Raw genomic sequence first — 56,059 nt, 5'->3', positions numbered from 1 at the left:
TATTAGTGCCCCAGAACGCGACCTTGATGTATTTTTCGATATCTGGCCAATGAGTATCATCTGTTGTCTGGCGCAGCACGAACACCATCAGCGCAATGGCCAGCATGCCGAACACGCCCATCATGGCGGCATGGCCATGGTTGGGGGTAAGGATGGTGCCCACTTCGTAATAGCTGACGATAGGCAGGTTAAGCAGAAAACCGAATACCCCGGCGCCAAGGAAATTCCAGAAACCCACGGCCATCAGGAAATAAAACGTCCATTTGTGAGGAACCGCTACGGGTTTGCCGCACTCGTCGCAATCTCCACGGGTGGTCTTTACAAAATCCCAGGCATCCAAGGTCAGCAAAGTTAGCGGAACCACTTCCAGCACCGAGAACAAGGCGGACATGGCCATATTGAATTGGCTGTGCCCGGTAAAATACCAATGATGGCCCGTGCCGATCAGCCCCCCAAGAAAATACAGGATGGCGTCAAGATAAATGACCCGCAGCGCCGTATTGCGACGAGTCAGGCCAAGCTGGAAAAATGTCAGGGCAACCACTGTTGTGGCGAAGAACTCAAAAAAACCCTCCACCCATAAATGGATAATCCAGAAGCGCCAGGTATCGACCACGGTGAAGTTGGTTTTGGCTCCGAAAAACAAGGCGGGAATATAAAACACCGGGATGGCCAGCGCCGCATACAAAAACAGTCGCGCCAAAGGCCGGGCATTGGGGTTGGCCACCGCACGCGGCCGCGCCAGCCACCACAGCATTGCAAACCAGGCCAGCAGGCCCGCCACCAGCAGGTATTGCCAGAAGCGACCAATTTCCAGGTACTCCCAGCCCTGGTTGCCAAACCAGAACCACCAATCGCCAAACCAGCCCGACATGCCAGCCCATTCACCCAGCAGGCTCGCGCCAATCACCAAGGCGAAAGCGGCAAACAGTGCGTGGGTGGCCGGCGCCAGCCAGCCGGGCTCATCGGCGCGCAGCGAGCGGGCTAAAAACAAGGCCGCCGCCACATAGGCCGTGGCGATCCAGAAAATAGCGGTTTGCAGATGCCAGGTACGCAGCAGATTGCTGGGGAATATTTTCTCCAGCTGAAAACCGTAGAAGCTACCCGGGTCGGCCCGGAAATGCGCCACACCGCCACCAATCAGAGTCTGCATCAAGAACAGCAACGCCACCACCACGAAAAACTTTACCAGTGCGCGCTGCCCCGGGCTGGCCTGTCCGGGAATGACTTGCGGGTGCACGCGGTGGCCTCGGGTGATCCAGCCCAGGTAGTCGAACTTGCCAAAGGCCAACAACACCACGCCGATGCCAATAAGCAGGACCACCAGGCTCAGGGCACTCCATAGTAAAGCGCCTGGCACGGCCAGGTTGCCGACACTGGGATCGTACGGAAAATTATTGGTGTAGGAGTAATTGGCGCCGGGACGATTGGCAACCGATGCCCAGGCAGCCCAGGTAATGAAGGCCGTGAGTTGATGTAGTTCGATGGGATCGGTGATCAGATCGGGCTTCAATCCGCCATTACGAGTCGGGTCGCGAAAATAATTTGTCCAGTAGTTTATCTGCTGGCGATAAGCAATGGTTTCGGCGCGTGTCAGATGCAGTGTATTGCTGGCAGCGTCAAAACGATTGGTCTTCAGGGTCACCGCGACTTCGCCGCCAACTGCAGCGGCCTGCTCGGGAGTCAATGAGGCAACGGGCTTGCCGTACCGTTGTTGGGCCAGGGCGGCAGCGGTATCTTGACCGATGCGATGCAAGGCCTCGGCTGAATAGTCCGGACCAAGATAAGCGCCATGGCCCCAGATGGTGCCGTTGTCCATCAGTCCATAACGCAGGAATATGGCCTGGCCGTCGCTGATGTCCCGGCCGGTGAACACTACGGCGCCGGCCTCATCCACCGTTTGGGCAGGAATAGGAGGCGCGTTGCGATAGGCCAGCGTCGTTATAGCCAACAACCCGGCAAAGCCGAGCACCATCACAATCAATACCGAGCGTATCCACCAGCGCGAAAGCCGTATTTCTTCCGGCTCGCTCTTGGGTTGTGCGGCTTGGTCCATGGTTTGTTCTCTTTGGTTAAATGGCAATGGGGCCGGTTGTCGAAGAGGCAATGGCAGCCCTACTGTTTGCTACCCGCGCAGCACTAGGAACTATGCCGATAGTAAGATTGGATTCCCTGCCACCAGTACGAATCGTCCACTCTGCTGGGCCAACTATCTTTATCAAACCCGGACGCGCGCCTAAGACGGTCTTTATCCACCTGCAGCACGACGAACCCACTGCGCGCATCAAACATCAGCGCATCCCAAGGCACCGCGAAGAGCTTCTTTCCCATGCCAAGGAAGCCGCCGCCAAAGCATAGCACCGCATAGCCCACCTGGCCCGTGCATATGTCCAGCATGACCTCCTTGATTTCGCCCAGGTCTTCGCCCTTATGACTCTGGACAGCGCTGCCGACCAGGTACCGAGCCCCCATCAGGCTGGTGTCATGAACAGCGCCGATGCTGACAATATTCGCATCCGCCCCCATAAATCTCGCTGCACCCGCATCCGGATTTTTGTAGCCCATGCCCATCTCCCGCCGGTAGGTAATCTAGCGCTTGTTCTTCAGGTCCTCCTTGAGGTCGCCAAAACCCGAACGGATTTTTCCAATGTCTTTCTGCAACTTGCCCTTTTCTTGAAGGTCGTTTTTGCCGACAACCTTGCCGGTCGTTTCCTTAACCTGGCCTTCCACTTGTCCCACACGGCCTTTGACTTGATCTCTGTTCATTTCACTCTCCTGATTAACTGTTCGTGCAATAAACCGGCACCTTATACAGAACAGGCGCCGGCCGTCCCGACAAGAATGAACACACAGCGGTATGCCGTCTGTGCGTTATCGTACGAAGTCGCTCACCAGGTTGAGCATGTATGAGCGACAGCGTACAGACATGACGAAGAAATACCCATAGTCTTATCGGGAACGGTAACGCGCCGAAATCATGCCTCCCTGGCGGAGGTTGCCAGTCGACCGTCAATCCGCTTTCGCAATGGCGATGGTCTGATCCGCCGCCGCCAATTATTTTCATTGGTTAAGGATCGCATCTGTAGGGATTGCTCACAATAACGTGCGTGGTTCTCGTAATTCAAATAGGATGAATCATCATGAAATATTCAAATCTAGCTCTTGCCGCTCTGGCGGCACTTACCTTGAGCGCCTGCACCGGGCCCGCCGGTCCGCAAGGCATGACAGGCAATACGGGCAACACAGGCTATACAGGCGCCACTGGCGATACCGGAGCCACGGGCGGACAGGGGGCGCCGGGATACACCGGCGATACAGGCGCGACGGGTAGGACAGGCGCGCGGGGAAGTACCGGCGCTCGAGGAGGTGTTACCAGTGGTGGCGGCACCACAGTCATCGTTCCGGCCCGCTAGACACAGCCTACGCCAAAACTCAATGCACGGAATCGATGGAATTGGCTACGCAGACAGGAGCCTCTCTATCGGGAGGCATCGGAAATCAAGAGGGAAGGTAGATACATGTGAATACGGTTATGTGCGCTTAAATACATAGAAAGGAGAAGCGCCTTATAATCGGAACACTTCAGGCCATTGATTGAAGCATGCCAATCGCGCTATGCGATCTTAGTGATTGATTGAGGAATTGCTCATGCCTGCTCCCGACGACCCTCGTCAAAACCACCTTCTCGCGGCATTGCCGGCAGATGACTACCAACGCTTGTTGCCCAGCCTGGAACCCATTTCAATGCTGCTTGGCGATGTGCTTTACGAATCGGGCGTGCAGATGCGCTCCGTCTATTTCCCCACCTCGTCAATAGTTTCTCTGCTGTACGTCATGGAAAACGGCGCATCGGCCGAAATTGCCGTGGTAGGCAAAGAGGGAATCGTTGGCGTCTCTCTCTTCATGGGCGGCGAGACCACTCCTAGCCGAGCTGTCGTGCAAAGCGCCGGCCAGGCTTATCAGCTAAAAGGACAACAGCTGAAGGACGAGTTCTATCGAAACGGCCCAATGCAGCATCTATTGCTGCGTTATACCCAGTCCTTGTTGACGCAGATGGCGCAGACGGCAGTGTGCAATCGTCATCATTCACTGGATCAGCAGCTCTGCCGCTGGTTGCTGCTGAGCCTAGACCGCTTGCAGTCCAACGAACTGGTCATGACACAGGAGCTCATCGCCAATATGCTTGGGGTGCGCCGCGAAGGTGTTACTGAAGCGGCCGGAAACCTGCAAAGAGTGGGCCTGATCGAATATCGCCGTGGCCACATCACGGTGCTCGACCGGCCGGGCCTGGAGGCGCGGGCCTGCGAATGCTATGCCGTGGTTAAAACGGAGTGTGACCGTCTGCTTCCGAAGACAACGGCTTCCTGATGCTCCGCAAGGCACCATGGCGGCGGGCTTAGTGCGTTAGCGTCCAGACAAGCGCGGATTAATGCCGCAGACTACAGTGAACCTGGCAAGGTTAATCAATCTCATTAACCAGCACATTCTCCCCTTTGCATGCGCGATTTGCCGTATTTATCAATACCTGGAGCCTCTCATGCCATTGCTTACACCTACTTCAGGCGCCAATCGTTTGATTGCAGGGTTGCCGCGCAAAGACCGCGACCAATTTCTCGCGCATTGCGAACCTGTAGAACTCGCACTTGCCGAGATTCTTGCCGAGCCAGGAGAGCGCATTCGCCATATTTACTTCCCGAAGAACAGCTTTATTTCACTGGTTGCGCCGATTGATGGCCGTGCGAGCCTGGAGGTGGGCTTGGTCGGTGACGAGGGCATGCTCGGCATCTCCCTGTTATTGGGAGTGAACGTCTCGCCGCTACATGCGCTGGTGCAGGGCTCGGGATCCGCGTTACGCATGAGCGCAGTGTCATTTCGCCGCGAACTGGAACTCAGCGCGGCGCTGCAACAACGCCTGAAACGCTATCTTTATGTGATCCTCGGTCAGCTTGCGCAAACAGCCGCCTGCACCCGCTTTCATGTTGTCGAGCAGCGTCTTGCTCGCTGGCTACTCATGACGCAAGACCGGGCTCACTCGAACACGTTCCACATTACTCACGAATTTCTGGCCTATATGCTGGGGGTGCGCCGGGTCGGCGTGACCAAAGCGGCCACTTCGCTACAAAATCAAAAACTGATCAGTTATAGCCGTGGGAATATTACAATTCTTGATCTCGATGGCCTCAACAAAGCATCGTGCTCCTGCTATGAAGTCGACAAAGCGGGCTACACCCATACGATGGTTTAGCAGACACCTCGGCCTCGCAAAGAATTTTTGCCATACACGTGGGAAGCCGCCCGCAATACCACGGAAGGTTTGCGCGCGATCGACATGGCCGGAAATTAAGCTTCCGGCGCAAAAAACCGGTCGCGCATTTCTTCCAGGCCCAACATATTCAGCAGATTGTCGAGCCGTTCGGTGGCTTTGCGGCGCGGCAGGTTTTTATACGAAGCAATGATCAGTTCGTTTTTCATCGAATGTTCCCAGCCCACCAGTTCGGTCACGGTGACTTGATAGCCGTGAGCTTCCAGTTGCAGGCTACGTAACACGTTCGTGGCCTGACTGCCGAATTCGCGCGTATGCAAGGGATGGCGCCACATTTCCGCCAAAGCCCCAGCTCCCAGCGACAGGGATTTTTTGCTGCGCAACACGGTGGCCACTTCCGCCTGACAACAGGGCACGACAACGATATACCTGGCCTGTTTGTACAGGGCAAATCGTATGGCGTCGTCGGTCGCTGTATTGCAGGCATGCAATGCCGTGACCATGTCTACCCGCGCCGGCAAGCGATCCGATGCGATGGAGTCGGCAACCGACAGATTCAGGAAGGACATGCCCGGAAACCCCAGTCGCTGCGCCAGGTCGGCGGCACTCCTGACCAGTTCTTCCCGTGTTTCGATGCCGTACAAGTGCGACTGGTCTTTCAACTGCTTGAAGAACAGGTCGTACAGAATGAATCCCAGGTAGGATTTGCCGGCGCCATGATCCACCAGCGTGATACCGTCGCGATCCTGCTTCAAGTCTTTGAGCAGCGGCTCGATGAACTGGAAAAGATGATAGACCTGCTTGAGCTTGCGCCGACTGTCCTGATTCATCTTGCCGTCGCGCGTAAGGATGTGCAGAGCCTTCAATAACTCAATGGACTGCTCGGGACGGATTTCGTGTGAAGAAGACATGGAGGGTGCAGCTTGGCCGGGTCATTAAGGAAGGTAGCCGCCAAGTTTAACCAATCTTGGGTATATATCGATAATCTACTAATAATCGGTCGCCGACCGTCACCATGGGTGAGGCATAAGCATCCAACGTGGCCCGCCCAAGGCCGGCGGAAAGGAGCGAGGAGCAGGTAAAATCCCGCCCCTCACTTAACTGGCGCTTAGCCTTTTAAATCGTCGGGAACTTTGCCGCCGTTCTCGCCGAACTTGCGCATCACTTCTTTGTGAAGCCAGATATTCATGGAGGCCGAATCGTCTGTACTCCCTGTATAGCTCAGTTCGGCCGCAAGTTGTTTGCGGGCGGCAAGGCTGCTATCGAGGCCCAGAAGTTTGAGAAGGTCAACTATCGATGTTTTCCAATTCAGCTTTTCGGAGTTTTTCGATTGCATGTCGCTAAGAATCGCATCCACGTCTACCGCTTCGCTGGCCTGTGTTGCCGAACTATCGGAGGTATCGGCAGGTGTTGCATCCGCAGTGCTGTTAGCCGGATGTCCCGCAGGAAAAATTTTGGCGAGAATGCTACTGAAAATAGACATAGACTGAACCCCTCTGTAGTTGGATAAAGCGGTTTGGCACCGCCAGCCAATTCTAGCAAGCGCCACAGATTCACATTGCCTGTTTGGTTACAGAGTCTTTCTGGACGGCAATGAATTCCGCCATTGTTCAATTCTGCGGTTATCCGCAAATACCGGTTCCGCCCCGGATGACGGCCCCGCCAGTCTTTTCATGGCACCAAACAGACACAAAAACGTAACAAGCTTCTGCACCTGGCCGATTTCTATTTCAATGCGCTGCAAAACCGCCTCAAACGCTTGCATGCGCTCAATCGTACTCGTACGCTGAGCCTGTCTCTGCCATTTACTGGAGCTTCACCATGAACACACAACGCTATCTTGCCAGCTTCGCCGTTTCCGGCCTGCTGGTGCTTGCTTTATCGAGTACGGCGCTGGCTTCCGACCGCAGGACCACCAATACCTTGCTGGGCGTCGGACTGGGCGCGGTGGCCGGCGCCATGCTGTCCGACGGGGACCCCGTGCTGACACTGGGCGGAGCCGCTGCGGGCGGACTGCTGGGCAATGTGCTTACCGAAGGCCGCGGGCATCGCGATCGTGGCCGTTATCGCAGCTACGACCGGCGCGTCGACGAACGCTTTGTCCAGCAGCGGTATGATCGCGGCTATTACAGAAATGACCGGCATTACCGCTATCGTTGACGCTCCTTGTATCCAATTGTATTTCGCTATAAAGTAGCCGAAATACAAAATAGGAGACGCACTCATGGGTGCCATTACAAACATAGTAAGCGGCACCCCAGCCTGGGTGTGGGTTTTGCTGGTTTATTTGATCATCCGGGGAATCAAGGCAACAAAAACGACTGTCATGCAGTTTTGGCGCCTGCTGATCATTCCGCTGGTTTTCACGATATGGGGCCTGGCTGGCCTGCTGACGACACTGCGATTCACCGCGTTTAGCACAGGCACCTGGATAGTGGCGATTATCGTCGGCTGCTACCTGGGTGGTTTGGCGGCGCGCGGCGTGGCCATACGCGCCAACAAATCCCGCGGGCTGATCGAACTGCCCGGCAGCCCATTTACGCTGGTCCTCATCCTGGCGATTTTTGCCGCAAAATATGTGCTTGGGTATCAGTCGGCCATCGACCCGGCCGCTGCGCAATCAAGCCTGTATGTTTTTTTCGACGCAGGCATTTCCGGCCTGGTAGCCGGCCTGTTTATCGGCCGCGTGTGGAATTATTATCAAAAATACCGTGATTCCCAAGACACCGATTTGGCCGCCCTCGCATCCGCCAAGGGTTGAAGTCCAACACTGAATTTCCAGTGCAAAATAACCGGGATATGTTTTGTAACCCTGACCGTCCGACAGCCATTGGTTTGAAACATCTTTGATGCTTAAATGGGTTCCAGGCAGGCAAGTGGAAAGAGCCAATGCGCTGACACCGAAGCAGGATTGTCGACGCATCATCGCCCCTCTCCGATTGCAATGCCGCAACAGGAGCTTATATATGAATAGCAAAATGCTTGGCTCTGCCTTCGTGGCAGTATGTGTGACGATGGGTGGTTCCGCTTTCGCCCAGAATTACGACCATCGCAACGATAAAGGGCACAATATGCCACCCCCGCATGGCGTCCAGGATCGAGGACACGGCCATGACGAGCGCCATGCTCCTCCCCCCCGCAGGGCTCCGGTACGCGGGCACGAGATCCACCATGGTCGCGGAGCCGGGCCCGGGCACAATTTTTACAGGGGTGGACGCCTTCCTTCGGAATACCGCAGCAGGCAATACGTCATCGATGACTGGCGCGGCCACCACTTGAGCCCCCCGCCCCGCGGCTATTATTGGGTCCAGACCGGCAGCGATTTTGTACTGGCAGCCATCGCCACAGGCATCATCACGCAAATCATACTCAGCAACTGAGTCCGGTCACCAGGGTCACACGCGGGGAGTCCCTGGCCCCGGAAGACCAAACCCCAAGCCCTCTTGGCTCTTGGGGTTTTTCTTTGCCCGAAGCTCCAGCCCTGGGCCACCGGATCAAGAGGCAGCCTGGTGCTACAATCCCTGCCCTCTTGCATGGTTTCTTATTGTCCTGCTCGGAACACATTACGAGTAAAGGCACTCCCCAATGATCACTCTTAAGAACGTGACCCTGCGTCGCGGCAGCAAAGTATTGCTCGACGGTGCCTCCGTCACGCTCAACCCCGGCGAAAAAGTGGGCCTGGTCGGCCGCAATGGCGCGGGAAAATCGTCGCTATTTGCCGTTCTCAACGGCACGCTGCACGAAGACGGCGGCGAGTTTTCCGTTCCCGCGCAATGGCGCATGGCGCAAGTGGCGCAGGACATGCCTGAAACCACGCAAAGCGCCACGGATTTTGTGGTTGACGGCGACACGCTTTTGCTTGCCGCGCAAGCCGAAGTAGCCGCGGCGGAAGCCAGCGACGACGGCATGCAGATGGCACACGCCTATACGGCTTTGTACGATGCCGGCATGTACGATGCGCCGGCCCGGGCACAGGCATTGATCCTGGGGCTGGGTTTCAGTGTGGCCGAACTCGATAAGCCCGTGAACAGCTTCTCCGGAGGCTGGCGCATGCGGCTGCAGCTGGCTCGCGCGCTGATGTGCCCATCTGATTTGCTGCTGCTTGATGAGCCGACCAACCACCTGGATCTGGACGCACTGGTATGGCTGGAAGCCTGGCTGAAGAACTATGCCGGCACCATGGTGGTGATCAGCCACGACCGGGAATTTCTCGATGCCGTAACCGGCGTCACATTGCATATCGATCACGGCAAGCTGGTGCGCTACGGTGGCAACTACAGCAAATTCGAAGACATGCGCGCCGAACAAATGGTATTGCAGCAGGCCGCTCAGGTGAAGCAGCAGGAAAAGGTTGCGCATCTGCAAAAATTCATCGATCGCTTCAAGGCAAAAGCCAGCAAGGCCAAGCAGGCACAGAGCCGCGTCAAGGCACTGGAGCGCATGGAGAAGATTGCGCCGATGCTGGCCGATGCCGAGTTCCAGTTTGAGTTCAAAGAACCATTCAACCTGCCCAACCCCATGTTGTCGATGACCGGTGCGAGCTTCGGCTATCCGCCTTCCGGGGCGGCACCGGCGGGCACGCCCTCCACCGTGATCGTGCGCAACATCAACCGGTCGGTATTGGCCGGGCAGCGGATAGGTATCTTGGGGGCCAACGGCCAGGGCAAGTCGACGCTGGTGAAAACCATAGCCGGCGCGCTACGACCCATCGCAGGCGAAATCATTACCGGCAAGGGCTTGAATATCGGCTATTTTTCGCAGCAGGAGCTCGATGTCTTGCGGCCGGGCGACAATCCGCTCGATCATATGCTCCGCCTGGTGCGGGACACGCCGGCCGGCGTACGCCCCAGTGCCATGGACTGCCGCGAACAGGGATTGCGAAACTTTCTGGGCACTTTCAATTTCAGCGGCGATATGGTGAAACAATCTGTCGGCAGCATGAGCGGCGGCGAAAAAGCTCGCCTGGTGTTGTGCATGATCGTCTGGCAGCGTCCCAATCTACTGCTGCTCGATGAGCCAACCAATCACCTGGATCTGGCAACCCGCGAAGCCTTGAGCGTGGCGTTGAACGAATTCGAAGGCTCGGTAATGCTGGTCAGCCACGACCGTGCCCTGCTGCGCTCGGTATGCGACGAATTCTGGCTGGTATCGCGCGGCGGCATGACAGATTTCAACGGCGACCTGGACGATTACCAGATCTATTTGCTGGACGAAGCCCGCCGCCGCCGGGAAACCGCGGCGGACGCGCGGCAAGCGGCTCGCATACTTGCATAGCGGCGTTACAAATCCGTCTTATTGTTAACGGTATGTTGCGAGCAAGCCCAGCAGTTATTCGGCCGACGTCACTGCAAAACGCATGCATGATCGCAAGGTTTTTGTGACTCCCGTATTGTTACATTCGCTGGCATCTGAGCTTGACCTATATCTTTGCCGGACGTTAGGGTAGTCACGTGCCTTGACGCGGCACAACTCAATCAATGACAGGCGAAAAAAGCGATTCCGCTTTCAGCCTCGTCATCGGAAACAGGAGTTGATACCATGAACAAAGATACCCTCGAAGGTCAATGGAAGCAGCTTTCAGGCAAGGCAAAAACGGCATGGGGCGAGCTCACGGATGACGATCTGGCCAAGATCAATGGCAACGCCGAGCGCCTGGCGGGCCTGATACAAGAAAAGTACGGCAGGACTCGCGACGAGGCGCAACGCGAAGTCAAGGATTTTTTTGACCGCAATCGCTAAGCTGAACGGGAGAAACACTATGCTCTACTACGCTGTTGTATTTTTCGTTATCGCCATTATCGCGGCCGTTCTGGGGTTTGGCGGCATCGCCGCAGGGGCTGCCTCCATCGCCCAGATCCTGTTCTATATTTTCATCATCCTGGCCATACTGACGCTATTGCGTGGTGTACTCAGAAGGTAGCGTCCCGCAGGACGCCGGCACGCTCGTGCGATCGAGCTGCCGCAACCTTTCCACCGTTTCAACGCATGCCCGTGCGGCTTCCGCGCCCTTCACAAGAAAATGCTCGCGGAAAAACCCGATATGCTCACCCTGTCCATTGAAATGCTGCGGCGTCAAAACCGCGGATATGACGGGAACCGACAATTCCAGCTGTACTTGCATCAAACCAGAAACGACTGCCTGGGCGACGAACTCGTGCCTGTAGATTCCTCCGTCGACAACCAGCCCGGCCGCAACCACCGCCCTGTACCGGCCATTTTGCGCAAGGCGCTTGGCTTGCAGCGGGATCTCGAAAGCTCCGGCGACTTCGAAAAAATCAATGTCGTACTCTGCCGCGGCGAGCTTGTTTAATTCGTCGATAAAGCCAAGGCGGCACTGATCGACGATCTCCCTATGCCAGCACGATTGAACAAATGCAATTCGGGCAGCACCTGGAGTGAGGTTGACTCGATGGGAATACATTCTTTGAAGCTCCTATTTATACAAAAATAAATAGGGCGCACGGGACCACGAAGGCACATGTCCGGGGAAATGCCACACAACAGGAATCCCGTTCTCTTTCATCCGGACTTTAACCGTCGGCCCCGGAATCTCACCAGGTCTGCTGTCCTTGCCGCTGGAGGCGGCAAGCGCTCGCGGGCTATGCTATAGGCAATTACCGCCGGTGGGGATTTCCACCCCGCCCTGAGAACGTTGCGACAAACCACATCGCATGAAAAAATATATCATGAAATCGACCACTCACGGAGCTTCCCCATGCCTTTAGCTATTACCTTGCATCTTCTGGCCGCCATCATTTGGGTCGGAGGCATGTTTTTCGCCTACATGGCATTGCGCCCCGTTGCCGGCAGCCTCCTTGAGCCGCCTGTCCGGCTGCAGCTCTGGACGCAGGTATTCAGCCGATTTTTCCCCTGGGTCTGGCTGACAGTACTGGTTTTGCTGATCACCGGGCTCTGGATGATTTTCGGCGCATACGGAGGAATGGCCAAGGCCGGCATGCATGTGCACTTGATGATGACGCTTGGCATTGTCATGATGCTGATATTCATGCATATCTACTATGGGCCATTCCGCCGGCTCAAACAGGCCGTCGCTCAAAGCGACTGGCCGCAGGGAGGCCGCAAACTCAATCAGATCCGTATCCTGATTGCAGTGAATCTGGGTCTGGGCTTGTTGGTTGTCTGTATTGCCGGCGCGGGTTCTTATCTTTAAATCCGGGTAGCCGCCGATTCGGTGGCGTGTCCTGAAACGCCCTGCGTTCCCGCATCGGAATCGGTTCTGCCATCGGCCTCCTCTTCGTGATGCACCGATCCATGCAGCCCTGTGCGCAGAAACAAGCCGCCCAGCAGGGCTGCCATAGCAGCAAACGCCGCCCCGACTGCAAAGGCCCTGTGGTAACCGCTGTTGAGTGCCGCGAGCGCATCCACTCCGGAAGCATGCAGCGCGTTTGTGCGCGCCGAAGCCAGGCTGGCGAGGATTGCCAGGCCCAACGCTCCGCCCATCATGAACGAAGTATTGACAACGCCCGAAGCCAGGCCGGATTCACCAGGCGCCACGCCGCTCATCGCGGCAAGCAATACCGGATTGAAGGCCATGCCCGCGCCGAGGCCCAGCAGAATCATTCCCGGCAATACATCGACAACAAAATTGCCGTCTACCGGCGCCCGTGCAAACAGCATCAATCCCATTGCCGCCAGCAACAGCCCCGCAGCCAGTGGAACCCTGATACCGAAGCGCATGACAATGGTGGCCGAAAGACCCACCGAAAACGCCGCCATGATCAGATTGGCGGGCAGAAAGCCCAGACCGACCTGCAGCGGACTATAAGCAAGCACGCGCTGCAGGTAAAGCGCCGAGATGAAAAGCCAGGCGAACATTGCGGCGGCCCACAGAATGCCGACAATATTGGCTGTCGTGACGTTGCGCGACCGGAATAATCCGAGCGGAACCAATGGAGCGCTCACCCGGACCTCAATACCGATGAATACCGCGAAGAGCAAGGCCGCCAAAGCGAACAGGCCAAGCGTCGATACCGAGGTCCACCCCGCCTCGTTGCCATTTACAACAGCATAAACGGCAAGCATCAGTGAGCCCGTTATCGTTGCAGCCCCTGCCATATCCAGACGCCTGGAGTTCGCCTGCCCGCGGTCATCCGGCAGCAACAGGCGGCAAAGCATGTACACCGCAATACCAATCGGAAGATTGACAAGGAAAATCCAGTGCCAGCTGAAAGCCCCTGTCAAAAGGCCGCCCACAAGAACGCCAATGCTGCCTCCCCCGGCGCATACGAATCCATACACACCCATGGCCTTGGCCCGATCGGCCGGCTCGACAAACAAGTTCATGATGAGCGAAAGCGAAACGGCCGAAACCACGGCGCCGCCAAACCCCTGTACCGCCCTCGCGCCGATCAGCAAGACCTGCGAGCTTGCCAGGCCACACGCCAGCGAGGCCAGCGTAAAGCCAATGATTCCGATCAGGAACAACCTGCGCTGGCCAAAAAGATCACCCAGGCGACCGCCGAGCAGCAAAAAGCCGCCGAAGGTGAGCATGTACGCGTTCACAACCCAGACCAGCGAGGTTTCTGAAAAACCCAGGTCGGCCCCGATTGACGGCAGGGCAACGTTCACAATCGTTGTGTCGAGGACGATCATCAAGACCCCGAGACAAAGAACCACCAGCGCCAGCCAGCGCTTGCGGCCGTCAATCGCATCGACCATAACTCCCCCTTTCAGCCAAAGTATTTCGACTGACATAAAGAAATAACAACAAGCCGGACCTCAGGGCTCAACGATAACCATCCACGATACGCCGAACCGATCCGCAACCATGCCGAAGCTCGAAGCAAAGAAGGTCTTGGCCAGCGGCATCTGCACTTGGCCACCCTCGCCCAGTGCGGCAAACGTCCGCGCGGCCGAGGCATCGTCGGGCGCCTTGAACGATAGGGAAAAACCTTGAAAATTGGATTTGCCACTGCAGCGGCCATCGGAGGCCATCACCGTCGATTCGCCAATGCGCAAACTGGCATGCATGACCTTGTTCTCGCTGCCCGGCGGCATCTGGCAGTCGGGTGTGGGCTCCGGGCCATCTTTGTAACGCATGAGCATGTCCGTCTCGGCACCGAGCGTCTTGCGATAGAACTCGATCGCTTCTTCGCAGCGACCTTCGAAAAACAGATAGGGTTGCACTTGCATGATGTCACCTATTCAGAAATGAAGTGAAAGGCATGGCCTTGAAAGAGCTTGCCTGGACGAAGGGTGTGTTACTGATTGTGTACACCGTACACAATACGATAACAGAGGCAATATACAGTGTCCACATAAAAATAAGATGACCGGCGATTCAAGCTGTCAACTCGAACCCGAGCGGGCTCGGCATGCCCTTCACCTTCGCAGCGCCTAACCCTCTTCAGCCCGCATTTCCTCAAACACTTCCTTGGCGGTGATCAACACCTCGTGCACCAGCGGCGCGACAATCCTGCCTGTCCGCCCAACCTGCCGGTTTGTCTTGCAAACGATCCCGAGACTTCTCTGTGGCGAAGTGTTTCTCATGATGCTTGATTGGATCGTTCTGCAAAGTTGTACACCGTGTCCCAAAAAACGCCATGGACCCAGAGTGCACCTGCTTCATACACTGCAAGCACATACATCTAGGTCGAGTGGGTCTCCCCATGCACAAGTTCACGCTTTCCCAGTTGCGGTTTGTTGAGCATTTGAAACCGAAGGACATCATCGGCTGGCCCCAAGGGCCCGGCGAACCGCTCGCATTGACTGAAGTTCTGGTGGCGCAGCGCGCAGAGCTGGAAGCGCCGGTGTTGCTCTTCGGGCTCACGCAATCCGGGACGCTTCGCCCCGAAATTGCCGACCACTTCGGATTTCATGCACTGAATGGCGCAGGTACCAGCCGGCGTGTGACAGCACTGGCGGATATCTTTCCCGGCCATGTCAGTGCGATTCCGGCGCTGCTCCGTTCTGGCCAATTGCGCCTGGACGTTGCGCTGATCCAGGTCAAACCACTGCCGGCCGGCGGTTTCACGCTCGGCGTTATCAGCGATTTCACGCAGGCCATGATCCAACAGGCGCGGCTGGTTGTCGCGCTGCTCAATCCCGCGCTTCCAGCCATGGGCGGCGACGCCATCGTAAACGGCGCGGACATCGATATCCTGGTGGAAAGCGACGAACGCATCATTGACATGCCGGACCCTGAACCCTCTGCGGTCGAGCGGACCGTCGCGCGGCAGGTGGCGGCGCTCATCCCGGATCGTGCGACGGTGCAGCTCGGTGTGGGCACGCTGCCGGCCGCCGTGGCGGAAGCGCTCCGCGATCATCAGCAACTGGGTGTGCACAGCGGCGTAGTCTCCGATGTGCTCGTCGATCTCGTGGAGCGTGGTGTCGTCACCAACGCGCACAAAGGGTGCGATGCCGGTCGAACCGTGACAGGTGGATTGTTTGGCACGCAACGCCTGCGCGACTTTGCCGTGCGTAGTGGGCTGATTGAGTTGCGGAGCGCCGAGTACACCCACAACCTCGCCGTGACCGCCACCCTTTCGCAGTTTCACACAATCAATTCGGCCATCGAGATCGATTTGTCGGGCCAGGTAAATTCGGAAGTCGCCGGCGGCCGCTACCTTGGTGCGGTCGGCGGGCAGGTTGACTTTGTCCGCGCCGGCGTGGCTTCGACAGGAGGACGTTCCATCATTGCCTTTCCGTCGGCTACGCCCGACGGAAAGCACTCGCGCATCGTCGCATCTCTGGGCGGCCGGCCTGTGACAACGGCACGCAGCGACGTGGATGTGATCGTGACTGAATACGGGGCGGCCCACCTTCGCGGACAGTCCTTGCGCGAGCGAGCCCTTCGCCTGATTGCCATCGCGCACCCGGACCATCGCGAATCACTGGCACGTGGGCTCCATGACCAGAGTCACGCCTCCCCCACCTGATTTGCAGGATATTAAAAGGATTCCTATGAGCCAAGACATTATTCTCGACCCTCTCGGCGACGACATATTCGAGATCCGCCTGGAGCGGCCGGAGCGCATGAACGCCCTGGGTGCGCAGACTGTCGTCGCACTGAAACAGGCGATTGACGACGCTGCCGCAAGGCGGGCACGGGTGGTGCTGATACGAGGCAGTGGCCGCGCTTTCTGTGCGGGTGCCGACCTCAAGGAGCGCAAAAGCATGGATCTTGCAGCGCGCATGGCCCACAACGCGGGTATCAACGATGCCGTCAACGCAATCGGCAACGCACGCTTCGTCACCATTGCCGTACTGAATGGCCTCGCGCTGGGCGGCGGCCTGGAGATGGCCCTGGCTTGTGATCTGCGGATCGCCGCCGCGGGGATCAGTATCGGTCTCACAGAAAGCCGCGTCGGCGCATTCCCTGGCGCCGGAGGCACGCAACGGCTGCCCCGTCTCATCGGAACCAGCCGCGCGCTGCACATGATGCTCAGCGGTGAACCGGTCACCAGCGAGTATGCACTCGAGATCGGTCTGGTAAACGAAGTGGTCCAGCCCGACGGGCTTCAAGCCCGTGCGCTCGAATTCGCCAAGCTGCTCGCCGGGCGTTCAGCACCGGCGATGGCCGAACTCAAGCGACTGGTCTACCGCGGTGTCGAGTTGCCTTTGGCCGATGGCCTGCAGCTCGAACGGGCGGCACTGCCGGAAATTCTGGGCTCCGCAGATTATGCAGAGGGCCTCGCGGCGTTCGAAGAGCGCCGTTCACCAAAATTCACAGGAGTCATTTAATGAACACGCAAAAACTACAACTTACCGAAGAACAACGCGCATTGATCGGGACCGTTCGCGATCTGGCCCGGGACAAGAACTGGCGCACCGATTCGATCAAGTACCTCGACGGCACGTATCCATGGGAAAATTTGAACGATCTGGCCAAGATAGGTGTGCTGGGCATGTCGATCCCCGAGGAGTACGGTGGCATGGATCTGCCTGTTTTCGAAACCGCGCTGGTGATCGAAGAAGTTGCCAAGAACTGCTACGCCACGGCCATGGCGCTGATGGGCATGCTGGGTGTGCAAGTGCGTGTCATCAGCAACTTCGCACCGGAGAGCATAAAGCGCGACATCCTGCCCAAGGTGGCTGCGGGCGAGTCCCACCTGGCGGTCTGCATGACCGAGCCGCACGCCGGCACCGACGTACCCAACTACAAGACCAACACCGTCATCAAGGGCGATAAAGCGGTCGTCAACGGCGTCAAGACGCTGATCAGCCGCGCCAAGGAAGCGGAATGGTTTGTAGTATTCACCCGTATCAATGGCACGCCTGGCCGCGAAGGCATCGGCTGCGTGCTGGTAAACCGCAACATGCCCGGCTTCGAAGTGACCGCGCTTTACCACACCATGGGCGGCGAGAACCTGGCCGAAATCCAGTTCAACAACGTCGAGGTACCACTGGAAAACGTGATCCTGCGAGAGGGAGGGTTCAAGAAGCTGCTCTCCGCGTTCAACACCCAACGCTGCCTGAACCCCAGCGTTTCGCTGGGCATGGCCGAGGCCGCTTTCGAAGAGGCCATCAGCTATGTGCGCGAGCGCACGATCCGAGGCAACCCTGTTGCCGACTTTCAAGGCATCCAGTGGAAGCTCGCCGAGATGTACCGCGATATCGAAGCCGGTCGTGCCCTGCTGTACCAGGCGGCCCTGTCAGCCAATCCCTTCCCCGATCCTCAGCAGGCCGCTGTCGCCAAGATGTTCGTCAACGAGATGGCGATCCGCGTCAGCAGCGAGGCGTTGCAAGTGCACGGAGGCTACGGCTTTACCGATGACTATCCAATCTCGCGCATCTACCGTGGCGTGCGCTACGGCACGCTGGGTGGTGGCGCGACCGAAGCGCTCAAGGATCTGGTCGGCAAGAGGCTGGTCAGCGACTTCGATCCAGTGGATGGCTTCCTATCGATGGGCAACTTCTAAAATGCGCTCGCTACTCTTCGTTCCCGCGCATGACGCGCGCAAACTCACCAAGGGACTGGATTGCGGCGCCGATGCGCTGATCATCGACTTGGAGGACGCGGTGCCCGAGGCACACAAGGCGCAGGCGCGCGGCATGTGCGCCGAGTTCATCAGTGAGCACCGCGCACGCCTGCCGCTGATCGTTCGGGTCAATGCACTCGACACAGGGCTGCTTCTGGACGACCTCGCCGCCGTGGTAAAAGTTCAGCCTTACGGGATCATGCTACCGAAATGCAGAAGCGCCCGCGATGTTGCGCTGGTGGACGCCTACCTGTCGGCGCTCGAGGCAAGGGATGGCGTGCCGCAGGGTACGCTGCGCATCCTGCCTATCGTCACCGAAAGCGCAGCAGCGCTATTCGACATGTCCAGCTACGCCGCGGCGGGACCGCGCCTGTGCGGGATGCTGTGGGGCGGTGAGGATCTGGCCGCTGATGTCGGGACGGTTTCGAACCGGGGTGCGGATGGTCGCTACACCGCTCCTTATGCGCTTGCACGCTCGCTCACCCTTCTGGGCGCAACGGCCGCGCAAGTCCCTGCCATAGACGCCGTCTACACAAACTTCCGGGATCCAGAAGGCCTCAAAGCAGAGTCGGCTGAAGCGCTGCGCGACGGGTTTTCCGCCAAGGCCGCGATCCATCCTGACCAAATCGGCCCGATCAATGCCGCCTTCACGCCGTCGCCAGACGATGTGTCGTGGGCCAGGCGCGTGATTGCGGCCTTCAATGAATCTCCCGAAAGGGGCGCCATCGTGCTGGACGACAAAATGCTCGACCGGCCGCATTATCGTTCCGCGCAGCGCGTGCTGGCGCGCGCCGCCACCACTCATCACTCATGAATAACGGAGCCCCTATGTTTACATCTGCGCCAAAGTACCCGCTTTCGGGCATTACCGTTATTGACCTTTCGCACGTCTACAACGGGCCCTACGCCACGTTCCTCATGGCGATGGCGGGCGCGAACGTCATCAAGGTCGAGCCATTCCAGGGCGAGCACCTGCGCAGCCGGGGCGACATGGGGGGCGCCGCGCTGCCCTTCGCGATGCTCAATTCCAACAAGCAGCCGGTCACGCTCAATCTCAAATCCGAGAAGGGCCGCGAACTGCTCAAGGAAATGGTCGGTCGCGCCGACATTCTCGTCGAGAACTTCGCGCCCGGCGTCATGGACCGTCTCGGCATCGGTGCGGCAGTACTGCACCAGGTCAACCCGCGACTGATCTACGGCTCGAGCTCCGGTTACGGCAAGGATGGCCCTTATCGCGACTACCCCGCCATGGATCTGGTCATGCAGGCGATGTGCGGCGTCATCGACTCAACCGGGTTCGCGGACCAGCCACCGGTCAAGTCCGGTGCGGCTCTTTGCGATTTCATGGCCGGCATTCATCTCTATGCGGCGATCATGACTGCGCTCTACGAGCGCGAGCGTACCGGCAAGGGCCGGACGGTGGACGTTTCCATGCAGGACGCGACCTATGCATCGCTTGCTTCCAACCTCGGCATGCTGCACGCGCGCGGCGCCCAGGCCCCCGCGCGCACCGGCAACCGCCATGGCGGCCTGGGCGTCGCTCCCTACAACGTCTACAAGACCACCGACGGCTATGTCGTGCTCAACGCACCAGGTGATCACCACTTCCGTTCGATCCTGGAGGTGATGGGCCGATCCGATCTGAAGGAGGATACGCGTTTTCTCACCCGTACCTCGCGAGTTCAGAATTTCGCGGCGGTAGACGAATTGATCGAGAGCTGGACCACGACCCTTACCAAGAACGAAGTAGCACAGCGCATGCTGGCGGCAAAGGTGCCTTGCGCGCCGGTGCGCCAGTTGTCGGAAGTCATGGTGGACGAAAACATGCATGCACGAGGCAGCTTGCAGTGGGTTGACCATCCCGAGCTTGGACGCGTCGTCCTGCCGAACTCTCCGCTCGTCTTCGAGGGCATCGAGCGACAGCCTATCCAGCCCAGTCTGCCACTGGGAGCCAGCAACTCCGCGGTGTTTGGCGAATGGCTAGGCCATTCGCCGGAGGATCTGGCTGCTTACAAGGCGCAAGGCGTTATCTCTTAAAGCATCGTATGTCATTGCCGCCTTCCGGGCCACGAGACGCGCTCCACTTCATCTGCGTCGCATCGATCTGCACGGTTCACGGTTATTTTGCGCAAACGACGTGCATGTTTTCCTAATGCAAAAATGCCCCTGCTGACCAAATCGAAGGGCGACACAGAACAAGCCTTACTGAAGGTGAATGTCGGCCTCTTTGATCAGGCTCCGCCAGCGCTCGAGCTCGGATCGAACCAGCTCCCCCAAAGCCTGGGGCGTGCCGGGAGTCGCCGTGGCGCCTTCCAGTGCGAGATGTTTTTTCACATCGTCCATTTCGAGGACGGCATTCAGTTCGGTATTCAGCCGTTTCACGATAGCGGTGGGCATCTTTGCCGGACCAAACAATCCAAACCAGGCCTCAAGCTGAAAGCCAGGCAGTCCCGCCTCCGACACAGTAGGTAAATTCGGCAGCAATGGCGAGCGCTTTGCACCTGTTACCGCCAGCCCTCGCATTCTTCCTTCCTGGATTTGCTGGACCGATGACGCGACGGTTGGCAGGAGCATCTGCAATTCACCGCCAAGCAGATCTGTGAAGGCAAGCGAGATTCCCTTGTAGGGAACGTGCGTGAGCTTTATGCCCGCCGCATGAGCGAACAACTCAGTCCCCAAATGATTGATGCCGCCCACACCCGCCGAGCCGTAATTGATGCTACCCGGCTTCGATTTGGCGAGCGCGATAAACTCCGCAAGCGTCTTGACGGGAAGCGTGTTCGACACAACAACCGCGAAGGGGCTGGTGGCGACAGCGCCTATTGGATCAAGGTCTTTCGCCAAATCGTAGCGGAGTTTCTTGCTTACCGAGTTGGTCGTAATCGACGTCGATGCAAATAGAAGCGTATAGCCGTCCGGCGCCGCCTTGGTCACATACTCCGTGCCAATTGTGCCGCCCGCGCCGCCCCGGTTCTCGACAAGAATGGGGTTGCTCATCCGGGCGCCCATTTTGGCTGCAAGCAAACGCGCAATAATGTCGTTACTGCCGCCAGGCGCGAATGGCACCACAATCTTGATGGGTTGTTCGGGCCACTTCCCTTTCCCGCGGGCGAAAGCAGGCAGAAATAGCGACGCCGCGCCTGCCGTGATCAGGCTGCGACGACGCGCATTCGGTTTCTTCAAAACAGTCATGTCTCCATCTCCTTGGAAGATTTGTTTTTTCGCATTATCCGGCGCGTTATTGCGGCGGAGACGAGCAAAATGTCCCGAATAGCACTCTGGCATCATCAAGCGACTCGAGCTGATTCACCATACGGCGCAAATCGATGTGCGCGCCTTCTTGCAGGGGCCTGGCCGATATATTGAAACAGTCTATGGCTTTGGCTTCGAAGTCGGCATCCGACATCCGGCGTTGCGGATGCCCCAGCGGAACATCAACACGCCGGCTTAGTATGCTGCCGTCTTCCAGTTCAACCTCAATGGCTACCGGGGAAACATTGCGGCCGTATGCTTTCTCGATTTCCTCGTCGACATACGGCTCCACCTTTTGCGCGAGGGAAATGATGTCCTGGCGCGATTGCAAGCCTTCGGCGAAGTGCTTCAGGCCAACGTGACCGTCGACGAACGCAGCAGCCACGGTGTAGGGAATACTGAATTGCGCCTGAACAATCGTCCGTGGCGAACGGCGTATCTCGATTGGCGTACAAACCGCCTGATAGGCTTGCCGGTTCAAGCCGACACGGATCCGTCGGATCTCCGGGAGGCGATCCTGTATGGTTTTTCTGAGATCAAGCGCAGCTTCGATGCCGTTATGATTGAAACGGCAACACGGATAGGGCTTGTAGCTCAACTCTGTGAACTCAAAGCGCTCACCAATACCATCGCGCAGCACGTCAGCATCGTATTGATTTCGAAGATAAACCCGGAAAAAACCATCGACGCCCTCAAACGTGGCTTGCGCACCTCGTATCCCCCGCTGCGCAAGCTGCACCGAGAGGATGGCGGACATGGCTGCGAATCCGGGTTGCATGCGCTTGGTGAGTGCGGCATCGCGTGTCACCTGGTGGTTTCCCGCAACCTGTGAATACGCGATTCCAAGCGCGTTCACGACACCGGGGCGATCCAGCTTGAGGATACGCGCGGCCGCAATCGTGGCGGCGAAATGGCCAAACAGCGGGGTGTACATGAAGCCGCTTTCGATAATGCCCACCCGGGTTGCAATACCCAATCGACTGATGGTCTCCAGCCCAGCCGCCACTCCCGCGATCAGCTCGGCGCCGCTGGCGCCACCGCGCAACTGAACAGCGGCCAGCGCCGCAGGGACGACCGAAACCCCGGCATGAAGTACCGCGGCATCGTGCGTGTCATCGTAATCGCGGGCATGGGCCATAGTGCCGTTCACCCAGGCCGCATGATGAGCGGGAACCTTGTCGCCAAAGACAAATATCGAAGCCTGCGGTGCACCGCCCCATTCGAGCGCGAGCTCGCGCAAGTCTCCGACGGCGGGCGCACTGGAACCTGCCACGGCACATGTCAGCGTATCGAAAATATTTTCTTTTGCGGCAGCGATCACTTGCGCCGGCAGTCTATCCAGCGACGGGCCACATACGAAATCGGCCAGCACAGAGGAAAAATCGTCTTCCGGCGCCCGGGCCTCGATGGGCCTGGAAGCGTTTGACAACAAAGCGGGATTAGTGGATTTCATGTCTCGATTATTGGGCTCACCGGCCGCTAAGTTATTGATCACCATGTGACGAACCATTCTAGGAATGATGTGCCAGACAGGTCCATGCTTTTTTTATAGATACCGCATCCCATTATTACGAACGATCAAAAGTGCGCTTTTTTAATATTCGAAAGCATATCGGCTTCAGATGACACTCCGATCGCAGTTCGACGTAGTGTAGAATTGGCTTGACAGGGGGGTCCATGGGTATTTTCAGGATGCCGCATCCTTGTTTTCCGAACCCGGGCAACGCCCTGCAAATCGCGAAGCCAGGTCCAGCGAAACACAGAATTCCGGCCGAATCCTGAAACCAGCTCCCATCCAATGCCAGGAGAAACTACCCCGTGCTAATCGACTTGGTTCAGCTTCGAACGTTTGTCGGCGTGGCGGAAGAGCAGCACCTTACGCGTGCGGCCGAGCGCCTCCATGTCAGTCAATCTGCCGCCAGCGCCCATGTGCGCGCCATCGAAGAAAGCCTGGACACGCAGCTCTTTGTACGAACCAATCGCAGTCTTAAATTGACGCGCGCCGGCGAAGTGCTGTTGGAAAGGGCCAGGATTCTGCTGAACGAAGCAAGCGTTTTCACTTCATTCGCCCGCGAGCTCCGGGGAAAGATGGAAGGCAACCTGGCGATTGGAACAAGCAGCGATCCCTCCAGCAGGGTCGCGGAAATTGTCGCCTCCCTGCATAGCACGCACCCTCTGATCAATATCGACGTTCATGTCCGCCCTTCGACCGGCGCACGTCACGACCTGAAATCCGGTGAACTCGACGTCGGCGTGCTATTGGGGCCGTCAATCGACACCAGCCTGATTCACTACGAACTCACCCAAGTCCGATTCAGAATTGTCGGTCCCATTGCCTGGAAGGCACAGATCGAGGTGGCCGGCTGGAAAGAATTGGCCGACATGCCGTGGATAACGCCCATGGACAGCAGCAGGGCCTATTCGGCGATGCTGGCCCAGCTATTCGAAACACGGGGCCTGGTGCCCAGGTCGGTCGTGCGCTTTGACAACGCAACCTTGGCCAGTGCCATGCTGCAGGCCGGACTCGGTCTGATGCTGATGCGCGAGGAGCACGCGCTAAAAGGCGAGCGCGATGGGTACCTGGCCATCTCGCCCCTCGTCCAGACTGAGCTTCCCCTTTTCATTGCCCATCTGGCAAGCCGCAAGAACGACCCTCTGATCATGGCTTTTGTTCAGGCAGCCCAAACCGTCTGGCCCACTATGCGTCAATAAATACAATGTATCAACGCTGGTGGCGCAATGCGTCCACCACCAGGGTGAAGGCCGGCGAGGATTGGCGCCGGCTTGGGTAATAAAGATGGTAACCGGGAAAGGCAGGGCAGCGGGCGACGCGAAAAATAGTCCGGCGATCCGACGACAGCCATTCTCATATCCGGCCCTATGCGCACAGCGATCATGTCTTTCGCAACACCGTCCCGCGCTTCTCGGCACAGGCTCGCAAAGCGAACCAGGAACTGATCACTCTGCTCGGCGAGATCGCCAGCAAAAAGCAGGGTACGCCGGCCCAGATCGCCCTTGCATGGCTGTTGGCGCAAAAACCCTGGATCGTCCCCATCCCCGGCACCACCAAGCTGCATCGCCTGAAAAGCAGACCCGGCGGGCGGCTCCCGCGAACTCATGCGGGCGAGGAGAACGATCGAGCCAGATAGCCACCGTGATCTTGCGCGGGGCTATCTACCCCTTCGCGGCAGCCGGGGGCGCCAGCAATTCGCTGAAACGTTCGAGGTCGACATTGCCGCCGCTGATGACGATGCCGATGCGCTGGCCTTTTAGTTGTTCCTTCATGCGGCGAGCCGCGGCGAACCCCAGGCAGCCGGTGGGTTCGGCCAGCATTTTCATGCGCGACGCAAAAAATCGCATGCTCTCGATCAGGTCCGCGTCGCTTGCCGTCACGATATCGTGCACATCGCGGCGGATGATCGGGAAAGTATAGGCTCCCAGATGCTGGGTCTGGGCGCCGTCGGCAATCGTACGCGGTGTATCGATATGCACAATGGACCCGCTCCGGAAGGACTGCTGCCCATCGTTGCCGGCTTCCGGTTCAACGCCATAAAGCCTGCATTGGGGCGACAAGGCTTGCATCGATAGTGCAGAACCGGAAAGCAGGCCGCCCCCGCCCAAAGGCACGAACAGACCATCCAGTTCACCGATTTCCTCGAATAGTTCTTTGGCCGCCGTACCCTGCCCAGCGATCACATCGGGATGATCGTAGGGCGGGATCAGGGTCAGGCCCTTTTCCTCGGCCAGCTTGTTGCCTATGGCCTCGCGGTCTTCCTTGTAGCGGTCATAGACCACAACTTGGCCGCCATAGCCTTTGGTGGCCGCCACCTTTGCGGCAGGAGCATCGTGAGGCATAAGAATTGTGGCCGCTATACCCAGTATGCGCGCGGCCAGCGCAATAGCCTGGGCATGGTTGCCTGAAGAGAAAGCCACGACCCCCGCCTTGCGCTGTTCATCATTGAAGCGCGACAGCGCGTTGAAGGCGCCGCGAAACTTGAAAGCGCCCATGCGCTGGAAATTTTCGCATTTGAAAAAGAGCTGGGCGCCGAACTCGGCATTCACCGTGCTCGATGTCAGGACGGGCGTGCGGTGGGCGTGATTTTCAAGGCGCCGGGCGGCCGCAACAACGTCGTCATAGAGAGGGAGTTTCATTGGAGTTTCCATTCGGGGCAATAAAACCGGGCGAACGCGCATTGAAAATCACGCCCACCGCGGCACCGCTTGGCGCACGCGATGCATGCGGCTCACAGATAGCGGCGAAACCAGTCCAGCGCCTTTTGCCAGGCGTCGTCGGCGTCGGCTTTGCGATAGCTGGGACGATAATCGGAGTAGAAGGCATGGCCCGATTCGGGATACACCACAAAGCGGGAAGCCTTCGACGCCACGCCACCGTGGGCCAGCACCGCTTCAACCTGATGTACGGTGTCGAGCGGAATGCTGGCGTCCAGGCCACCGTACAATCCCAACACCGGCGCATGCACGGCAGCGGCTATATCGACAGGATTGCGAACCTGCAATGGCCCGTGGCCGCTAACCAGACGCCCATACCAAGCCACGGCGGCCTTGCAGACCGGATTATGCGCAGCGTACAGCCATGCCTGCCGGCCGCCCCAGCAGAATCCTGTTACGCCCAGGCGCTTTGCATCGGCCCCTTGCGCGGCTGCCCACTGTGCGCTGGCATCGAGGTCGGCCATTACCTGTTCGTCGGGCACCTTGGCGACAATATCGCGCACCAGGCCAGGTATATCGCTATAGGCGCCGGCGTCGCCCTGGCGCTGATACAGCTCGACCGCAATCGCAAAATAGCCCTCGTGCGCAAAGCGGCGGCATACATCCTGAATATGTTCGTGCAGGCCGAAGATTTCCTGTATGACCAATATCACCGGCCGTTGAGCCTGATTGGCCGGCGCGGCAAAATAGGCTTTGATCGTGCCGTCGAATGTGGGCATATCGATCAGGCCATGCTTCAAGCCCTCGACCGAGGTATGCAAAGTGGTGTCGGCCGCACCGGTAATTGGGGAAAACGACATTTCAGCTCCTGGTGAAAATCAATAAATATCATAGACGGTATCACCCCGTCAGTGCGCCTGTTCCCAGTTCGGGCCAACACCCACTTCGGCCACCAGCGGCACACTCAATTGCGCTACATTGCACATCAGGCCGGGCAAATGCTGCGCCACAATTTCGACTTCGTGGTCGGGCACATCGAAAACCAGTTCATCGTGAACCTGCATGACCATCAATGTTTTGAGCTGCTCGGCATCGAGCCAGTTTTGGACAGCCACCATCGCCTTCTTGATGAGGTCGGCCGCGGTACCCTGCATGGGCGCGTTGATAGCCGCGCGCTGGGCTGCCGCCTGCCGCGGCCCGCTGGCGCCGCGGAGCTCGGGGAACCACAGGCGCCGGCCGAAAACCGTTTCGACATAGCCCTGCTCCTTGGCCTTCAGGCGCGTTTGGGCCATGTAAGCGGCGACGCCCGGGTAACGCGCGAAATACCGGTCGATATACGCTTTGGCGGCATCGCGTGTAATACCCAGATTCGATGCCAGGCCGAATTCACCCATGCCATAGATAAGGCCAAAATTGATGGCCTTGGCGGCACGGCGCTGCTCGGACGACACCTCGCCAAGCGCCACGCCGAACACCTCGGACGCCGTGGCTCGGTGGATGTCTTCACTCTGTGCAAAAGCGCGCTGCAGGTTTTCGTCACCCGAGACATGAGCCATGACTCGCAATTCGATTTGCGAATAATCGGCGGAGATAATCTGGCCCGCGGTGGCAATGAAAGCCGTACGCACCCGCCGGCCCTCAGGCGTGCGAACGGGGATATTCTGCAAATTGGGGTCCGACGACGCAAGCCGCCCCGTCACGACGGCCGCCTGCGCATAGCGTGTATGCACGCGCTGCGTATCGGGATTGATCATTTTGGGCAATTTGTCGGTATAGGTGGATTTAAGCTTGGCCAGGCCCCGATACTCGAGCAATACCTGAGGCAAAGGGTAATCCTGCGCCAGGCGCGTGAGCACATCTTCGTCCGTCGACGGCGCGCCGCCCGCCGTTTTGCGGACCACAGGCAAACGCATACGCTCGAACAGAATTTCGCCCAATTGCTTGGGGGAATTCAAATTGAAAGGCTGCTGCGCCAACTCGTAGGCTTTCTGCTCAAGCTGTATCAGTTGCTGGCCGATTTCATGGCTTTGCATTGCCAGGGCATGAGCGTCGATGCGCACGCCATTGCGTTCTATCGTGGTCAGCACGGCAGAGGCTTGGACTTCGAGCAGGTATGTAGCCTCGAGGCCAGGTTCGCGGGCAACCTGGGGGCGCAGGACATTATGGAGTTGCAGTGTAAAGTCGGCATCCTCGCTGGCGTAATACGAGGCCTTGGCGAGTTCGACCTCGTCGAAGCCGATCTGTTTCGCGCCCTTGCCGCATAGGTCTTCGTAGGCAACACCGGTGCGTCCCAGCCATTGCCCGGCCAGATCCTGCAATCCCACGCGACGGTGCGATTCGAGCACATAGGCCTGCAACATGGTGTCTTCACGTATGCCCGCAAGCTTTACGCCCTCGTTCGTGAACACGTGCGCATCGTACTTGGCATTATGCAAAAGCTTTGCCGCACCCGGATTCTCAAGCCAGGGGCGCAAGCGCTCAAGCACTTCCTGCCGGGGAAGCTGAGTGACTCGATCCGGACCGCGATGACCCACAGGAATGTAGCAGGCCTCGCCTGGCACGACCGACAGGGAAATCCCCACCAGACGGGCCTGCATGGGATCGAGCGAGGTGGTTTCAGTATCGATCGCAACAAGCCTGGCCGACTCGATCTTGCTCAGCCACGCGTCGAATGCCGGCCAATCCAGCACCGTGTCGTACTGGACAGTATCGGGGGCTTGCGGCAAATCGGGCGCCACCCGGCTGTCGTTGGCCGGAACCCGATCGGGCTCGCCGCTCAATTCGCGCAACCAACTGCGGAAACCGTAATGATCGTAGAGTTTGATCAGGGCGTCATGATCGATAGGCTTGGGCGCCAATTCGTGCAGATCGTCGGAAACCTCTGGAATCTTGCAATCGAGTTTCAGGGTCAGCAAGTTGCGCGTCATCTCGAAATTGGGGATGGCCGCCCGCAAGTTGTTGCCCGCCACTCCTTTGATGGCCTCGGCATTGGCAACCAGGCCATCGATGGACTTGTATTCAGCCAGCCACTTGGCGGCGGTCTTGGGTCCGACCTTTTCGACTCCGGGCACGTTATCGACGCTATCGCCGATCAGCATGAGGTAATCCACGATCTGCCCTGGAGCCACTCCGAATTTTTTGATTACGCCGGCCATATCCTGCCGATCGCCGCTCATGGTGTTGACCAGTTCCACATGCTCGTTGACGAGTTGCGCCAGGTCTTTATCGCCGGTGGAAATGATCGTATGCATACCTGCCCGGGTGGCTTGCTCGGCCAGGGTGCCGATGATATCGTCGGCTTCGACGCCAGGCACTGCCAGCACCGGCCAGCCCAGCGCCGCCACGGCCGCATGGATGGGCGGTATTTGCGCGGCCAGATCTTCAGGCATGGACGGCCGCTGCGCTTTGTACTGAGGATAAATATCGTCACGAAACGTACCGCCTTTTGCATCAAAGACACAAGCAGCGTAATCTGCCTTGTAATCCTGTAACAGTCTTCGTAACATGGATATGACACCATAGAGGGCGCCCGTCGGTTCTCCTTTGGCGTTTCGCAGATCGGGCATGGCATGATATGCCCGGTACAGATAGCTGGATCCATCAACAAGCAACAAGGTTTTTTTCATGACAATAAGTAAAACGGTCCGTACGCCCGTAGATCAGCAGATACCCCGAATTATGTCAGAGATGAAGGCCGCTGCCGACCAGTTGAAAGAAATTGGCTGGGGTGTCAGCGTTTTTGGCAGTGCCCGTCTCAAATCCGACTCCCCCTACTATGCCCTGGCCCAGGAGGTTGGAACACGCATTGCCAAAGCCGGCCTGACGGTCATCGCCGGCGGCGGCCCTGGCATTATGGAGGCCGTCAACAAGGGGGCTTACGAGGCTGGCGGCAAAAGCGTAGGCCTGAATATACGGCTGCCGCACGAAACCACCAATAATCCTTACCAGACCCATAGCCTGCATTTCGACTATTTCACGTCGCGCAAAGCCACTTTTTTCATGCACAGCGCCGCCTACATCGTGCTGCCGGGTGGATTCGGCACCCTCGACGAACTATTCGAAGTCATTACGCTGGTCCAGACCGGCAAGCTGCCGCCCGCCCCCATTATATTGATGGGAAGCCCTTATTGGGCCGGCCTGATCCAATGGATCCGGGATCAATTGCTGAGCAATAAACTGATCAGTCCGCACGACCCCGACTTGCTCACGGTTTCCGACAATATCGACGAGGTCATGAGCCTGATCGAAACATTTCGTGCCGATTACGCGGAACAATTCGATTGCGTCCCGGCATTGCCCGAATAGCCTGCGCGAACACACCCCACTGCGCGGGCATACAATAATTACCGATACCTTCTCCTTTCAACGGCCATTTGCCACTCACTACCATGACTACCCTACAACTTCCGATTCACCTGAACGATTCCACCCTTTATCGCACCCAGTCGTACATTGACGGCCAGTGGGTACGATCCAGCGACGGCAGCACTTTTGCCGTCGACAACCCGTCCAACGGCGCCATCATTGCCCAGGTCTGCAATCTGGGCGAAGCCGAAGCCCATAGCGCCATCAATGCCGCCAACAAGGCGCAAAAAGCCTGGCGCGCGCGCACCGGCAAAGATCGCGCCAAGCTGTTGCGCCGCTGGTTCGATCTGATCCTCGCGAATGCCGAAGATCTGGCACAGATCATGACACTCGAACAGGGCAAACCGATTTCGGAGTCTCGCGGTGAAATTGTCTATGGCGCTTCATTCGTTGAATGGTTCGCCGAGCAGGCCAAGCGTGTTACAGGCGACATCCTGGGTTCGCCCAATGCCAATCGCATGCTGGTCATGCGTGAACCCATCGGCGTTTGCGCCGCGATCACGCCATGGAACTTCCCCAACGCCATGATCACCCGCAAGGTGGCGCCGGCCCTGGCCGCCGGTTGCACCGTGGTTCTCAAACCCGCCGAACAAACACCGCTGTCGGCATTGGCACTGGCCGAACTGGCCGAACGGGCGGGCATTCCAGCCGGCGTGCTCAATATCATTGCCGCCGACAGCGACCGGTCAATCGCCATTGGCAAAGTGCTGTGCGCCAGCCCCATCGTCAAGAAAGTGACCTTTACAGGCTCGACGGCCGTGGGTCGCATCCTGATGCAGCAAAGCGCCCCCACCATCAAGAAGCTCTCGCTTGAGCTGGGCGGCCTGGCACCGTTCATTGTGTTCGACGACGCCGACCTGGATGCCGCGGTCGATGGCGCTGTAGCCTCCAAATACCGCAATGCCGGCCAAACCTGCGTATGCACCAATCGCTTCTACGTACATGAAGCGGTATACGATCAATTCGTGAAAAAACTGGCCGCCAAAGTGGCCAGCAGCCTGAAAGTCGGCGACGGCTTTGCCGATACCGTCACACAAGGCCCCCTGATCGACGATGCCGCGGTGGCCAAAGTGCAGGAACATGTAAAAGACGCCATAGGCAAAGGCGCACAGGTCGTGACCGGCGGAAAGACCCATGCACTGGGCGGACGCTTTTTCGAGCCGACCATCCTGTCCAACGTCAACGAAGAAATGCTTTGCATGCGCGAAGAAACCTTCGGCCCGCTCGCCCCGGTAGTCAAATTCACCGATGAAGCACATGTCGTTGAACTGGCCAACAACACCGAATACGGGCTGGCAGCGTATTTCTACAGCCGCGACATCGGCCGCATATTCCGCATTGCCGAAGCGCTGGAATATGGCATGGTGGGCGTCAACACCGGCCTGATTTCCAACGAAGTCGCTCCTTTCGGCGGCGTCAAGCAGTCCGGGCTAGGCCGTGAAGGCTCCATCTACGGCATGGACGACTTCATGGAACTCAAATATGTATGCCTGGGCGGCATTTAGCACGTCCAACCTGCCATGGCGAGCCCCTAAACCACAAAACAGGGCTCGCAAAGCCATAATCCATATCCGTCTGCGGATCGGGTTATGGCAGGCGGCCTGGCCCCACACCGACGCGCCTCAGCGTTTACCCTAGGGGTGCAGTGACCAGGCCCGCGCCAGGCATCCCGTTTCCCTGCTGGAATGCGCTGTCAAAGGATTTGTCAGAATCCTCACCTGAAACTGGCTCTATCTAATAAAATCAACTGGACCTAGGCGCTTGCCTGGACTGTAGGCACTATTTATCCACGCAGCGACATTAATACATGTAGCACTAGCATAAGTGCACGACAAACAGGATGGAGACTAAGCATGGAAACCTTATTTCGCCGTGCCCGCAAATTGGCCCTGCTCGGGCTGACATCCGGAGCACTTGCGCTCAGCGCTACAGTTGCACAGGCAGAAACCACCGTTGTAGTGGGTTATCAGCAAATTGTGGGGCCCTTTGTCAGCGCCATCGCCAACGGCAGCTTCGACAAGGCGGCCAAAGAAGCGGGATACAAAATCGACTGGCGGCAATTCAGCTCGGCGGGCGACATTTCCAGCGCGCTGGCTTCCGGCGATGTACCGGTTGGCGTACTCGGTTCAACCGGTATAACCGCGGCTACTACTCGCGGCGTCGATATCCAGCTTTTCTGGATCCTGGACAATATCGGCAAATCCGAGGCTCTGGTGGCCCGCAATGGGTCGGGCATCACCAAACCCGAAGACCTGATCGGCAAGAAAGTGGCCGTGCCCTTTGTGTCGACCTCGCACTTTCACCTTCTTGTCGGCCTGACCAAGCTCTGGAAAATGGATCCGAGCAAGGTCAATATCCTGAATATGCAGCCGCCGCAAATCGTGGCGGCATGGCAGCGGGGCGACATCGACGCAGCCTATGTATGGCCGCCCGCACTTACCGAAATCGAAAAAACCGGCAAAGTCATTACCGACTCGGCAGAGATCGGTGCGAAGAGCGTTCCCACCTTCGACGGTCTCGTGGTTGGCAAAGACTGGGGAGCAAAGAACCCCAAGTTCATGGCGGCGTTTACCAAGGTGCTGGCACAATCGTACAGTGATTACAACGCCAATAGCGCAAAAATGACCAGCGGCGACGCAGGCATCAAAGGCATTATCAAAATGATCGGCGGCAAGCCGGACGACATCCTCTCGGCGCTCAAATTGCTGATTTTCCCCTCGGCACAGGAGCAAGCTTCCAAAACCTGGCTGGGCGGCGGCAAAGACGGCGGTGCGGTACGTGCCCTGACCGCCAGCGCCGATTTCCTGAAATCCCAACGCCAGATCGACAAGGTGCTTGGCGACTACACACCTTTCGTCAACAGCAGCTACGCCGAAGCGGCCAGCAAGTAGCAGTAATGCTGGCCCGGGCCTGGCTTCCACAGCAGGCCCGGGCTGCCACCCACCCTACATAAACCAAGGAATCAGCATGACAGCTCCCATGGGAAATCTACACGTCAACGGAGTCAGTGTGACCTATCCGGGTTTACAGCATGGTGGCTCTGTCGTTGCGCTGCAAGATGTCAATTTGCAAATCAATTCCGGAGATTTCGTGGTCGCGCTCGGCGCATCGGGCTGCGGCAAGACAACCCTCCTGAATCTATTGGCCGGATTTCTGTCGCCGACCCAAGGGCAATTGCTGCTTGGCGAGCGGCCGATAGTCGGACCGGGCCCCGACCGCGGCGTGGTGTTCCAGAAGCACGCCTTGCTGCCCTGGCTGAACGTCATGGAAAACACCGAATTCGGACTCAAGCTGCAGGGAGTCGAAAAAAGCAAACGCAGGGCGACCGCAGCTAAAAATCTCGAACTGGTTGGCCTGCAGGATTTTCATAAACACATGATTTACCAATTGTCGGGCGGCATGCAGCAACGCGTCGGAATTGCGCGCGCCCTCACCTGCAATCCCGCGATGCTGCTCATGGACGAGCCCATGGCCGCTCTGGACGCGCTCACCCGCGAAACCATCCAGGAGCTATTGCTGGATGTATGGCAATTGACTCACAAAATGTTCTTCTTCATTACCCATAGCGTGGAAGAAGCCCTTTTCCTGGGCTCGCGGCTGGTTGTGATGTCGCCAAGGCCCGGCCGCATCACCAATACCTACGAACTGGATTTCAACAAACGATTTTTGGAAACGAGGGATGCCCGTGCCATCAAATCAAGCAAAGACTTCATCAACATGCGCGAAACCATCCTGGGCATCATTTACGGCGACGAACGCGCTGCCGAAACCGCGGAGCCCATCCATGTCTAAGAAACTCTTTTTGGGCAAGCCTTCCACGCCCGGCAAGGTATATGGCGCGCCGGGAGCCGGTCAAAGCGGTTTCATCAGCTTCATGACTGCAGTCGTACTGATTGCCCTGTGGTTCCTCATCACCAAGCTGGGCCTGGTCAAGCCCATTTTTCTGCCGTCACCTATTGCGGTCTACGATAAATTCATCGAGGCCATGACCCAGGGCGTCGCCAACTCGACGCTTGCACAGCACACCGCAGCCAGCTTGAGCCGCGTCATGGGCGCCTTTTTTCTTGCCCTGGTTACCGCGGTGCCCATAGGCGTTCTGATGGGCGTGAACCGCATCGTTCGCGGCCTGTGGGATCCGGTCATCGAATTCTATCGCCCCCTGCCCCCCCTGGCTTATCTGCCCTTGGTAATTATCTGGTTCGGCATCGGCGAATTTCCCAAGGTCTTCCTGATCTATCTGGCAATTTTTGCGCCGATGGCGATCGCCGCACGGGCCGGAGTCAAATCGGTATCCATCGAACAAATCCATGCTTCCTACGCCATGGGAGCAAGCAGCAGCCAGATTATCTGGCACGTCATACTCAAGGCCGCCATGCCGGAAATCTTCACCGGCATGCGTATCGGCATCGGCGTGGGCTGGACCACGCTGGTGGCTGCGGAAATGGTGGCGGCTTCGCGCGGCCTGGGCTTCATGGTGCTGAACGCCGCGCAGTACCTGGCCAGCGACACCGTCATCATGGGAATTATCGTCATCGGCTTTTTCGCCTTTGTATTCGATTTGCTGGTGAGATACCTCGAAAAGATACTGATTCCCTGGAAAGGAAAGGCCTGACATCCTGGTCCATGCCTTGCAGGGCCTGCCGGAAAACCGGCAGGCCTTTTTTGCCCCATCCGGCCTCGCTCGACACACTCGTGCGAGGCTTTTAAATGCCCGCCTATCCACCAAGGCGCATCGATTGTTCAGAAGGCAAGAGGAGATTCCCCCATATTCTGGTATTGTATGAAGCGCTATCCTGTCGGGCGGATTTATACCGTCCGGACGGAGTCCGATTCACTCATGGAGGACACTACGCATCATGCCGCAGCCAGTTGCGTCCAGGCAACCCGTTTTATGGGCTTCGCTATTCGAGCGTGTGAGCGATCCGAACCTCAGCCTGCAGGGTCGCATCCGTCAAATGCTGGTATCGGCGATCCTGTCGGGGCATTTGCCGCCGGGCATGTCAGTGCCCTCCAGCCGCCTGCTGTCGGACAAGCTTGGCATAGCCCGAAATACCGTGGTTTTTGCCTACCAGCAACTCGTCTCCGAGGGCTATCTGGTTTCACGAGAGCGTAGCGGCCATTTCGTCGCCGACGATGTCATGAGCGGACGCCTGGCACTATCCTCGTCTTCAGAACCGCAGACTCAAGCTGAAACGCCCAGGCGCGCCTCCTGGGGCAAACGTCTCAGTTTTCATCCCTCGCATCAACGCAACATCGTCAAGCCCGCCGACTGGCAGAAACTTCCCTATCCCTTTGTCTACGCACAATTCGACGCCTCTCAATTTCCCACGGCCGAATGGAGGGAGTGCTGCACCAAGGCACTGTCGGTACTCGATATCCGCAGCTGGGCTCCCGATCTGATCAGCAACGACGATTCGGCACTCATTGAAGAAATCCGCACTCAAGTCCTGCCACGACGTGGCGTTTGGGCGGAAAAAGAAGAAATTGTGGTTACAGTGGGCGCTCAGCACGCGCTGTACCTGCTGGCCGATCTGCTGGTACAGAAACATTCAGTCGTAGGCATGGAAGACCCTGGCTATCCCGACGCGCGCAATATCTTCATACACAGAACCGAACGTTTGTTGCCGCTGCCCATCGACGAGCAGGGTTTGTGCATTACCCCTCAGCTGCTCGACTGCGACTACCTGTTCGTCACTCCCAGCCATCAATGCCCGACCACGGTTACGTTACCGCTGGCACGGCGCGAAGCATTGCTTGCCATGGCGGACGAGGCCGACAGCATTATTATCGAAGACGATTACGAAACGGAAAACCGCTATGACAACAAGCCGACCCCGGCACTCAAGAGCCTGGACAAGAACGGCCGCGTCATCTACGTGGGCAGCCTGTCGAAAAGCTTCGCGCCAGGCTTGCGCATCGGCTACATTGTTGCACCCAAGGAGCTGACCTACGAATTGCGTGCCTTGCGCCGTTTGATGCTGCGCCATCCCTCGGCGTACATTCAACGCGCATTCGCCCTGTTTATTTCACTTGGCCACCACCATGCCCTTTTGCGCCGGCTATCCGTGATTTATCAGGAACGCTCTCACGTCCTGACCGAAGCGCTGAGCACCCATTTGCCTGAATTCGAGCACATTCCGCTCAGCGGCGGCTCCTGGTGCTGGGTCAAGGCCCCTTCGCACGTCGACACGCAGGAGCTGGCCAATCATGCCGTGACGCAGGGAGTGTTTATCGAACCCGGCCATGTCTTCTTCCACAATGCCCTGCATGGCAAGCATAACTATATGCGCCTGGGCTTCAGCGCCATCGACAGCAAGCACATTGCGCCCGGAATCGAACGGCTCGGCAAGGTGTACCGTCAGTTATATCCCAGCCCCTGAGCCGAGCCCATTGGGCCAGGGTGGGCACGAGGCCCACCCCTGCAAAACACGAAAATGCCGCCCAATCAAAACATGGAAACACCGCCCGATCCGTCGGGCGGCCCTCGTGGCCGCACGCCGCCATGCCTGTCGATTTACAGATGCTCGTCGCGCAGATAATAATATTTATAGAGCATGGCCTGCCCCAGGCGACGGAACGGCGCAAACAGGTGGCCTGGCAAAGGCGAATTGTAAATCGGCAGGTTCCACTGATCCCCGCCCTTGCCCATGATGCGTTCGGCCAGCCGGCGTCCGGCATGAGACGAAAAGGAAACGCCATTGCCGCCATAGCCAAATGCATAGAATATTTGCTCTTTGGGGTCCGGCTGAGTAATACGCGGCATCATGTCGTGACTGACATCGACCCAGCCCCACCAGGAATAGGCAATGGGGATATTGCGCAGGCTGGGAAACTTCCGGTACAAGCCCTCCTTCAGCAATTCCAGATGACGGGGGTTCTTTGCATCGGCACCCGTTACGGCGCTACGGCTGCCAATTTGCATCGAGCCGTCAGGCAACAGGCGATAATAAAAACGCAAGGTCCGGGTATCGGTAACAAACGTGGTGCTCTTGAGGCCGGCCTGAGCGCGCTCGTCGGCAGTCAGCGGGCGCGTCACCATAGAATTCGACAAGATCGGCATGATCTTGCCGCTCAGGCTTTTGTGCAGCCCTTGCGGTGTATAGCCGCCGGTTGCAACCGCAACGCGCCGGGCGCGGACGATGCCGCCGGGCGTGCGTAAATGATGCACTCCATTGATCGTTTCCCAGCCCAGGACCGGGCTGGAGGGATGAATCTTCACCCCCAAGGCCCGCGCCTTGCGTATGTAGCCGAAAGCCAGCTTGAGGGGATGAATGCCCACACCATCGGGCTCATGCAATGCCCCCATGGCCTCTTGATCGGCAATGTAGTTCTCATGCAGCTCGGCGCGCGACAGCATACGCGTGTTATAGCCGAATACCTCTTTCATGACCCGCGCTTCATTCTCAAGAAAAGGCATCTTCTTGGCACGATGCGCGGTATACAAATGGCCACCCGGCTGGGCGTCGCAATCGATGGTTGCCACCATGCTTTTCCAGTATTCGAACCCGCCGCGGATTTCAGCATCGAGCCGTTTGGCAGTATCCAGGCCCCAGCGCTGTATCCATTGCGAACGATACAGGCGACCCGAAGCGTTCTGCCCCTGGCCGCCGTTACGGCTGGTACAGCCCCAGGCGGTTCGATTGGCTTCGAGCACAATCGCCTTGACGCCATGTTCCTGGGCCAGGTTCAGTGCGGTAGCCAGACCCGTAAACCCCGACCCGACAATCACCACATCGGCATCCACATCGGACTGGATGGGGCCATCGTCTTCAGGAGGGGTGCCCGCCGTGCCGACCCAGTAGGTCGGCGCATAAGCCTGCCCCTGGCCCGTTCGGGAAACCAGAGGATCATACAAAGGATCGTAGGCACTGTACGGCCCTGGATTCGTGCCGTTAACAACTTCGGGACTGGCAGCCATGGTGACTCCGCTGATGGGTTTTGAGTAACGTTATTGCGCGATTTCGCCGCGCCGATTGCGATAAAAGCCAGGCCTCAGACCTTCGCCGGAATCGGCGGCCGATTTTTTCGGAACGCATTCTTGCGCAAGATTTTCCCATCGCGGAACACAATCAGATCGACCATATTGGCCTCTATGCGCGCGCCATCGGCCGCCGTGCCTGTAAACGTGGATTCCATGACCCCCTGATCGCCCTTCACCCATACTTTGGCATTCAGCCATTGGGCATCGGGAATCGTTTGCCACGCGGCTTCGAAAGCCTTGCGCACCGCCGCCGGGCCATCATGCCGCGCGCCGTAGACTTCCGGGCCGGCTACGGTTTCAAATACACAATCGTTATGCATGCACGCCATCAGCGCATCGATATCGTGCCGGTTCCACGCGTCGCCGAATTTTTCCAGAACGCGCATCAGAGCTTCGTCGGACATTGTGTTATCTCCTGGTGGTTTATTTATGTTCAAGCGGAAAATCGCATTTCAATGTTGCTAAGTTAGGAGATCGCGGATTTCGGGTCTAGATCCAGAGGCAACGTTTCGCATGCGCCAGTTCGTCTGTTTTGCATAAGCCGCGACCCAGGGTATTGACATGCCCGCGCCTCAAAGCTCAAGATTGATTGCGCCCGGGCCGCTTTGACAATACGGGCGCCACGGAAAAATCAGAATACGGGCGCCTGGTCCAAAAATCAGATGGAAACATTCAAACGATACAAAACGTTCCGAATTTAATTATTTCTATTGACTTTTAAAAACAAAGCTCATAAAGTCTCTAAAAATATTAAATATTGGAATAAATCATACCAATATCAAATATTTTATTTTACGGATCCTTAGCTAAAAGGCCGGATCACCCCACCACAGGAAGAGATCAAATGAGCGCCACCACCCCTACCTCAACCTCCGGCCCACAGAAAATGACGCCGTCCGAGGCTTTTGTTGAAACCCTGGCCGCCAACGGCGTGACCGACATGTTTGGCATCATGGGCTCCGCCTTCATGGATGCCATGGACATATTCGCCCCAGCCGGCATCCGGCTGATCCCCGTCGTGCACGAACAAGGCGCGGGTCACATGGCCGACGGCTATGCCCGAGTCAGCGGCCGCCACGGCGTAGTCATCGGACAAAACGGCCCGGGGATCAGCAACTGCGTTACAGCCATTGCCGCCGCCTACTGGGCCCACTCGCCCGTTGTGATCGTCACGCCCGAAGCCGGCACCATGGGCATAGGGCTGGGCGGCTTCCAGGAGGCCAAGCAGCTCCCGATGTTCCAGGAATTCACTAAATATCAGGGCCACGTTACCCATCCAGCCCGCATGGCCGAATACACGGCACGCTGCTTCGACCGCGCCCAGTCCGAAATGGGCCCCACGCAGTTGAACATTCCGCGCGATTATTTCTACGGCGAAATCAAGGCTGAAATCCCGCAGCCGCAACGGCTGGACCGGGGCGCGGGCGGCGAAAACAGCCTGAACGAAGCGGCCGAGCTTCTGGCCAATGCCAAATTTCCCGTCATTATTTCGGGCGGCGGTGTCGTGATGGCCGATGGCGTCGAGGAATGCAAGGCCTTGGCCGAGCGCCTGGGCGCACCTGTGGTCAACAGCTATCTGCATAACGACTCCTTCCCCGCCAGCCACCCCCTCTGGTGCGGCCCGCTGGGCTACCAGGGATCCAAGGCAGCCATGAAGCTCATCGCCAAGGCCGATGTCGTCCTGGCGCTGGGCTCGCGCCTCGGACCTTTCGGCACCCTGCCTCAGCACGGCATGGACTATTGGCCGAAAGAAGCCAAGATCATCCAGGTCGATGCCGACAACAAGATGCTCGGCCTGGTCAAGAAAATATCGGTCGGCATCTGCGGCGACGCCAAAGCGGCCGCCGTCGCGCTGACACAGCGTTTAAGCAACAAGACCCTGGCCAGCGATGCGACCAAGGCATCGCGCGCCAAGGAAATCCAGGCCGAAAAAGCCGCATGGGAAAAAGAGCTGGATGAATGGACTCATGAAAAAGATCCCTTCAGCCTCGACATGATCGAGGAGCAAAGCAAGGAGCCCGGCAATTATCTGCATCCACGCCAGGTGTTGCGCGAACTCGAAAAGGCCATGCCGCCCGACGTCATGGTTTCGACCGATATCGGCAATATCAACTCGGTTTCCAACAGCTATCTGCGTTTCGAAAAACCACGCAGCTTTTTTGCCGCCATGAGCTGGGGCAATTGCGGATACGCTTTCCCGACCATTATCGGAGCCAAAGTCGCCGCGCCCCATCGCCCTGCCGTGTCGTATGCCGGCGACGGAGCCTGGGGTATGAGCCTGATGGAAACCATGACTTGCGTGCGCCACAATATTCCTGTGACGGCGGTGGTATTCCATAACCGCCAATGGGGCGCCGAGAAGAAAAACCAGGTCGACTTCTATAACCGCCGTTTCGTGGCGGGCGAGCTCGACAACCAAAGCTTTGCCGGAATTGCCAAGGCCATGGGTGCCGAAGGCATTGTGGTCGACAAGCTGGAAGATGTCGGCCCTGCGCTTAAAAAAGCAATCGATCTGCAGATGAATCACGGCAAGACCACTATCGTCGAGATCATGTGCACACGCGAACTGGGTGATCCGTTCCGGCGTGACGCCCTGTCCAAGCCCGTACGCCTGCTCGATAAGTACAAGGATTACGTTTAAGGCAGCTTTACATGGAATTCTCTACCCAACGTCGATCTCATTTTCGCTGCGTTGATCGACGAGAGGGTTCCATTTTTTCATGAGCCCGCCCTGAGCGCCGGCAAATCCGGCGCTCAGGGCCTGCTCCCGCATTCAGGCCCGTGCCTTCTCTATAAGGGGCGCGGGCATTTTCTCAAGAACCGGCTGTTGATGGAGCTCACGGTCATGAATGTCCTGGATCGCATATTGGATCGGGCCCGCCTGTCGCCCCAGCGCATTGTGCTTTGCGAAGGCGAAGACCTGCGCGTACTTCAGGCGGCCGCGCGAGCCGACGGCGACCGGACCGCCCGGATAAAAATGGTCGGCAACCGGGCCGCCATCACGGCGCTGGCTGCGGCGCATAACGTTGATCTTGGCCAGATCGAGCTGATCGAACCGGGCAGTTCGCCGCTGTTGCCGGAAATCACTCAGGCTTTGCTGGAACTGCGGCACAAGCGCGGCATGACACAGGAACAGGCAGGGAAAGCGGCCCTGGAACCACTGACCTTTGCGGCGCTCATGGTGCGCCTGGGCCATGCCGACGGCTCGGTGGCCGGAGCCGCGCATACCACTGCCGACGTCGTGCGCAACGCAATTCAATTGATAGGCGCAAAAGCCGATGCAAAGCTGGTATCGAGCTTTTTCATCATGCTGCGCGAAGAACCTTTTCATGCAACGACAAACGCCATGATTTTTTCCGATTGCGGCCTGGTCATCAACCCGAACGAACAGGAGTTGGCGGAAATCGCGCTCGCCGCCGCCGACAGCGCCCGGCGATTGCTGGATACAGAGCCCAAGGTGGCCATGCTTTCGTTTTCGACCCACGGCAGCGCACACCATCATGATGTCCAGAAAGTCAGTCATGCAACGGCTCTGGTCCGGGAGCGCGCTCCGTCCTTGGCAATCGATGGCGAGGTGCAACTCGATGCGGCGATCGTGCCGGAAATCGCTGCCCGAAAGATACCCGGCTCAAGGATCAACGGACAGGCCAATGTATTGATTTTCCCCAATCTGGATGCAGCCAATATTGGCTACAAGCTGACCGAAAGGCTGGGCCATGCCACAGCCATAGGCCCACTGCTGCAGGGGCTGAACAAGCCCGCCAATGATCTGTCGCGCGGCTGTAGCGCGAACGACGTCTATAACGTGATCGCCGTAACCAGCGTACAGGCGCAAACGGCTAACGCCGATGGCGACCGCTGAGCAGTTGCACGAATTCGTCGAATACCCGATTGTCCAGGCGTTCGGACAAATCGATCGCCAGTGACCGCGGATAGTAGGGACTGAGATCCAGGCCAACACCCATGCCGTAAATTTCAATGGACTGCTGCTGCGTGTAGCGGGCAATCACCGCTTTCAGATGATTGTCCAGATAGAAGGCATCATTGGCCAGGTTGGTCGCGCTATCCATGGGGCAGCCATCCGACAGCACCACCAATATCCGGCGCTGCCGGTCGTGTTCCAGCAGGCGCTGGCATGCCCACTCGACGGCCTCGCCATCGACTCCTTCACGAAACAGATCGGCCTTCAGCAGTGCCCCCAGTGGACGCCGCGCGCGGCGCCACGGCGTTTCCGCCTTTTTGAAAACCAGGTGGCGCACCTCGTTGAGCCGGCCCGGAGCCGCCGGGCGTCCCTGGGCGAACCAGTCCTGCCGCGCACGGCCGCCATTCCAGGTCGACGTAGTAAAGCCCAGTATCTCGGTTGCGACGCCGGCCTGCTCGAGCGCGCGCATCAGCACATCGGCCATCACGGCAATTGGCTCCACATGCTGCTTCATGGACCCGGAACAATCGATCAGGAAGCTGACCGCGCTGTCGGAAACCGGCAAGTACTGATCGCGGCGAAACAGGCGCCGCTCGCTGGGCGAACTGATCAGCTGCGCCAGGCGGCGGCCGTCGATAACGCCTTCTTCTTCACCAAAACGCCAGCCGTCGCGCTGCGGCTGAGCCAGAATTGCCTGTAAAGAACGCGACAAACGGGCCACATTGACCCCCTGCTCCGCGATGCGGCGATCAAGCCGTTCGCGATACTCCTGCAACAGGGCCGCCCGCACCAGATCTGGCGCATACAACTCCTCATCGTAGCGAGTCGTGAAGGCCCGATAATGCCCTCGGCTCGCGCGGAAGGTAGCGCTGTCGCCAGTCGGTACTGTGGCGAAATCCTCGATTTCGTCCTGCTCGAAATCGAGCCACAGGCTGAACGCATTCTGCCGTGCCGACACCGCCGGCGGACTATCTTCGTATTCGCTCTCGACACGCAAGGCAATGTCGCGAGCGATCTCCAGCGCATGGACGGCAAAGCGGGCCTGGTCGCGACGATGCCGGCGGATCCCGGCAAAAGCACTGCCCAGCGCCGGCGCCAGTGCCGCGCGGGTGGGCTCGAGCAAATCCTGTACGGGCTCGGGCAGCTCATGCGCCGTGAGTCGGCTCCAGACGATCTGCGATACGGCAAAAAGCAATATGCCCAAGCTGGTTTCCGTCGAACCTGAATTCAGGAAAGCTTCGCTCCAGGTACGATACCGGCGCTCCAGGTTATCCCGCATTCCAGGCAATGCTTCCGGCACCAGGGATTCCACGCGCAGCTGTTCAAGCCACTCGAAAATCAGCCGCGCAACCGGCTCGGTGGGAACCAGCGTTTCATGTAAAAGGGCATCGGAAAATTGCAGGCGCAGGGCCAGGCCGTCGGCCACTCCCCGATAAGAGCTCAAGGTATCGATATCGGGATTCAGGCGCAAGTGCGGCGCATAAGCCGGCACGGGCCGCTGAGCGTCGTACAGCCGGCCTCCTTCGAAATGCGCCTGCGCTTTGCCCGTCAGGGCCCGCAATGCCGCGGCACACAGCTCTTCGACCTGTTGCTGATAGCGCGATCGTTGCCGAAGCTCGCCCATGGCCCCTACCTCAGGGCATGCAGACTCGATTCGAGAATCTCGTCGTTGAAACTGCGTTGGTAATACTCGGCCACGATGGGGCGCTCGACCTCTTCGCATTTGTTCAGGAACGACAGGCGAAACGCCAGTTCGACATCGCCGAAAATCTGCAGGTTCTCGGCCCAGGTAATGACCGTTCGCGGCGACATCAGCGTGGACAGGTCGCCCACCTCGAAACCTTTGCGGGTCAGCGCAGCCACACTCACCATGGCGGCGACCAGGCGCCTCCCCCGTTCCGTGTCCAGTTCGGGCACACGGGCAAGAACTATGGCCACTTCTTCGTGAGCGCCGAGGTAATTCAGGGTTGCGACAATATTCCAGCGGTCGATCTGGGCGTGATTAAGCACTTGAGTGCCATGGTACATGCCGTTCAGATTGCCCAGGCCCACCGTGTTGGAGGTCGCAAACAGACGGAAATAAGGATGGGGCTGTATAACGCGGTTTTGATCCAGGAGGGTAAAACTGCCTTCACGCTCGAGGATGCGCTGGATCACGAACATGACGTCGGGCCTGCCCGCATCGTATTCGTCGAAAATCAGGGCGACCGGCCGCTGCAGGGCCCACGGCACGATGCCTTCCTGAAACTCGGTAATCTGCAGGCCGTCACGCACCACAATAGCGTCTTTACCCACCAGATCGAGACGGCTGATGTGGCCGTCCAGGTTCACTCGCACGCAGGGCCAATTCAAACGAGCGGCGATTTGCTCGATATGGGTGGACTTTCCCGTGCCGTGCAAACCCTGCACCATCACCCGCCGATTGCGGGAGAATCCAGCCAGAATCGCCAGCGTTACATCATGATTGAATCGATAGACCGGATCTATCTCGGGGACATGTTCATCGCGCTCGACAAAAGCCGGGACTTCAATACGCGTATCCAGGCCGAACAAGGCTTGAGCCGAAACAGAATGAACCGGCGGCAGCGTTAATGAGTGGGCCTCGGACATAAGAAATTCCTGAATAAGCTAAACGTTCTCGCCATTGGCCGCTTCGATTGCCGCCAAGGACCTTGCGGCCCGCTGCAAAGCCGGCAGGCTTTGCAAGGACTTCTCGGCCGTCATGCGCATAATGGGCGCCTGTATCGCAACAGCCATGTTCGATTTACCGCTGGCGACCGGCACCAGCACCGCCACGCACAGCAGCCCCGGGAAAAACTCTTCGTCGTCCACCGCATAGCCATCGCGGCGCACCCGCTCGATTTCGCTGTCGAGATGATCATAGGTAATCAGCGTCTTGTCGGTATATTTGGTCAAGGGCACATGCGCCAGCAGACGACGGCGCTGCAATTGCGTCATTTGCGCCAGAAACAGCTTGCCGCTGGCCGAGCAGTGCACCGGTACCCGCGAACCCGGGTGCAGGTAAAAACGCAGTGGCGCAATGGTTTCTACGCGATCGAGATACAGCACCTCGCTGCCGGAACATGTCGTGATGTTGCAACTCTCGCCAACTTCCTCGACCAATTGACGCAGCACCGAATGACGCGCACCATGAACGGTGTTGTTGAGCAACAAATTTTCAGCCATTCGACGCAAACGCAAGCCGGTACTGTATTGACGCCCATCGCCATCGCGCTGGATCATTCCCGCGCCTTCAAGCTGCTGCAGCATGCGATGCAAAGTAGGCTTGGGCAAGCCCAGTTCCTCGACCAGGCTTTGCAAAGAAAAAAACTGATCTTTCTGTGCAATAACCTCGAGCAAGGCGAACAAGCGCATGGTCGGGGTATTACCATCGATTTTGTTCTCGTCGATAATAGAGGTATTCGCAGTATCCATAAGCTGAATCTCAAAAATAGGAATAAATTGTACCGTTTTTTAGAATTTAATATTGACTTAAAGGCATAGAACGCCTAAATTTTACAAAAATCCAACATATCGGAACTAATTATGCGGTGTTTTCGGGAATTCGACTGTATCCAAACAGGCGAACCCAAATCGCGGCAGGTGTATTGCAAATGAAAATAGGTGTTGCGGGAGCAGGCTTGCTGGGCCGCCTGCTTGCTTATGTGCTCTCTCGGCAGGGCCACGAGCTTAGTGTTTTCGATCCCGCCAGTGGCCCCGATGCCAGGGGAGCAGCCGGATGGACCGCAGCAGGCATGCTCAGTCCCACCGCCGAGCTCGAATCGGCCGATATCAATGTCTTCAACCACGGCCTGCGCTCGATCGAGCGTTGGGCAGAAATCATTCCCTCCCTGCGACGACACGCCTCGTTCGACCGGGCCGGCAGCCTGCTGCTGGCCCACCGGCACGACGTGGGAGCAGCTCGCCGCATGATTGACCTGCTGATGCAAAAGGCGCCCGAGCAGCACCGGCCGCAAGCCTTGCCCATGCAAGAACTTGCCCGGCTTGAACCAGACATACAAGGGCCGTCGCAAGCCTGGCTGCTGCCCCATGAAGGGCACCTGAATACCGTCGAAGCCATGCAAGCGCTATATGCCTCGGCCGACGCCGTGCATTGGCACTGGAACAGCAGGGTATCCTCTCTTTCGGCCTACACCTTGCACACGTCGAGCCAGGACTACCGCTTCGACTGGGTGTTCGATGTGCGCGGTACGGGCGCGCGCGGCGATGCTCCCGCCGGGCCGGCCAAGCTGCTGTCGTGCAGAAACGTCAGAGGCGTGCGCGGTGAAATTTTCTGGCTGCACGCGCCTAACGTACAATTACACCGTCCCATCCGCCTGCTGCATCCCCGCCATCGCGTCTATATGGTTCCGCGATCGGACAATGTGATTGTTGTCGGCGCCTCGGAACTCGAAAGCGAAGACCGGTCTCCGGTGTCCTTGCGCAGCACAGTCGAACTGCTGGCCGCGGCCCACAGCGTCATGCCGGCCCTGGCCGAAGCACGCGTGGTGCACAGTGAAACCAATCTGCGCCCGGCCCTGATCGATAATCTACCGCGCATCGAACATGAAACCGGGCTGACACGCATCAATGGCCTGTTCCGGCATGGCTGGCTGATTGCCCCGGCCCTGGTCGACGATGCGCTGGCCGAGCTGAATTTTGAAGCGTAACCTTATAGAGTCAACTGTGAGCACTATCCGCATTACCGTCAATGGCGCCGAACACACCATCGCCCGGGAGTCGACACTCGCAGAGCTGCTGAACGCTCTGCGCCCTTCTCCCGATGAGCGCCACACGCCTATCGCCAGCGCCGTCAACGGCAGGCACGTCGCCAGGCAGGCTCGTGCCTGCCTGGTTCTGAACGACCAGGACGTCGTCACCACCTTCGAACCCATTACCGGAGGCTAGACATGTCTTTTGAAATTGCCGATATCACACTGTCCAGCCGATTTTTTCTAGGTACGGCCGGCTATCCGTCACCGCTCATACTCGAACAGGCCATTCAGGCCTCCGGAGCCCAGGTCGTTACCGTAGGGCTCAAGCGCCAATTGGCCGAAGGCAGCGGCAAACCTGTGTCGAACGTCCAGGGTCAGGGGTACTTCGAGCTCATCAGGCAAAGCGGCGCACGCCTGCTGCCCAATACGGCGGGCTGCCATACCGCCGCCGAAGCCATCACACTGGCCCAGATGGCGCGGGAAGTTTTCGATACCAATTGGATCAAGCTGGAAGTCATAGGCGACAGCTACACCCTGCAGCCGGATCCCGTCGAACTGGTGCATGCCGCCGCCGAGCTGGTCAAGCAGGGTTTTGAAGTCTTTCCCTACTGCACCGACGACCTGGTCACCTGCTATCGCCTGCTCGACGCGGGCTGCCGCGTGCTCATGCCCTGGGGGGCCCCGATCGGCTCCGGCCAAGGTCTGATCAACCCCTACGCCTTGCGCACCCTGCGCGAGCGCATCACCGACGTTCCTCTCATTGTCGATGCCGGTATCGGCTCTCCCATGGATGCCGTTCAGGCCATGGAGCTGGGGTTCGACGCGGTGCTGTTGAACTCGGCAGTCTCCAACGCGCACAACCCGGTCCTCATGGCCGAGGCCTTCAAGCTCGCCATCGATGCCGGACACAAGGCCTATCAGGCCGGTATTATGGCCGAACAGGACATGGCCGTTGCCACCACGCCGGTAACAGGCAGGCCTTTTGTGCTGGCCTGATCGATGCCCGGCGCTTGCAAAAGCGTAGCCAGTGCGGCATGAGTATAAAAAAACCGCTATGGGCTAATAGTAGCCCCATAGCGGTTTTCTCCGGCCCTGCCCGGGCCGATTCTTCAAGTCCTACGCGGCTTCGCGCGACATGCGGCGCCGATCCTGGTCTGTCAGATAACGTTTGCGCAGGCGTATCGACTTGGGAGTCACTTCGACCAGCTCATCGTCGCTGATGAACTCGACCGCGTATTCCAGCGTAATGCGGATGGGCGGCACCAGATCGATATGCTCGTCTTTACCCGAAGCGCGCACGTTGGTGAGCTTTTTTTCCTTGATCGGATTGACCACCAGATCATTGTCGCGGCTATGGATGCCGATAATCATGCCTTCGTACAAAGGCTCGCCCGGCGCGACGAACATGCGGCCACGCTCCTGCAATTTCCAGAGCGCGTAGGCAACCGCGGCGCCGTCGTCCTGGCTGATGAGCACTCCATTGCGGCGTTCGCCCACTCCACCTTCGCGCACCGGCGCGTAATCGTCGAAAATGTGGCTGGCCAGCCCCGTGCCGCGAGTGAGCGTCAGGAACTCGCTCTGGAAACCGATCAGGCCGCGGGCCGGTATGCGGTACTCGAGGCGGGTGCGGCCACGGCCATCGGCGGCCATGTCCTGCAGATCGCCCTTGCGCCGGCCCAGTTCTTCCATGACCCCGCCCTGGTGGCCGTCCTCGACGTCGACCGTCAACAGCTCATAGGGCTCGAGGCGCACGCCGTCCACTTCCTTGAAAACGACTCGCGGGCGCGATACGGCCAACTCGTAGCCCTCGCGGCGCATGTTTTCAAGCAAGATGGTCAGATGCAATTCGCCACGGCCGGATACTTCGAACACTTTGTCGTCATCGGTGTCTTTCACGCGCAAGGCAACATTGGATTTGAGTTCCCGGTCGAGACGATCGCGCAACTGGCGGCTGGTCACAAACTTGCCTTCGCGGCCGGCCAGCGGCGAGGTATTGACCATGAAGTTCATGGTCAGCGTCGGCTCGTCGATGCGCAGCATCGGCAATGGTTCCGGATTGGCGGGATCCATGAGCGTGCATCCGATTCCGATATCTTCGATGCCGTTGATCAGCACGATATCGCCGGCCTCGGCCACATCGACCAGTTCGCGTTCCAGCCCCTTGAACTTGAGGACCTGGTTGACACGCCCCTTGATGATGTCGCCCTCGGGACCGAATTTGACCACGACATCCTGCGCGGGACGGATGCGGCCGCGATTGATGCGGCCCACGCCTATCTTGCCCACGTAGCTGCTGTAATCGAGCGAGATGATCTGCAACTGGAACGAACCTTCGGCATCATCTTCGCGCTGCGGCACATATTCGAGTATGGCGTCGAACAAGGGCCGCATATCGCCCTCGCGCACGTCCGGCGTCAAGCCCGCATAACCCGACAGGCCCGACGCATAGATCACAGGAAAATCCAGCTGCTCTTCGGTAGCGCCAAGCTTGTCGAACAAATCGAACGTGGCGTTGACCACATGCTCGGGGCGCGCTCCATTGCGATCCACCTTGTTGACCACTACGATAGGCTTCAAGCCCAGCGCCAGCGCCTTGCGCGTCACAAAGCGGGTTTGGGGCATAGGCCCTTCGACCGCGTCGACCAGCAGCAATACGCCGTCGACCATGGACAGGACCCGTTCCACTTCGCCGCCGAAGTCCGCGTGCCCCGGAGTATCGATGATATTGATGTGCGTGCCTTCGTATTCGACGGCACAGTTTTTAGCCAGGATGGTAATACCGCGTTCTCGCTCAATGTCGCCCGAATCCATGATGCGTTCGGATACTTGTTGATAGTCGCGGAAAGTGCCTGATTGGCGTAACAACTGATCGACCAGCGTGGTTTTGCCATGATCGACGTGAGCGATAATCGCCACATTGCGCAAAGCGCGATTCATAATTCATCCTTTTGTGTAAGGGTTGCAGGCAACAAGCCGGCAGGCAAGGCATTGAGTGCAATTAAAGTGTTTTGGGGGGTGGGCATGGCCTGCAATGCTTCAAGAGCAACCGCATCGTCCAACGAAAACGACCCCACCTGCGTGCGGCGCAATGCAGTCAGGTGAGCACCACAACCGAGCTGGCGACCAATGTCTTGTGCCAAGGTCCGGATGTAGGTGCCTTTACTGCAATGAACCGCAAGATGGGCTTCATGCCCGGTAAAACTCAAAATTTCCAGTTTGTAAATCGTTACTTTCCGAGCCGGCCGATCCAGCTCGATGCCTAGTCGCGCATATTCGTACAGCGGCTTGCCGTCGCGCTTCAGGGCGGAATACATAGGCGGGACCTGTTCGATCTCGCCGCGAAAGGCAGGCAGAATCCGCTCCAGATCGTCTCTTGCAATTCCCGGAAACGGCGCAATGGCCTGAAACACAATATTGCCGGTCAAATCGCCCGAATCGGTTTCTTCGCCGAAGCGGATCGTTGCGTGATACACCTTGTCGGCATTGAGCATGGCGGCCGATATCTTGGTGGCCCGGCCCAGGCAACACACCAGCAGGCCCGTTGCAAAAGGATCGAGCGTACCGGTATGGCCGGCCTTTTTGGCATCCAGCGCCCGCTTGGCTCTTTGCAAGGCGTGATTGCTGGACAAACCTTCCGGTTTATCCAGCAACAAGACACCATCGAGCACCTGCCCGCGTCGGGAAGCCATCGTTTATCAACCTGAACAAAAACGACAGCCCCTCTAGGGCTGTTCGTCGGGATCTTCGAGATCCGAAGGAGCTGGGGAATAAGCAGCCGGACGATTCGCCCGATCAATCAGCTGGGACAACTCAATGCCCCGCGCCAGCTGATCGTCATGCATAAAACGCAGGGTCGGCACCGTATGAATATGCAAAAGCTTGAACAGCAAGGAATGCAGCCAGCCGGCTTTTTCATTGAGCGCGGCACTGGCCGCCTCGGGCTCGGCCCCCATCACAGTGAAGTACACCTTGGCGTGAGCATAATCGGCCGACAGGTCCACGCCGGTGAGCGTAATAAGTCCGGCACGCGAAATGTCGATTTCGCGCTGGATGAGGCTGGCCAGATCTTTCTGGATCTGGTCAGCCAGCCGCGTAATGCGGCCCGGATTAGGTTTGGACTTGTGGCGGCTCATGATTACAGAGTCCGGGCAATTTCTTTGATTTCAAAGATTTCAAGCTGGTCGCCGACCTCGATGTCGTTATTGCCCTTGAGGGTAATACCGCAATCAAAGCCCGACTTCACTTCCTTGACATCGTCTTTGAAACGACGCAAGGATTCAAGCCAGCCCGACCAGTGAACCACATTATTGCGCAGCAGGCGTACCTGCGAATCGCGGCGCACTACGCCATCGGTGACCATGCAGCCCGCAATATTGCCGATACGCGAAATGGTATAGACCTCGCGAATCTCGACCATCCCGATAATCTCTTCTTTTTTCTCGGGGGCCAGCATGCCCGACATGGCCTTGCGCACGTCGTCGACCGCATCGTAAATAATGTTGTAGTAGCGCAGGTCGATGCCATTGTGATCGGCCAGCCTCTTGGCGCTTTGCTCGGCGCGCACGTTAAAGCCAATGATTACCGCATTGGACGCAATAGCCAGGTTGACATCGCTTTCAGAGATGCCGCCGACTGCCGCATGCACCACCTGGACACGAACCTCTTCGGTGGACAGCTTGACCAGCGAAGAGACCAGCGCTTCCTGCGAGCCTTGAACATCGGTCTTGACAATAAGTTCCAGGGTCTGCGCGCCTTCGCCAATGTTTTCGAACATCGACTCGAGCTTGGCGGCCTGCTGGCGCGCCAGCTTGACATCGCGGAACTTGCCCTGACGGAACAAGGCGATTTCCCGCGCCTTGCGCTCGTCGACCATGGCAATCAATTCGTCGCCCGCCGCGGGAACCTCTGTGAGGCCCTGGATCTCAACGGGTATGGATGGACCGGCGCTGGTAATCGGCTTGCCGTTTTCGTTAAGCATGGCACGTACGCGGCCGAAGCTGGCGCCCGCCAGCACGGCGTCGCCGCGAGACAAGGTTCCGCTTTGCACCAGAATCGTCGCCACCGGTCCGCGCCCCTTGTCGAGGCGCGCCTCGATGACAATACCCTTGGCCGGCGCATCGACTGGCGCCCGGAGTTCGAGCATTTCGGCTTGCAACAACACATTTTCAAGCAGATCGTCTATGCCATCGCCGGTTTTGGCCGACACCGCAACGAACGGCACATCACCGCCATATTCTTCCGGCACAACCTGCTCGGCCACCAGTTCCTGCTTGACGCGATCGGCATTGGCATCGGGCTTGTCGATCTTGTTGATCGCAACCACCAGCGGAACGCCGGCGGCTCTGGCGTGATGTATGGCTTCTTTGGTTTGCGGCATGACGCCGTCGTCGGCGGCGACCACCAGGATGACGATGTCGGTTGCCTTGGTGCCGCGTGCGCGCATCGCCGTAAATGCTTCATGGCCCGGGGTATCGAGGAAGGTCACCATGCCGCGGTTGGTCTTGACGTTATAAGCGCCAATATGCTGCGTAATGCCGCCGGCCTCGCCGGAAGCGACTTTGGTGCGGCGTATGTAATCGAGCAAAGACGTCTTGCCGTGGTCGACGTGGCCCATTACCGTCACGACTGGAGCGCGCGGCAAGGCCTCGGCTTCGCTCTGCTCGCCTTCGTTCAGATCCAGGAAGGCCTCGGGGTCGTCCAGCTTGGCAGCGATGGCTACGTGGCCGAGTTCCTCGACCACAATCATGGCCGTTTCCTGATCGAGCACTTGGTTGATGGTGACCATCTGGCCAAGCTTCATGAGATGCTTGATGACTTCGGCGGCCTTGACCGACATTTTGTGGGCCAGGTCGGCCACCGTAATGGTTTCGGGCACATGGACTTCACGGGCGATGAACTCGACGGCCTGCGGTTCTTTGCGCTCGGGTTGGGCATTTCTATTGCGCCCGCCTCGGCCGCCACTACCTTTGCCGCCGGCTTTGCCTCCCGCCGCACGCCAGCCGTCGCGGCTGGGGCTTGCTGGGGGAGTATCGCCTTTTTGAGCAGGCTTTTTACGCCCGCTTTCGTCAGTCCATGAAGACGACACTTCGGAAGCCTTGATGGTTTTCTTGATGCCCGGTGCCGCAGCGCCGGCCTTCGCGTCTTTCTTGCCCGCCACTTTGCCGCCATTGGGCTTGTGCAGGGTACCCGACAAGCCAGCCGCATCGGGCTCTGGAGCCTTCAGGACTTTGCGCGGACGGTTCAGCATCTGGCTCAAGGCGGCGGCTTCGGCAGCCGCAGCGCGTCGTGCACGATCACGCTCGACATCGTCGGGCTCGGCGGCAACGGCGGCCCCCTTGTGCGTGGACCTCACGCCCTGACGAGGCGAAGCAGACGCTGGCGATTTGCCTGCAGCCTTGGCTTCTTCCGCTTTGTCGGCAGGGTTGTCTTGGGCATCGGCAGTGGACTCGACAGAACCAGTGGCCCCCGACGGCTCATCAACAGCAGCCTGGGCTGTACTTTCGGCCTCGGGCCGCGTTACCTCGGGCTCGGCATCCGTCGGTGCCGGAACGGCTTGTGCCGAGAGAGTGTCCGCGTCCGTAGTACTACCTGTGCCGGCAGGCGCGGCAGCAGCTGTGTCCGATGCCACGGCATCGCCGGCCTCGGAGCGGTCAACGCCAGCGGCATCCGCGGGTTCGCGGGTACCGGCATCTGGACGGCTGTCGTCGGAGTGAGAGTCGGTTTCGCCGGTTTCGACCACAGGCGCGCCTGCCGCCGCCGATACTTCAGCCGCAGCAGGGCTTGCAGCAATCGATTCCGTGTCTGCGGAAATTTCAACAACAGTATCGTCCTCGTCGGCCGCTGCGGCCTTGACCGCCTCGGCAGCCAGCTCGGACGGATCGCGCTTGACGAATACGCGCTTTTTGCGAACCTCGACCTGAATGGTGCGGGAACGGCCCGACCCATCGGCCTGCCGGATCTCGGAGGTCTGCCGGCGAGTCAGGGTAATTTTCTTTCCCTCTGAACCGCCATGAGTGCGACGCAAGGATTCGAGCAGTTTCGCCTTATCGGTGTCGGTGACGGCATCGTCAACCGATTTGAGCTCAACACCTGCCGAACGCAACTGCTCAAGCAGTACGTTTGCAGGCATTTTCAGTTCAACTGCGAACTGGGCGACGGTGTTACTCGACATTCGACTCTCTCTTACTCACTACAGCAATTTCAATAAATACAGCCAGCGCTCACAGCGACTGGGGGCTTCAAGCCTCGTCGTCAAACCAGTGAGCCCGGGCGCGCATGATCATCTCGCTTGCATGCTGTTCGTCCAGGCCGGTGATTTCCGACAATTCATCAGTGGCCAATTCGGCCAGATCGTCCCGCGTATAAACTTCTTTATCCGCCAGCTTGGCGGCCAATTCCGGTGTAATGCCTTCGACTTCCAGCAGATCCTGCGCAGTCTGCACGCGCTCTTCCTGGGCAATCGCCTCGGTCAGCAGCGCATTGCGGGCACGCGTACGCAGTTCGTTGATCGTATCTTCGTCGAACGCTTCGATTTCGAGCAGTTCCTGCAAAGGCACGTATGCGATTTCCTCGAGTCCTGTAAAACCTTCATCGATCAGGATGTCGGCAACTTCTTCGTCGACATCGAGCTTGTTGATAAAGGCCTGGCGCAGGCCAGTACGCTCTTCTTCCTGCCGGTTCTGGCTTTCTTCAGGCGTCATGATGTTGATTTGCCAGCCCGTCAGCTCGGATGCCAGACGCACATTCTGGCCACGGGCACCTATGGCCTTGGGCAGGTTTTCGGCGTCGACCACCACGTCCATGGCATGCTTGTCTTCGTCGACGACAATCGACTCGACATGCGCGGGCGCCAGGGCGCCAATGACAAACTCGGCGGGTTCTTCAGCCCATAGTACGATATCGACCTGCTCGCCGCCAAGTTCGTTGCGCACAGCGGTCACGCGCGAACCACGCATACCGACACACGTGCCTATCGGATCGATACGCTTGTCGTAGGCAATAACGGCGATCTTGGCACGCACGCCCGGGTCGCGGGCAGCCGCCTTGATTTCCAGCAGGCCCTGTTCGATTTCAGGCACTTCATTCTCGAACAATTGGCGGATGAAATCCGGAGAGGTGCGCGACAAAATGACCTGCTGGCCACGTGCGGCATGATCCACCTTCAGGACCCAGGCGCGAATCCGGTCGCCGATCCGCATGTTTTCCTTGGGGATCATTTCGTTGCGCGGCAGCCGGGCTTCGATTTTGCCGGTTTCAATAATGGCATCGCCCTTGTCCATGCGCTTGACGGTACCCGAGATAATCGTTTCGCCACGTTCGAGGAAATCGTTCAGAACCTGTTCACGCTCGGCGTCGCGGATTTTCTGCAAAATGGCCTGCTTGGCCGCCTGGGCGCCTATGCGTCCGAACTCGACGGGCTCGAGAGGCTCTTCGATAAAATCGCCAACCTGGATCCCGGGCGAGATTTCCTGGGCGTCGGAATACATTTCCTGCTGATCCGGCTCCTGCAAGCCTGCATCGTCGGGCACCACCAGCCAGCGGCGATAGCCTTCATGCTCGCCGCTGTTGCGGTCAATTGAAACGCGAATATCGGCGTCTTCCTTGAAGCGCTTTTTCATGGCGGATGCCAATGCGTTTTCAAGCGCACCGAAAACCACTTCCCGCGCTACATTTTTTTCACGCGCTAGGGCGTCAACCAATAAAAGAATTTCGCGACTCATCGCTTTTTACCCTTGAAATCAAGTATGGGATCCAGTTTGGCACGATCGACATCGTCGAGAGTGAAGCTAAGAACCTGGGCGTCACCGCTTTTGGTGTCGAGCTCGAGACCAAAAACAGGAGCATCGGTCGTAACGGTGCTATCGGGCGCACGCAGCAAACCCGCATAAACCTTGCGGTTATCAACCGCCTCGCGCAATTTGATTTCAACGCGCTCGTTTGCAAACCGCAGGAAATCGGCGATGTTCCTTAAAGGACGATCGATGCCAGGCGAGCCGACTTCGAGACGCTTGTAATCGATATTCTCTACCTCGAATACACGCGACAATTGTTTTGAAACCTGCTCGCAATCTTCAATCCGCACACCGTCAGGGCGATCGATCGTAACACGCAGCAGCCCAAGCGGCGCGCGCTCAACATCGACCAGCTCGATATCCATATCGGCCAGTGCCTCTAGTGTCAGTGCGAATATATCTGCCATAAAATCAAAAAAAAATGGGCTGTACGACCAGCCCACTATTGTTATCACGCCGTCTGCGTCGTACCTTCAAGCCTCAAAAAGGCTGTTTCAGGCCAAACGCGCCAGGCGCATTCGAAAATGTGCCGCCATGTTTAGCCAAGCCCCACGAGGGCGCACCACCCGTGGCCATAAAAATAAACATAGCTGTAAAGCCCGCTATTCTAGCAGAAATTTAGAAAAATTCCTGCTATCTCACGAGCTTACACTGAAAA

Annotated in this window: 51 protein-coding genes, 3 pseudogenes and 1 riboswitch (1 of these 55 running past the window's edge); of the genes and pseudogenes, 28 read left to right on the top strand and 26 right to left on the bottom strand. The window is 58.2% G+C overall.

Annotated features, from left to right (window positions below):
* From ACYVIS_RS03095 to ACYVIS_RS03085, 3 genes are all read right to left on the bottom strand, one after another.
* Nucleotides 1–2,056 carry the 5' portion of a nitric-oxide reductase large subunit gene (locus ACYVIS_RS03095; protein ID WP_232744255.1) on the bottom strand. 242 nt of this gene lie to the left of the window's left edge, so only the first 2,056 of its 2,298 coding nucleotides appear in the window; its start codon is at nt 2,054–2,056; its stop codon lies beyond the left edge, outside the window.
* A gap of 83 nt (nt 2,057–2,139) precedes the next feature.
* Entirely contained in the window at nt 2,140–2,565 is a 426-nt protein-coding gene (locus ACYVIS_RS03090) for a PRC-barrel domain-containing protein (RefSeq protein WP_232744256.1), read from the bottom strand.
* Nucleotides 2,566–2,589: 24 nt separating this feature from the next.
* Nucleotides 2,590–2,766 carry a CsbD family protein gene (locus ACYVIS_RS03085; RefSeq protein ID WP_232744257.1) on the bottom strand — a complete coding sequence of 59 codons (177 nt, stop codon included), beginning with the start codon at nt 2,764–2,766 and terminating at the stop codon, nt 2,590–2,592.
* A 374-nt stretch (nt 2,767–3,140) separates the two neighbouring features.
* Between ACYVIS_RS03085 and ACYVIS_RS03080 the strand changes: the two genes are divergently transcribed.
* The 3 genes from ACYVIS_RS03080 to ACYVIS_RS03070 all read left to right on the top strand — a co-directional run bounded on the left by ACYVIS_RS03080 (nt 3,141) and on the right by ACYVIS_RS03070 (nt 5,245).
* Nucleotides 3,141–3,413 carry a collagen-like protein gene (locus ACYVIS_RS03080; protein WP_232744258.1) on the top strand — a complete coding sequence of 91 codons (273 nt, stop codon included), beginning with the start codon at nt 3,141–3,143 and terminating at the stop codon, nt 3,411–3,413.
* 235 nt (nt 3,414–3,648) lie between these two features.
* Complete coding sequence (locus tag ACYVIS_RS03075) at nt 3,649–4,368, top strand: Crp/Fnr family transcriptional regulator (RefSeq protein ID WP_232744259.1); 720 nt, start codon at nt 3,649–3,651, stop codon at nt 4,366–4,368.
* A gap of 169 nt (nt 4,369–4,537) precedes the next feature.
* The gene (locus ACYVIS_RS03070) at nt 4,538–5,245 is read left to right on the top strand and encodes a Crp/Fnr family transcriptional regulator (RefSeq protein ID WP_232744260.1); all 708 of its coding nucleotides are present in this window, start codon (nt 4,538–4,540) and stop codon (nt 5,243–5,245) included.
* A gap of 95 nt (nt 5,246–5,340) precedes the next feature.
* On the opposite strand, the gene ACYVIS_RS03065 is transcribed toward ACYVIS_RS03070, so the two are convergent.
* Entirely contained in the window at nt 5,341–6,174 is an 834-nt protein-coding gene (locus ACYVIS_RS03065) for a class I SAM-dependent methyltransferase (protein ID WP_232744261.1), read from the bottom strand.
* Between the two features lie 197 nt (nt 6,175–6,371).
* Nucleotides 6,372–6,746: a DUF3597 domain-containing protein gene (locus tag ACYVIS_RS03060; RefSeq protein WP_232744262.1), complete on the bottom strand. Its 375-nt coding sequence runs from the start codon at nt 6,744–6,746 to the stop codon at nt 6,372–6,374.
* Nucleotides 6,747–7,084: 338 nt separating this feature from the next.
* Here ACYVIS_RS03060 and ACYVIS_RS03055 point away from each other — a divergent pair, with 338 nt between their 5' ends.
* The 6 genes from ACYVIS_RS03055 (at nt 7,085) to ACYVIS_RS03030 (ending at nt 11,183) form a co-directional block, all read left to right on the top strand.
* Nucleotides 7,085–7,423 (top strand): hypothetical protein, encoded by a 339-nt coding sequence (locus ACYVIS_RS03055; protein ID WP_232744263.1) that lies wholly within the window; start codon nt 7,085–7,087, stop codon nt 7,421–7,423.
* A 64-nt stretch (nt 7,424–7,487) separates the two neighbouring features.
* The gene (locus ACYVIS_RS03050) at nt 7,488–8,024 is read left to right on the top strand and encodes a DUF6622 family protein (protein ID WP_232744264.1); all 537 of its coding nucleotides are present in this window, start codon (nt 7,488–7,490) and stop codon (nt 8,022–8,024) included.
* Nucleotides 8,025–8,229: 205 nt separating this feature from the next.
* A complete protein-coding gene (locus ACYVIS_RS03045; protein ID WP_232744265.1) occupies nt 8,230–8,643 on the top strand; it encodes an RcnB family protein in 414 nt (137 codons plus the stop codon).
* A 205-nt stretch (nt 8,644–8,848) separates the two neighbouring features.
* Complete coding sequence (locus tag ACYVIS_RS03040; protein WP_232744266.1) at nt 8,849–10,537, top strand: ABC-F family ATP-binding cassette domain-containing protein; 1,689 nt, start codon at nt 8,849–8,851, stop codon at nt 10,535–10,537.
* A 264-nt stretch (nt 10,538–10,801) separates the two neighbouring features.
* Nucleotides 10,802–11,002, top strand: a complete 201-nt coding sequence (locus ACYVIS_RS03035; protein WP_232744267.1) for a CsbD family protein — start codon at nt 10,802–10,804, stop codon at nt 11,000–11,002.
* Nucleotides 11,003–11,021: 19 nt separating this feature from the next.
* Entirely contained in the window at nt 11,022–11,183 is a 162-nt protein-coding gene (locus ACYVIS_RS03030) for a DUF1328 domain-containing protein (protein WP_232744268.1), read from the top strand.
* Here ACYVIS_RS03030 and ACYVIS_RS03025 read toward each other — a convergent pair.
* Nucleotides 11,157–11,684, bottom strand: a complete 528-nt coding sequence (locus ACYVIS_RS03025) for a 6,7-dimethyl-8-ribityllumazine synthase (RefSeq protein WP_232744269.1) — start codon at nt 11,682–11,684, stop codon at nt 11,157–11,159. The two genes, ACYVIS_RS03030 and ACYVIS_RS03025, sit on opposite strands and share 27 nt — an antisense overlap.
* An 86-nt stretch (nt 11,685–11,770) precedes the next feature.
* Nucleotides 11,771–11,918: riboswitch (FMN riboswitch) on the bottom strand.
* Nucleotides 11,919–11,978: 60 nt separating this feature from the next.
* On the opposite strand from ACYVIS_RS03025, the gene ACYVIS_RS03020 reads away from it, so the two are divergent.
* The gene (locus ACYVIS_RS03020; RefSeq protein ID WP_232744270.1) at nt 11,979–12,434 is read left to right on the top strand and encodes a CopD family protein; all 456 of its coding nucleotides are present in this window, start codon (nt 11,979–11,981) and stop codon (nt 12,432–12,434) included.
* Here ACYVIS_RS03020 and ACYVIS_RS03015 read toward each other — a convergent pair.
* Together ACYVIS_RS03015 and ACYVIS_RS03010 are read right to left on the bottom strand one after the other, a co-directional pair.
* Nucleotides 12,431–13,942, bottom strand: coding sequence for a DHA2 family efflux MFS transporter permease subunit (locus ACYVIS_RS03015; protein WP_460873241.1), 1,512 nt, complete (start codon nt 13,940–13,942; stop codon nt 12,431–12,433). The two genes, ACYVIS_RS03020 and ACYVIS_RS03015, sit on opposite strands and share 4 nt — an antisense overlap.
* 60 nt (nt 13,943–14,002) lie before the next feature.
* Complete coding sequence (locus ACYVIS_RS03010; RefSeq protein ID WP_460873240.1) at nt 14,003–14,416, bottom strand: VOC family protein; 414 nt, start codon at nt 14,414–14,416, stop codon at nt 14,003–14,005.
* A 476-nt stretch (nt 14,417–14,892) separates the two neighbouring features.
* Between ACYVIS_RS03010 and ACYVIS_RS03005 the strand changes: the two genes are divergently transcribed.
* The 5 genes from ACYVIS_RS03005 to ACYVIS_RS02985 are packed head-to-tail and all read left to right on the top strand — an operon-like array spanning nt 14,893 to nt 20,241.
* Complete coding sequence (locus tag ACYVIS_RS03005; protein WP_460873239.1) at nt 14,893–16,161, top strand: acetyl-CoA hydrolase/transferase family protein; 1,269 nt, start codon at nt 14,893–14,895, stop codon at nt 16,159–16,161.
* Between the two features lie 25 nt (nt 16,162–16,186).
* Entirely contained in the window at nt 16,187–16,966 is a 780-nt protein-coding gene (locus ACYVIS_RS03000) for an enoyl-CoA hydratase/isomerase family protein (protein ID WP_460873238.1), read from the top strand.
* A complete protein-coding gene (locus ACYVIS_RS02995; RefSeq protein ID WP_460873236.1) occupies nt 16,966–18,144 on the top strand; it encodes an acyl-CoA dehydrogenase family protein in 1,179 nt (392 codons plus the stop codon). The genes ACYVIS_RS03000 and ACYVIS_RS02995 overlap by 1 nt, the downstream gene beginning before the upstream one ends.
* 1 nt (nt 18,145) lies before the next feature.
* On the top strand, nt 18,146–19,018 hold the full coding sequence (locus tag ACYVIS_RS02990) for an HpcH/HpaI aldolase/citrate lyase family protein (RefSeq protein WP_460873235.1): 873 nt from the start codon (nt 18,146–18,148) through the stop codon (nt 19,016–19,018).
* 14 nt (nt 19,019–19,032) lie between these two features.
* Nucleotides 19,033–20,241: a CaiB/BaiF CoA transferase family protein gene (locus tag ACYVIS_RS02985; RefSeq protein WP_460873234.1), complete on the top strand. Its 1,209-nt coding sequence runs from the start codon at nt 19,033–19,035 to the stop codon at nt 20,239–20,241.
* A gap of 165 nt (nt 20,242–20,406) precedes the next feature.
* On the opposite strand, the gene ACYVIS_RS02980 is transcribed toward ACYVIS_RS02985, so the two are convergent.
* Both ACYVIS_RS02980 and ACYVIS_RS02975 read right to left on the bottom strand, forming a co-directional pair.
* Complete coding sequence (locus ACYVIS_RS02980) at nt 20,407–21,396, bottom strand: Bug family tripartite tricarboxylate transporter substrate binding protein (protein ID WP_460873233.1); 990 nt, start codon at nt 21,394–21,396, stop codon at nt 20,407–20,409.
* 46 nt (nt 21,397–21,442) lie between these two features.
* On the bottom strand, nt 21,443–22,909 hold the full coding sequence (locus ACYVIS_RS02975) for an MmgE/PrpD family protein (RefSeq protein ID WP_460873232.1): 1,467 nt from the start codon (nt 22,907–22,909) through the stop codon (nt 21,443–21,445).
* A 365-nt stretch (nt 22,910–23,274) separates the two neighbouring features.
* Between ACYVIS_RS02975 and ACYVIS_RS02970 the strand changes: the two genes are divergently transcribed.
* A complete protein-coding gene (locus ACYVIS_RS02970; protein WP_460873231.1) occupies nt 23,275–24,168 on the top strand; it encodes a LysR family transcriptional regulator in 894 nt (297 codons plus the stop codon).
* A gap of 10 nt (nt 24,169–24,178) precedes the next feature.
* Here ACYVIS_RS02970 and ACYVIS_RS02965 read toward each other — a convergent pair.
* Nucleotides 24,179–24,277 (bottom strand): annotated as a pseudogene (locus tag ACYVIS_RS02965) (LysR family transcriptional regulator); the annotation flags it as partial.
* Nucleotides 24,273–24,371 (bottom strand): annotated as a pseudogene (locus ACYVIS_RS02960) (LysR family transcriptional regulator); the annotation flags it as partial. The pseudogenes ACYVIS_RS02965 and ACYVIS_RS02960, both read right to left, overlap by 5 nt.
* Between ACYVIS_RS02960 and ACYVIS_RS02955 the strand changes: the two are divergent.
* Nucleotides 24,357–24,554 (top strand): annotated as a pseudogene (locus tag ACYVIS_RS02955) (aldo/keto reductase); the annotation flags it as partial. The pseudogenes ACYVIS_RS02960 and ACYVIS_RS02955 overlap by 15 nt on opposite strands.
* A gap of 76 nt (nt 24,555–24,630) precedes the next feature.
* Here the strand turns inward: ACYVIS_RS02955 and ACYVIS_RS02950 are convergent.
* The 3 genes from ACYVIS_RS02950 to polA all read right to left on the bottom strand — a co-directional run bounded on the left by ACYVIS_RS02950 (nt 24,631) and on the right by polA (nt 29,252).
* Nucleotides 24,631–25,620, bottom strand: coding sequence for a threo-3-hydroxy-L-aspartate ammonia-lyase (locus tag ACYVIS_RS02950; RefSeq protein ID WP_232744274.1), 990 nt, complete (start codon nt 25,618–25,620; stop codon nt 24,631–24,633).
* An 80-nt stretch (nt 25,621–25,700) separates the two neighbouring features.
* Nucleotides 25,701–26,486: a dienelactone hydrolase family protein gene (locus ACYVIS_RS02945; RefSeq protein ID WP_232744275.1), complete on the bottom strand. Its 786-nt coding sequence runs from the start codon at nt 26,484–26,486 to the stop codon at nt 25,701–25,703.
* Between the two features lie 48 nt (nt 26,487–26,534).
* Nucleotides 26,535–29,252: a DNA polymerase I gene (gene polA, locus ACYVIS_RS02940; RefSeq protein WP_460873229.1), complete on the bottom strand. Its 2,718-nt coding sequence runs from the start codon at nt 29,250–29,252 to the stop codon at nt 26,535–26,537.
* On the opposite strand from polA, the gene ACYVIS_RS02935 reads away from it, so the two are divergent.
* From ACYVIS_RS02935 to pdxR, 6 genes are all read left to right on the top strand, one after another.
* Complete coding sequence (locus ACYVIS_RS02935; protein ID WP_460873228.1) at nt 29,251–29,931, top strand: LOG family protein; 681 nt, start codon at nt 29,251–29,253, stop codon at nt 29,929–29,931. The genes polA and ACYVIS_RS02935 overlap by 2 nt on opposite strands.
* Before the next feature lie 83 nt (nt 29,932–30,014).
* Nucleotides 30,015–31,496, top strand: coding sequence for an NAD-dependent succinate-semialdehyde dehydrogenase (locus ACYVIS_RS02930; protein WP_232744278.1), 1,482 nt, complete (start codon nt 30,015–30,017; stop codon nt 31,494–31,496).
* 348 nt (nt 31,497–31,844) lie between these two features.
* Nucleotides 31,845–32,882 carry a taurine ABC transporter substrate-binding protein gene (tauA, locus tag ACYVIS_RS02925; protein WP_232744279.1) on the top strand — a complete coding sequence of 346 codons (1,038 nt, stop codon included), beginning with the start codon at nt 31,845–31,847 and terminating at the stop codon, nt 32,880–32,882.
* Between the two features lie 88 nt (nt 32,883–32,970).
* Nucleotides 32,971–33,783, top strand: coding sequence for a taurine ABC transporter ATP-binding protein (locus ACYVIS_RS02920; RefSeq protein ID WP_232744624.1), 813 nt, complete (start codon nt 32,971–32,973; stop codon nt 33,781–33,783).
* A complete protein-coding gene (locus ACYVIS_RS02915) occupies nt 33,776–34,603 on the top strand; it encodes an ABC transporter permease subunit (RefSeq protein ID WP_232744280.1) in 828 nt (275 codons plus the stop codon). Before ACYVIS_RS02920 ends, ACYVIS_RS02915 begins: the two co-directional genes overlap by 8 nt.
* Before the next feature lie 244 nt (nt 34,604–34,847).
* Nucleotides 34,848–36,371, top strand: a complete 1,524-nt coding sequence (gene pdxR, locus ACYVIS_RS02910; protein ID WP_232744281.1) for a MocR-like pyridoxine biosynthesis transcription factor PdxR — start codon at nt 34,848–34,850, stop codon at nt 36,369–36,371.
* A 134-nt stretch (nt 36,372–36,505) separates the two neighbouring features.
* Here pdxR and ACYVIS_RS02905 read toward each other — a convergent pair whose 3' ends face one another.
* Complete coding sequence (locus ACYVIS_RS02905; protein ID WP_232744282.1) at nt 36,506–37,909, bottom strand: NAD(P)/FAD-dependent oxidoreductase; 1,404 nt, start codon at nt 37,907–37,909, stop codon at nt 36,506–36,508.
* Between the two features lie 74 nt (nt 37,910–37,983).
* Nucleotides 37,984–38,376, bottom strand: a complete 393-nt coding sequence (locus ACYVIS_RS02900; protein WP_232744283.1) for a nuclear transport factor 2 family protein — start codon at nt 38,374–38,376, stop codon at nt 37,984–37,986.
* 440 nt (nt 38,377–38,816) lie between these two features.
* On the opposite strand from ACYVIS_RS02900, the gene xsc reads away from it, so the two are divergent.
* Together xsc and pta are read left to right on the top strand one after the other, a co-directional pair.
* Complete coding sequence (gene xsc, locus ACYVIS_RS02895) at nt 38,817–40,613, top strand: sulfoacetaldehyde acetyltransferase (RefSeq protein WP_232744284.1); 1,797 nt, start codon at nt 38,817–38,819, stop codon at nt 40,611–40,613.
* Between the two features lie 204 nt (nt 40,614–40,817).
* Nucleotides 40,818–41,834, top strand: a complete 1,017-nt coding sequence (pta, locus tag ACYVIS_RS02890; protein WP_460873226.1) for a phosphate acetyltransferase — start codon at nt 40,818–40,820, stop codon at nt 41,832–41,834.
* On the opposite strand, the gene ACYVIS_RS02885 is transcribed toward pta, so the two are convergent.
* The 3 genes from ACYVIS_RS02885 to ACYVIS_RS02875 are packed head-to-tail and all read right to left on the bottom strand — an operon-like array spanning nt 41,812 to nt 45,329.
* Complete coding sequence (locus ACYVIS_RS02885; RefSeq protein ID WP_232744286.1) at nt 41,812–43,518, bottom strand: cobaltochelatase CobT-related protein; 1,707 nt, start codon at nt 43,516–43,518, stop codon at nt 41,812–41,814. The genes pta and ACYVIS_RS02885 overlap by 23 nt on opposite strands.
* A gap of 5 nt (nt 43,519–43,523) precedes the next feature.
* Complete coding sequence (locus ACYVIS_RS02880) at nt 43,524–44,504, bottom strand: AAA family ATPase (protein WP_232744287.1); 981 nt, start codon at nt 44,502–44,504, stop codon at nt 43,524–43,526.
* An 18-nt stretch (nt 44,505–44,522) separates the two neighbouring features.
* Entirely contained in the window at nt 44,523–45,329 is an 807-nt protein-coding gene (locus tag ACYVIS_RS02875) for an IclR family transcriptional regulator (RefSeq protein ID WP_232744288.1), read from the bottom strand.
* Between the two features lie 179 nt (nt 45,330–45,508).
* On the opposite strand from ACYVIS_RS02875, the gene ACYVIS_RS02870 reads away from it, so the two are divergent.
* The 3 genes from ACYVIS_RS02870 to ACYVIS_RS02860 are packed head-to-tail and all read left to right on the top strand — an operon-like array spanning nt 45,509 to nt 47,605.
* Complete coding sequence (locus tag ACYVIS_RS02870; protein WP_460873225.1) at nt 45,509–46,564, top strand: FAD-dependent oxidoreductase; 1,056 nt, start codon at nt 45,509–45,511, stop codon at nt 46,562–46,564.
* Nucleotides 46,565–46,580: 16 nt separating this feature from the next.
* A complete protein-coding gene (gene thiS, locus ACYVIS_RS02865; protein WP_460873224.1) occupies nt 46,581–46,802 on the top strand; it encodes a sulfur carrier protein ThiS in 222 nt (73 codons plus the stop codon).
* A 2-nt stretch (nt 46,803–46,804) separates the two neighbouring features.
* A complete protein-coding gene (locus tag ACYVIS_RS02860) occupies nt 46,805–47,605 on the top strand; it encodes a thiazole synthase (protein ID WP_460873223.1) in 801 nt (266 codons plus the stop codon).
* 120 nt (nt 47,606–47,725) lie between these two features.
* Here ACYVIS_RS02860 and typA read toward each other — a convergent pair whose 3' ends face one another.
* The 6 genes from typA to rimP form a co-directional block, all read right to left on the bottom strand.
* A complete protein-coding gene (typA, locus tag ACYVIS_RS02855) occupies nt 47,726–49,546 on the bottom strand; it encodes a translational GTPase TypA (protein ID WP_232744292.1) in 1,821 nt (606 codons plus the stop codon).
* Nucleotides 49,543–50,298, bottom strand: coding sequence for a tRNA pseudouridine(55) synthase TruB (gene truB / locus ACYVIS_RS02850; RefSeq protein ID WP_460873222.1), 756 nt, complete (start codon nt 50,296–50,298; stop codon nt 49,543–49,545). The genes typA and truB overlap by 4 nt, the downstream gene beginning before the upstream one ends.
* Before the next feature lie 33 nt (nt 50,299–50,331).
* Nucleotides 50,332–50,742, bottom strand: coding sequence for a 30S ribosome-binding factor RbfA (gene rbfA, locus ACYVIS_RS02845; protein WP_232744294.1), 411 nt, complete (start codon nt 50,740–50,742; stop codon nt 50,332–50,334).
* Nucleotides 50,743–50,744: 2 nt separating this feature from the next.
* Nucleotides 50,745–53,780: a translation initiation factor IF-2 gene (infB, locus tag ACYVIS_RS02840; RefSeq protein ID WP_232744295.1), complete on the bottom strand. Its 3,036-nt coding sequence runs from the start codon at nt 53,778–53,780 to the stop codon at nt 50,745–50,747.
* Between the two features lie 67 nt (nt 53,781–53,847).
* Nucleotides 53,848–55,329 (bottom strand): transcription termination factor NusA, encoded by a 1,482-nt coding sequence (gene nusA / locus ACYVIS_RS02835; RefSeq protein ID WP_232744296.1) that lies wholly within the window; start codon nt 55,327–55,329, stop codon nt 53,848–53,850.
* Nucleotides 55,326–55,808, bottom strand: a complete 483-nt coding sequence (gene rimP, locus ACYVIS_RS02830; protein ID WP_232744297.1) for a ribosome maturation factor RimP — start codon at nt 55,806–55,808, stop codon at nt 55,326–55,328. The genes nusA and rimP overlap by 4 nt, the downstream gene beginning before the upstream one ends.
* Nucleotides 55,809–56,059: the final 251 nt, after the last annotated feature.

It is taken from the genome of Paralcaligenes ginsengisoli, from assembly GCF_054781135.1.
This window is presented reverse-complemented; position numbering and strand designations above follow the sequence as displayed.

What these genes read in the sequence shown, in the direction of transcription:
- ACYVIS_RS03070 (WP_232744260.1), top strand. Translation starts at nt 4,538, where the DNA reads ATGCCATTGCTTACACCTACTTCAGGCGCCAATCGTTTGATTGCAGGG.
- ACYVIS_RS03050 (WP_232744264.1), top strand. Translation starts at nt 7,488, where the DNA reads ATGGGTGCCATTACAAACATAGTAAGCGGCACCCCAGCCTGGGTGTGG.
- xsc (WP_232744284.1), top strand. Translation starts at nt 38,817, where the DNA reads ATGAGCGCCACCACCCCTACCTCAACCTCCGGCCCACAGAAAATGACG.
- ACYVIS_RS03060 (WP_232744262.1), bottom strand. Translation starts at nt 6,746, where the DNA reads ATGTCTATTTTCAGTAGCATTCTCGCCAAAATTTTTCCTGCGGGACAT.
- truB (WP_460873222.1), bottom strand. Translation starts at nt 50,298, where the DNA reads ATGGCTTCCCGACGCGGGCAGGTGCTCGATGGTGTCTTGTTGCTGGAT.
- ACYVIS_RS03045 (WP_232744265.1), top strand. Translation starts at nt 8,230, where the DNA reads ATGAATAGCAAAATGCTTGGCTCTGCCTTCGTGGCAGTATGTGTGACG.
- ACYVIS_RS03040 (WP_232744266.1), top strand. Translation starts at nt 8,849, where the DNA reads ATGATCACTCTTAAGAACGTGACCCTGCGTCGCGGCAGCAAAGTATTG.
- ACYVIS_RS02875 (WP_232744288.1), bottom strand. Translation starts at nt 45,329, where the DNA reads ATGGATACTGCGAATACCTCTATTATCGACGAGAACAAAATCGATGGT.
- ACYVIS_RS03000 (WP_460873238.1), top strand. Translation starts at nt 16,187, where the DNA reads ATGAGCCAAGACATTATTCTCGACCCTCTCGGCGACGACATATTCGAG.
- infB (WP_232744295.1), bottom strand. Translation starts at nt 53,780, where the DNA reads ATGTCGAGTAACACCGTCGCCCAGTTCGCAGTTGAACTGAAAATGCCT.
- ACYVIS_RS02900 (WP_232744283.1), bottom strand. Translation starts at nt 38,376, where the DNA reads ATGTCCGACGAAGCTCTGATGCGCGTTCTGGAAAAATTCGGCGACGCG.
- ACYVIS_RS03085 (WP_232744257.1), bottom strand. Translation starts at nt 2,766, where the DNA reads ATGAACAGAGATCAAGTCAAAGGCCGTGTGGGACAAGTGGAAGGCCAG.
- ACYVIS_RS02935 (WP_460873228.1), top strand. Translation starts at nt 29,251, where the DNA reads ATGACAATAAGTAAAACGGTCCGTACGCCCGTAGATCAGCAGATACCC.
- ACYVIS_RS02975 (WP_460873232.1), bottom strand. Translation starts at nt 22,909, where the DNA reads ATGAAATCCACTAATCCCGCTTTGTTGTCAAACGCTTCCAGGCCCATC.
- ACYVIS_RS02985 (WP_460873234.1), top strand. Translation starts at nt 19,033, where the DNA reads ATGTTTACATCTGCGCCAAAGTACCCGCTTTCGGGCATTACCGTTATT.
- ACYVIS_RS03035 (WP_232744267.1), top strand. Translation starts at nt 10,802, where the DNA reads ATGAACAAAGATACCCTCGAAGGTCAATGGAAGCAGCTTTCAGGCAAG.
- ACYVIS_RS02920 (WP_232744624.1), top strand. Translation starts at nt 32,971, where the DNA reads ATGGGAAATCTACACGTCAACGGAGTCAGTGTGACCTATCCGGGTTTA.
- ACYVIS_RS02885 (WP_232744286.1), bottom strand. Translation starts at nt 43,518, where the DNA reads ATGGGCGAGCTTCGGCAACGATCGCGCTATCAGCAACAGGTCGAAGAG.
- ACYVIS_RS03010 (WP_460873240.1), bottom strand. Translation starts at nt 14,416, where the DNA reads ATGCAAGTGCAACCCTATCTGTTTTTCGAAGGTCGCTGCGAAGAAGCG.
- ACYVIS_RS03080 (WP_232744258.1), top strand. Translation starts at nt 3,141, where the DNA reads ATGAAATATTCAAATCTAGCTCTTGCCGCTCTGGCGGCACTTACCTTG.
- ACYVIS_RS03015 (WP_460873241.1), bottom strand. Translation starts at nt 13,942, where the DNA reads ATGGTCGATGCGATTGACGGCCGCAAGCGCTGGCTGGCGCTGGTGGTT.
- pta (WP_460873226.1), top strand. Translation starts at nt 40,818, where the DNA reads ATGAATGTCCTGGATCGCATATTGGATCGGGCCCGCCTGTCGCCCCAG.
- ACYVIS_RS02950 (WP_232744274.1), bottom strand. Translation starts at nt 25,620, where the DNA reads ATGGAAACTCCAATGAAACTCCCTCTCTATGACGACGTTGTTGCGGCC.
- ACYVIS_RS02915 (WP_232744280.1), top strand. Translation starts at nt 33,776, where the DNA reads ATGTCTAAGAAACTCTTTTTGGGCAAGCCTTCCACGCCCGGCAAGGTA.
- ACYVIS_RS02945 (WP_232744275.1), bottom strand. Translation starts at nt 26,486, where the DNA reads ATGTCGTTTTCCCCAATTACCGGTGCGGCCGACACCACTTTGCATACC.
- ACYVIS_RS02930 (WP_232744278.1), top strand. Translation starts at nt 30,015, where the DNA reads ATGACTACCCTACAACTTCCGATTCACCTGAACGATTCCACCCTTTAT.
- ACYVIS_RS03090 (WP_232744256.1), bottom strand. Translation starts at nt 2,565, where the DNA reads ATGGGCTACAAAAATCCGGATGCGGGTGCAGCGAGATTTATGGGGGCG.
- ACYVIS_RS03075 (WP_232744259.1), top strand. Translation starts at nt 3,649, where the DNA reads ATGCCTGCTCCCGACGACCCTCGTCAAAACCACCTTCTCGCGGCATTG.
- ACYVIS_RS02990 (WP_460873235.1), top strand. Translation starts at nt 18,146, where the DNA reads ATGCGCTCGCTACTCTTCGTTCCCGCGCATGACGCGCGCAAACTCACC.
- ACYVIS_RS02995 (WP_460873236.1), top strand. Translation starts at nt 16,966, where the DNA reads ATGAACACGCAAAAACTACAACTTACCGAAGAACAACGCGCATTGATC.
- tauA (WP_232744279.1), top strand. Translation starts at nt 31,845, where the DNA reads ATGGAAACCTTATTTCGCCGTGCCCGCAAATTGGCCCTGCTCGGGCTG.
- ACYVIS_RS03025 (WP_232744269.1), bottom strand. Translation starts at nt 11,684, where the DNA reads ATGTATTCCCATCGAGTCAACCTCACTCCAGGTGCTGCCCGAATTGCA.
- polA (WP_460873229.1), bottom strand. Translation starts at nt 29,252, where the DNA reads ATGAAAAAAACCTTGTTGCTTGTTGATGGATCCAGCTATCTGTACCGG.
- pdxR (WP_232744281.1), top strand. Translation starts at nt 34,848, where the DNA reads ATGCCGCAGCCAGTTGCGTCCAGGCAACCCGTTTTATGGGCTTCGCTA.
- nusA (WP_232744296.1), bottom strand. Translation starts at nt 55,329, where the DNA reads ATGAGTCGCGAAATTCTTTTATTGGTTGACGCCCTAGCGCGTGAAAAA.
- ACYVIS_RS03030 (WP_232744268.1), top strand. Translation starts at nt 11,022, where the DNA reads ATGCTCTACTACGCTGTTGTATTTTTCGTTATCGCCATTATCGCGGCC.
- ACYVIS_RS03065 (WP_232744261.1), bottom strand. Translation starts at nt 6,174, where the DNA reads ATGTCTTCTTCACACGAAATCCGTCCCGAGCAGTCCATTGAGTTATTG.
- ACYVIS_RS02880 (WP_232744287.1), bottom strand. Translation starts at nt 44,504, where the DNA reads ATGTCCGAGGCCCACTCATTAACGCTGCCGCCGGTTCATTCTGTTTCG.
- rbfA (WP_232744294.1), bottom strand. Translation starts at nt 50,742, where the DNA reads ATGAGCCGCCACAAGTCCAAACCTAATCCGGGCCGCATTACGCGGCTG.
- ACYVIS_RS03055 (WP_232744263.1), top strand. Translation starts at nt 7,085, where the DNA reads ATGAACACACAACGCTATCTTGCCAGCTTCGCCGTTTCCGGCCTGCTG.
- ACYVIS_RS02870 (WP_460873225.1), top strand. Translation starts at nt 45,509, where the DNA reads ATGAAAATAGGTGTTGCGGGAGCAGGCTTGCTGGGCCGCCTGCTTGCT.
- ACYVIS_RS03005 (WP_460873239.1), top strand. Translation starts at nt 14,893, where the DNA reads ATGCACAAGTTCACGCTTTCCCAGTTGCGGTTTGTTGAGCATTTGAAA.
- rimP (WP_232744297.1), bottom strand. Translation starts at nt 55,808, where the DNA reads ATGGCAGATATATTCGCACTGACACTAGAGGCACTGGCCGATATGGAT.
- ACYVIS_RS02905 (WP_232744282.1), bottom strand. Translation starts at nt 37,909, where the DNA reads ATGGCTGCCAGTCCCGAAGTTGTTAACGGCACGAATCCAGGGCCGTAC.
- ACYVIS_RS02860 (WP_460873223.1), top strand. Translation starts at nt 46,805, where the DNA reads ATGTCTTTTGAAATTGCCGATATCACACTGTCCAGCCGATTTTTTCTA.
- ACYVIS_RS02980 (WP_460873233.1), bottom strand. Translation starts at nt 21,396, where the DNA reads ATGACTGTTTTGAAGAAACCGAATGCGCGTCGTCGCAGCCTGATCACG.
- typA (WP_232744292.1), bottom strand. Translation starts at nt 49,546, where the DNA reads ATGAATCGCGCTTTGCGCAATGTGGCGATTATCGCTCACGTCGATCAT.
- ACYVIS_RS03020 (WP_232744270.1), top strand. Translation starts at nt 11,979, where the DNA reads ATGCCTTTAGCTATTACCTTGCATCTTCTGGCCGCCATCATTTGGGTC.